Genomic DNA, 57,671 nt, shown 5'->3' on the forward strand with positions numbered 1-57,671 from the left:
AAGTATTTAGAAACAAGTGCAAAGGGCAGAACGACACTTGCCATAACAAAGTTACTGGACCTGCAAGTAAAACAGGCACGAGTTATTCGGGATAATGAAGAAGTAATGATTCCGATTGCAGATGTAATCGTGGGTGATAGACTCGTTGTTAAACCGGGTGAAAAGATCCCAGTTGACGGTATCGTTGTGAAAGGAAGCACATCTGTTGACGAGTCGATGATTACCGGTGAATCGATCCCAATTGAAAAGCATTTACAGGCCAATCTTGTTGGTTCAACGATGAATAAAAACGGCACGATTGAAATGGAAGCAACGAAGATTGGGAAGGATACGGCCCTTGCTTCCATTGTGCAGGCAGTTGAAGATGCCCAAGGATCAAAAGCACCTATTCAACGTTTAGCAGATGTAATATCGGGATACTTTGTTCCAATTGTCGTTGGGATTGCGATGCTGACATTTATTGTATGGATTACGCTTGTTTCACCGGGTAACTTTGAACCGTCATTAGTCGCCGCAATTGCTGTACTTGTGATCGCTTGTCCGTGTGCATTGGGACTTGCTACACCAACCTCGATCATGGTGGGCACAGGTAAAGCTGCTGAAAATGGTATTTTATTTAAAGGTGGCGAACACTTAGAACGTACACATCAACTCAATGCGATCATTTTGGATAAAACCGGTACCATTACAAAAGGAAAGCCGGAAGTCACGGACTTTACAGGGGATGATCAAACACTACAATTACTGGCTAGTGCGGAAAAGGGTTCGGAGCATCCGCTAGCCGATGCAATTGTTGCCTATGCGACAGAGAAAGATATTGCTTTAGTTGACGCGGATGATTTTAAAGCGATACCGGGTCACGGTATCAGTGCACAAATTTCCGGCAAACAAGTGCTAGTCGGTACGAGAAAACTAATGGATAATCATCACGTTGATGTTAGTCACGCAGAAGGAAAGTTAGTGGACTATGAAACAAATGGAAAAACGGCAATGCTCATTTCGGTAGATGGCAAACACCGTGGCATTGTTGCAGTTGCAGATACAGTGAAAGAAACGGCTGCTGAAGCGATTAAACAATTAAAAGAGGAAGATTTGGAAGTTATAATGCTGACAGGCGATAATGAACGAACCGCTGAGGCAATTGCCAAGCAAGTTGGTATTGATCATGTTATCGCACAGGTCTTACCGGAGGAAAAAGCGGACAAGGTAAAAGAAATTCAGCTAGAGGGTAAAAAGGTTGCCATGGTTGGCGACGGTGTAAATGATGCACCTGCACTTGCGATTGCAGACATTGGAATTGCCATTGGTACAGGAACAGAGGTTGCAATTGAGGCTGCAGATGTAACGATCCTTGGTGGAGAATTATTGCTGATACCAAAAGCAATTAAATTAAGTCACGCAACGATTAAAAATATCCGGCAAAATTTATTTTGGGCTTTTGGTTATAATAGTGCGGGAATTCCGATTGCGGCGCTTGGCTTGTTAGCTCCATGGGTCGCAGGAGCGGCAATGGCGCTTAGCTCAGTAAGTGTTGTTTCGAACTCCCTTCGCCTGAAGCGAGTAAAAGTATAATTTAGCAGAAAAAATCATCCGAAAAATTACGGATGCTTAACCGTGGAAAATTTTGAAAGGAGAAATTTAAAATGCAAACTACTTTAGATGTAAGAGGAATGACTTGTGGACACTGTGAATCATCAGTAAAAGGTGCTTTAGAAGCATTAAATGGGATAACAGCTGTGGAAGTTCACTTAGATACCGGAAAAGTTGATGTGGCGTATGATGAAGCACAAGTAACAATTGCGGATATGCGTCAAGCAGTGGAAGATCAAGGATACGATGTTGTAGCATAAAGTAGAATAGGAGCTATTCCTTCATTGGGATAGCTCCTTTTATATACAAAAATAGATATTTTACAAGATAGAAAACATTCTGATGAATATTTTCCAGAAAATTGACTCTAACCGCTTGCATTTTAGGCCATAAAAGGTTACATTAATATTAGCAAATGGGAATTGAAGTTCGAATAATACTTTACGATCTCTTATCAAAGTGGTGTAAAAGTATTTATGATTCAATTACTTTGCACGATATTTGTATAGGGAGGTCATTTTAATGACTGGTAAAGTAAAATGGTTTAACGCAGAAAAAGGTTTCGGTTTCATCGAACGTGAAGATGGCGACGATGTATTTGTACACTTCTCAGCTATCGAAGCTGAAGGTTTCAAAACGCTTGAAGAAGGTCAAGACGTTGAATTTGAAATCGTTGAAGGTAACCGTGGACCACAAGCAGCTAATGTTACTCGTCTATAATTAATTAATGAAAAGGTTTATCCCATCTTGGGGTAAACCTTTTTTTGCATTCGGGAGGGATGAAAAATGGCGACATTCAATTGGCAAAAAGAGGCGGAAACACAGTGGGATAACCGTGCCGCTTTTTGGAATGAACGAAGTAAAGATATGTGGGATAAAGGGAGCAGAAAGGATATTGTTCCATTTATTGAAAAGCATCTTGCTAAAGGAAGTAACATCCTGGATATAGGCTGTGGTGATGGCTATGGCTCTTTTAAGCTGCAACAGTCCGAATACGATGTAACAGGGATGGATATATCCAGCGAGATGATCGGTATGGCTGAAAAACGTTTGGCTACAGAACCAATCACTTTTTTGCAGGGAGACGTGAATGACCTGCCGTTTAAAGATGAGAGTTTTGATGGAATGATGGCTATAAATGTATTAGAATGGACAGAGAGCCCAGCAGAAGGGCTAGAGGAACTAATACGTGTCGTTAAAAAAGATGGACTTATTTGCATCGGTTTATTAGGCCCAACAGCCGGACCACGTGCAAATAGCTATCCCCGTCTCCATGGAGAGAAGGCAATTTGTAATACGATGATGCCCTGGGAATTGCAACAGCTTGCAAGCGAAAAAGGGCTTGCATATGTGGATGGAATTGGTGTATATAAAGATGCTGTCAAAGAAACAAATCAACAAAATTTACCATTGAATTTAAAGCAAGCATTATCCTTCATGTGGGTTTTTATGCTACAAAAGGTTGGTGATAAAGATGAACAATAAAGAAATGGAAGAGAAAGTGATCGAAAGCTATCAGAACGATGAGCGAATGATGATTTTAATTTATGCACAGTGGTGTATCAATAATGGATTGGACCCAAAGAAACTGTATGAGAAGGCGTACCCCAATCAACTGAAAAATACGACGTTAACCGATGTGCTTGAGTTAACAGTCTCAAAAAAAGAGTCAGAGGACATACCGGATGTAACCGTGTTGAATGTTTTACAGTTATTTGGCAATGATGATTTGGCATTTATTGTGCAAGAAGAGATTGAAAAACGGGAGCGCAAATAACTGCACTCCTGTTTTTTTATCTGCATAGGTGAAACAAGCTTGGCGAGTGATAAGTTTTCTAAGCTGTTACTGTTCAAAGTATTTGATCAATGCTTGTGTACCACTATCGTTTTCACCCTTTTCAGCGAGTTCTTTGTAAAGTTCTAGGGAGAGGGAAAGTCCTGGTGTTTTCATTCCCATTTCCTTTGCTGATTCAAGTGCGATCGTCATATCTTTAATCAGGTGTTTTACATAAAAACCGGGAGCAAAGTCACCTTTAATCATACGAGGGCCTAAGTTGGATAACGACCAACTTCCCGCTGCGCCGGTTGTAATACTATCGAGAACGCGTACCGGATCCAAACCAGATTTTTTTGCATATACGATCGCTTCACACACACCAATCATATTGGAGGCAATCGTAATTTGATTCGCTAATTTCGTATGCTGTCCCGCGCCAGCTGGACCTTGTAAAATAATATTTTCTCCCAGATGTTGAAAAACGGGAGAAAGTTCATCAAATGCTTGCTGGTCTCCACCAATCATAATCGCCAGGGTACCATTTTTCGCACCGACATCCCCACCGGAAACGGGAGCATCCAGCGCAATGATATTTTTTTGGGCAGCTTGTTCATAAATTTGAACTGCGAGGGCAGGCTTAGATGTAGTCATATCTATAACATATGTACCTTCTCGAGCGTTTTCCAGAATGCCATCTTTACCAAAATAAACTTCCTCAACATCTGTTGGATAGCCCACCATCGTAATAATGATATCTGTTTTTTGAGCGAGATCGGCAACTGTCTCGAGCCATTTCGCGCCGTGATCCAATAATTCCTGTGCCTTTGCTTTTGTTCGCGTATAGACATTTACTTGATAACCAGCGTTTTGTAAGTTTCTTGCTATACTTTTCCCCATGACACCAGTTCCGATAAATCCAATTGTTTTGTTTGTTGTTGTCATTTTATCAAATCTCCTTTTACCTTATATACTAAACTTCGACAGCGTTACCTTTAAATCCTTTTTTATAATCGGAATTTAACTAAATTGCAAAGCGCTAGAGCGAGCGGGCAGGCGCCACTTCCCAGGTTGAGCGCCGTCCCGGAAAGTTAATGGCAGGGTCTTCATCAAGCAAGATATTTTTTCCAAATTGACATGATTTTGGGAGTGGAAATAAAGAATCATCAGCGCAGTTTTACACATAGTATAACTAATCATTCATTATGGAGGCAGATCAGCATGATTACAAGCGAGCAAGTTTCTGCGTGTAAAGCCGCTTTATTGGAAAGACAATCTAAATTAATTCATTTGGTTCAGGATAATATGGGGACAAATATATCTTTAAATAATACAGTTGGTGAGTTATCCAATTACGATAATCATCCGGGAGACATGGGAACTGAATTATATGAAAAAGAAAAGGATTTCGCTTTGGATGGGCATGCGGAAAATGAATTAGAAGAAATTAATGAAGCGCTCCATGCGATCAATGAAGGCACATACGGAATTTGCAGTAAGTGTGGAATGGATATACCATATGAACGTTTGGAAGCTGTACCGACTACTGATCGATGTATTAATCACGCTAAAGATAATATCTTTGTACGAAATCGGCCTGTCGAAGAAGAGGTGATTAGTCCAAATATAAATCCAAATAAAGAAATAGGTGAGGAACAGGTAGGTTACGATGCAGAAGATACCTGGCAGGCAGTAAGCAGATATGGTACATCTGAAACGCCTTCAGATTTCTATGGTGATCGGGACAATTACGATGAAATGTATCCGAACAGTGATGAAAATATTGGCGAAGTAGAGGACTTAGAAGGTTTTTTATCCGCGGATATCGATGGGAAATACAATGGAGTCACGCCTAATCATAATAAATACGAAGACGAACTTGATGACGAATCTTTTTAGCCTGAAAATGTATACCTTTCATAAGGATGTTGGGATATGAATGATAGTGAATATTATTGACTTATTTTTGGTGGGCAAAATAAATGCTCCTTCTAATCTGAATCTTGTTAGAAGGAGTATTTATGTTTTAAGCTACAATACTAAAAGCCAAAACCGCCCATAATGCTATCTGTTATTCCACCAAGGAACGTACTCAAGATACTTTGAACAAGAAAGCCGGATATGAGAAGAGAAACAATATATATACCAAGTAGTACATAAATGCGGTCAAATCCATTTGCAGGTTGTTCAAGTAACACTAAGGTAGGGACAATGATGATTGGGCCAAGTAAACCCAAAATCACTAAGACGCTCGCAACACTTAATCCAATCAGCGTCAGTAAAGATCCTACGATTGTTAATACTAAAAATGGAACAGTATATGCACCAACTTTTGCAATTACATCTGTGAAAGACAGGGATTGCGCGGCCATTTTCGCTCCACCAAAAACCAATGCAATGACAACAGCAAATAAAATAATAAATTGGATGAAAGGTATAAGGAAACTATCTACAAACGAAACCCCGCTCCAAATAGAGGCTATCTGATTTGCGATTAGATAGGAGCCCAAGGCAATTAGTACTGAAAAAATAACCATCGTAATAATTGCTGGAGTCATACTTTTGTGATTGATTTTCTTTGCTTCGTCCGGCCCTTTTAGCATATCCCAGAAAAAATGTCCAAAATGGCTTGATTCTCTTTTTAATGTTTCGACAAATTCATTTGGTTTTGCCGGCTCCTGGTACTGACCTTGTGTGTTCTCCTGTGTTGACGCCAGTTCTGACGTATGGTCCTGAACGTCTTCCCGATGCACTTCGCCTGTGTTTTGTGCTGCATTAACGGGTTGTTCACTTTCGGCATTTCCAGCGGTAACTGACGCCTGCATTTGTACATCTGCAGTATTCTGATCAACTACTCGTGATTCTTCTTCCGGTAATGATGCCCCGCAACTTGTGCAAAGCTTTCCCGGATCTGTTTCCTGTCCACAATTAGGACAAATCATGTCATCACTTCCTTTTCTCTTTTTTTAAAAGGCTGTTTTCGTATACGCTGTTGCTATTGATATAAACCGCGCCGGAATTTGGATATTGATTTCCGTTACTGGTAGTCGCTTTCCGCTGTTGCCCCGGCAAGGGGGTATGTCGACGTTGTGGCCTCGACAAGAGGTCTGCAAGCGTTGGCCACAAAGGCCGTACTTAGCTTGCCTGCCTAAACTAGGCGTTTTTAGTCGACCTTCATCAATGCTTCCTCGGAAGCAACCTCGCTTCCTGCGGGCTCTTGAGCTGGGACTGCGCTAACTCGTCCCACCATAAAGACTTGTTGCTTTTCCCGCAGGAGTCGACTACCATCCGCTCCAATCAACGATTACAAATAGGGTACGGCATTCATTGTTAAAGTAATAGCGTAGGAAATGCACGAAGACTCCTGCGGGAAAAGCGAAGACGATGAGACCCCGCAGCGTTCTTTGCGAGGAGGCTCAGCGCGAGCCCGCGGAAAGCGAAGTGTATTTCCGAAGCGGTAAGACGAGAAACCTAATTCATTACTTAGAAAAAAACAACAATTTTTAAGAAAACAGCCTTTTTTAATGACTTTCTTAGGATGATCCTTAACCCTACATTCGACATACTTTTCAGAAATCCTTTAAGTGCATCAACTTAAGTATATATGTATAAGGCAAAAAAAAGAAGAGGAAAAATTCCTCCCCCTTCTAATTCTTTGTTACTGTTCCTGTAGTTCCAGGCTTGTTTTTTGGGCTTTGCCATCGCGATAGTATTCAACTTCTATTTTATCACCGATATTGGTTTCAGAGTATAAATATTTACGTAGTTCCAATGTCGATGTTATTTTTTCATCGTTTAATTTCGTGATCACATCAAATTTTTGTAATCCCGCTTTTTCTGCTGCTGAACCAGCTTGAACATCTGCTATTACCATGCCACCATCAATATCATCAGGTAATTGAATTTCATTTTGGTATTGTGATGGAACTTGGTTTAATGAAGCGGTACTAATACCAATAAATGGTCTTGTTATTTCACCGTCTTTTTCCAATTGTTCCATGATCGGCAGTGCGGTGTCTACCGGAATAGCAAATCCAATCCCTTCGACTTCCTGACGTGCGATTTTCATGGAATTGATGCCAATAACTTCGCCTTTCGTATTGACTAATGCACCACCACTATTTCCGGGGTTGATGGCGGCATCGGTTTGGATGACCTCTGTAACCCAGTCAGGTTGTTGGTCTCCATTCGTATCAATACTAATGGAACGATTAAGTCCGCTGATGATTCCTTTTGTTACCGTATTAGCAAAATCCATACCAAGTGGATTACCAATTGCGAGCGCTGTTTCGCCAACTTTCATATTTTCAGATGCACCTATTTTGGCAACAGTATCCACTTTATCGCCATCAATTTCTAATACAGCTAAATCGGTTAACGAATCAGAGCCTAGTACTTTTGCTTTGATGTGATCGTTATCCTCATCGTCTTCATTGAGTACAACTTCAACCCCTTTCGCGCCTTCAACGACGTGGGCATTCGTTACGACATATGCTTTTCCGTTTTCCTTTTTGTAAATAATACCGGAACCGGAACCAGCTTCTTCGCTATCTTCCCAAGCACTTTGTTGTTGCATATTGATTACACCAACAACAGCCTTTGAGACTTCTTCAATATCAGATGATTCTTTTGCATCGTCCGTGGCCAGCGTCTTCACAATGTCAGAAGCGTTACTATCTTGTGACGGTGATGACGACGTTGGTACATCACTGGCAGTTTCATTGCTTATCGGAATTATATTAGTTGATATTAGTAATATAGCGATGGCTACTGCAACAATTCCACCAAAGAATCCGCCGAGAAAACCACGGCCACTTTTTTTTGCTGGCTTTGGATTTTCATGCTGTTTTTCCGCTTGTGTCGGATTTGTTTGCACCTCTTCTGGTGTAGCTTGTTGATCTGTCTGATCGAGTGATTGATTATCTTTGTTATCTTCGTTATGATCCATTGCTTATCACCCTTTACTTAAAATATGATTTAGTTTCATGATACAAGTAAGGAATGGGATATATTTGGTATAATTGTGGAAGAATTGTGTAATTAAGTGTTTTGGTGTTCACATCGCAAAAAGTATGTAAAAATGTAGACAATGAATAAATCGGAAAAGGTGACATTGCTATGAACTATCATATTAGTCTTGTTGAAGATGATCAGAATATCCAAAATATCGTTTCCGCTTACTTAAAGAAAGAAGGATTCGAGGTGACTTGGTCAGGCTCTGCAGAAGAAGCTTGGCATATATGGGAAACAAACCCACCGGATATGTGGATTTTAGATATTATGCTTCCAGGAATGGATGGGTATGAGTTTTGTAAAAAGATTCGCAATGAGAGTGATGTACCAATCATTATCATCTCCGCAAAAGATGAAGAAATAGATAAGATTCTTGGGCTTGAATTAGGTGGCGATGACTATTTAACAAAGCCCTTCAGTCCAAGGGAATTGGTTGCTCGTGTAAAGCGTTTATTTAAACGATCACAGCCCAAAACGACAACAGATACAAAAGAAGACACCATAAAAATAGATCACCTGTTCATTTATAAAAAGGATCGGCGAATTTATTGGAATGGACAGGAACAAGAGATAACAACGAAAGAATTTGATATGCTGCAGTTATTTGCGGAAAATACCAATCGTGCCTTTTCACGGGAAGAGTTGCTGGTAAAAGTGTGGGGAAATGATTATTTTGGCAGTGACCGTGCTGTAGACGATTTAGTGAAACGTATTCGTAAAAAACTCAAGGATATCCCACTGGAAACGGTTTGGGGATTTGGCTATCGCCTGCGAAAAAGTGAGGATTAGCTGATGAAACTTCGCTACCAGCTTACAGCTGCATTTACCGCGCTACTGCTCGTGATCATGGCTGTCACTGGCTATGTCATTTATTCTCTTATCTTAAACCTACTTGTACAGGATGAACAAAGACAATTGGAACAAAAAGGTGAAATTCTTGTAAGTGTCTTGAATACACAGTATGGTTCAAATCAGGATATACAGCAGATCAATGGCTTCCTGCAGGATCAGGACATTCAATTGTTTATGTACGATCGACGTCAAGATAGCGTCTTATATTCCACGATGTCAAACAAGGTTGTCAAAGGCTTTGTAAAGAGTAATGACTTTTCGGGAAATGATCAGTTGTGGGAATATGGTAAGGACAAATTTGTCACATCGAGAATTTTGCTTTATCCGGAAACAACAAGCTTGGAATTAATCTTGTTAACACCGATGAAGGATATTCAGGTGATCCAACAGAATTTCTTCTTCCGTTTATTCATCGTTTTTCTCATCGGAGCGGGTGTAGCTGTGCTGCTTAGTTATTTGCTAACGAGCAGATTAGTGACGCCGCTATCACTTTTGAAAAGACAATTAAAGAAGATAGAAAAACGCCAATTTGATGATATTGAACGCATAAAAGCAAGCGGCGAAATCAAAGAAGTGGAGCAAAGCGTGTTTGAAATGGCAGGTGAGTTGCAGCGTTATATGAATTCACAGCAAACCTTTTTTCAAAATGCGAGTCATGAATTGAAGACCCCATTGATGACGATTCAAGGTTATGCAGAAGGAATCCGTGATCATGTATTTGAAGCGGAGGAAGAAGAAAAAGGTTTGGAAGTGATGGTATCAGAAGTAAAACGACTAAAAACGATCATTAATGAAATGATTCTATTAGCAAAATTAGACAGTGAACCCACAGTATATCAATCGGAGAAAGTAAATGTTCGCGAGTTGATAGACCATGTCGTTGAACGTGTACTGCCGCTTGTAAACGAAAAGGGAATTACACTAGAGCACGACGTGGCGGACAACCTTACATTGTTGGCCGACGAAGAAAAGCTATTGCGAGCGCTGCTGAATTTAGTTTTCAATGGGGTTCGTCATGCCAAGACACAAGTGCGAATTAGTGTGTATAAGCAGCAACGAATTCTTACGATAGAAATTGAAGATGATGGAAAAGGAGTGGCAAAAGATTTACGTCCGCATATTTTTCATCGGTTTGTAAAAGGTAAAGATGGGGAAACAGGTTTAGGACTAGCAATTGCCCGAGCAATTGTCCAACAAACCGATGGTAAGATAAGTGTAGATGATTCGGAACTTGGTGGGGCACGATTTAAGATTACCTTTCCCAATTAGGTTAGAAAATAGCACAGATGCAGGCGAAGTTTTTCAGTTCGACCAACTGCGACTTTTCTTAGAAAACTTGGCTTATCGTCAATCTTTAATGGCGTAAGCCTGAGTTGCGCTTATACTGATTTCCCAAAAAAAATTATATTTTCCTATCAGTGCAAAAAAATGGCGGAAAAGGTATTAAACCGACAATATGTATGATATAATGTTATGGTTTGATTCAATTATAGAGGAGCGTACTTTTATGCAATTAAGAGAAGATATACGTAATATCGCAATTATTGCCCACGTTGACCACGGTAAAACAACACTCGTGGATCAGCTGTTAAAATATTCAGGAACATTCCGTGAAAATGAGCATGTTGACGATCGTGCGATGGATTCCGGTGATATTGAGCGGGAACGCGGGATTACTATTTTAGCGAAAAATACTGCAATTAAATATAAAGATACAGCAATCAACATTTTAGATACGCCAGGTCACGCTGATTTTGGTGGCGAAGTAGAACGTATTATGAAAATGGTTGATGGCGTTATTTTAGTTGTTGATGCCTATGAAGGAACAATGCCACAAACACGTTTCGTGTTAAAAAAAGCATTGGAACAAAAATTAACACCAATCGTTGTTTTAAATAAAATTGATCGCCCAAATGCACGTCCGGTTGAAGTGATTGATGAAGTATTGGATTTATTTATTGAGCTTGGCGCGGATGATGATCAATTAGATTTCCCTGTTGTTTATGCATCTGCATTGAACGGAACTTCTGGTGACGAGCCGGAACAGCAAGAAGAAACCATGGACCCGGTTTTCAGAACGATCCTATCCCATATCCCTGCACCCGTCGATAACCAAGACGAACCACTACAATTCCAGGTTACATTACTTGATTATAATGATTACGTAGGAAGAATCGGTGTTGGACGTGTCTCACGTGGTAAGATAAGTGTTGGTCAGTCCGTCGTAGTGATGAAAAAGGATGGCACTCAGAAGTCATTCCGAATCAGTAAATTATTTGGTTTTATTGGTCTAAAACGTATTGACATTGAGGAAGCAAAAGCTGGTGATATTGTAGCGATTGCAGGTATGGATGACATTAATATTGGGGAAACAATTTGTCCGAAAGATCATCCGGAAGCATTGCCAATGCTTAGAATCGATGAACCAACATTGCAAATGACGTTTGTTGTTAACAACAGCCCGTTTGCTGGTAAAGAAGGAAAATATATTACATCGAGACGAATTGAAGAACGTTTATTAAAACAATTGGAAACCGATGTAAGTCTTCGGGTTGATCCAACTGAATCCCCAGATGCATGGATTGTTTCAGGACGTGGGGAACTGCATTTGTCTATTCTAATTGAAAATATGCGTCGGGAAGGCTATGAATTACAACTTTCTAAGCCAAAAGTTATTATTAAAGAAATCGATGGTCAAAAATGTGAACCGATTGAACGTGTTCAAATTGACGTTCCAGAAGAACATACTGGCGCAGTGATGGAGTCCCTTGGGGAACGTAAAGGGGAAATGCTTGATATGGTGAACCATGGTAATGGTCAGGTTCGCTTGGAATTTAAAGTACCTTCACGTGGATTGCTTGGGTATACAACAGAATTTATGACACAAACACATGGTTATGGTATTCTAAACCATACATTTGATGCATATGAGCCAGTGATTAAAGGGCAAGTTGGCGGTCGTCGTGAAGGTGTGCTTGTCGCGCTTGAAAACGGAAAGACATCCACTTACGGTATTATGCAACTTGAGGACCGTGGTACTATTTTCATCGAACCGGGTGTTGAGATCTATGCTGGTATGATTGTCGGTGAACACAATCGTGAAAACGATCTGACAGTTAACATTACGAAAGAAAAGCATTTGACAAACGTTCGTTCAGCAAATAAAGACCAAACATCGACAATTAGAAAGACGAAGTCGATGTCGTTGGAAGAATCAATCGAGTACCTTAGCGATGATGAATATTGTGAAGTTACGCCGGAATCGATTCGTTTGCGTAAAAAGCTTTTAAATAAAAACGAACGTGAAAAGGCATCAAAAAAATCAAAATAGGGTAAAGATGTAAGAGCATATGTCATGATATGCTCTTATTTTTTTTGCAGTTAAGAGTATAACTACTTTCTTAACTGAATAAGTGCAACGAAGGCATATGCCAGTTTTCTAAAAAATGATACACTAAAATGAAAGGGTGATCATATATCCGATATTTTTTAATGATCTTGACGCTGTTCGTGATGACAACTGCATGTACCCAAAAGCCGGAAGGAGATCTTCCTGAACACGGGGGAGAAAGCAATCCGGAGGACAAGGAAGGGAGCGAATCAGATACCTTGTATGAACCAAAAGTAGTAGCCGAAAACTTAGAAGCACCTTGGGAAATAGCGATACAGAATGACATCATTTATATGAGTGAGCGGGGTGGCACGATTGTAGCGATCGATGGGAAGGATAAGCAAAGGAAAAAGGTAAAGCTTGCCGCTGATTTGTCTGATCAGGCAGAAGCTGGCCTATTAGGGATTGCATTTCCAGAAGACTTTTCAAAAACAAATACTGCATTTGCCTATTATTCGTATCACGAGGGTGATCATTATTATCAACGCGTAGTAACGATAAAAGAAACCGATGAGGATTGGGAGGAAACGTCTGTCATTCTTGACCAAATACCAGGCGGAGAGTTCCATCAGGGTGGACGGATTAAGATTGGTCCGGATAACAAACTCTATGTGACAACAGGAGATGCAACCAATCCAGGTGATTCCCAGGATTTAGATTCGCTTGCAGGGAAAATACTGCGCCTTAATCTAGATGGTTCTGTACCAGATGATAATCCTTTTGAGGACTCTTATGTTTATTCCTATGGGCATCGGAATGCACAGGGACTCGCGTGGGATGATAAGGATCAGTTATATGCGACAGAGCATGGAGATAATGCGCATGATGAAATCAATCGAATTGAAGCTGGGAAAAACTATGGCTGGCCCAATATTGAAGGAGACGAAACAGCTGATGACATGGAATCACCAATTATCCAATCAGGTGAAGATACATGGGCGCCTTCAGGAATGACTTTTTTAAGGGGACAGTTTTTCTTTGCCTCACTCAAAGGGGAAGGTTTACGCAGATTTGATCCGAAGAATGAAAAGGTAGATCTAATTATTTCCGACGTGGGACGTGTTCGTGATGCACATGCTACAGAAGACGGTATTTATATAATCACCAATAATACCGATGGACGTGGGAACCCTACGGACGCGGATGATCGATTAATCTTTATCCCACATCCGAAAAATAAATTATTTTAGTTGAACTTGCTGAGCGACGCGCCCAAGTTTCAGGGGGGAGTGCTCAACTTTCGACAGGAGATAGAAAATAAGAAGCTGACTTGTTTGATCACAAGTCAGCTTTTGCGTCTGTAACAGCCTGCTGATACTTCGGGTAGCAGGCTTTCCAGAGCGCTTCACGGTCTTCGATAGATTTCCCGTCAAGCAATGCTTCAATCACATCTAAGCAAACATGCCAGCCAGCTAAATCCTTTGGTGTGTGTTCTGTTACTTCGTGCAGGTATTCTTTGAACACGAGCAGACAGCTACTTTCCCTCGCTTCCAGTTCAAAGCGGACAGTGTTTTTATCCCATGTAAATGCAAATATTTCCTTTGGTACAACTTCTGTAATTTGCATTCTTTCAAAGTTGCCATCCCCAAGATCAAATAATATCTCCCCATCGGTTTTTAGTTCTTGGATCTCTAACTCCGAAAACCATTGTTGTAGCTTATTATTTTCCGCCAGATACGCCCATACGTCATCGACTGAATGATTGATTGAGCGTTCGTATAGTGCTGTAAGTACATTATTTTTGTTTTTTATTTTGGCGATCATGTGCATACTCCTTTAAAAAACAGTGATAATGAAATGATAACATAAGGCATGACCAAAAATAATTGTAAGCACTTGCAATACTTGTATATACAAGTTATACTATTTCTATAAACATGTATATACAAGTATTTCATATAGCAAACATAAAAAGGAGGTTGTCACATGGTTAGTAAACAGGAAGTGATATATGCACCACTTACTGGAAAGGTTAGTCAACTTGATCAGGTACCAGATCCAACATTTTCAGAGAAAATGATGGGAGATGGACTGGCAATTGAGCCGGCAGATGGAAATGTAGTCGCACCGATTGCAGGTGAAGTTGTACAAATATTTCCTACCAAACATGCGGTTGGGTTAAAAAGTAAATCGGGAATTGAAGTGTTAATTCATATCGGTTTGGAAACAGTGAGCTTGGATGGGGAAGGCTTTGAAGCACATGTGAAACAAGGTGATCAGGTTAAGGTTGGCGACCCATTAGTTACTTTTGATCTGGATTTTATTAAGGAAAAGGCGGCGAGCTCGATCACGCCTATCGTGATCACGAATGGTAATACACTCAGCACTTTTGAAAAAACAGATGGGCTGGAAGTGGTTGCTGGAGAGAGTATGCTTTTCAAAACCACAATCGAACAAACAATGGAAAAACAAGAAACAGCGTCAAAAGGCGGTGTCCCCTATGGTGACGAAGCGAAAGCGATTGTAGCCGCTGTTGGTGGACTTGATAATATTAATGCAGCTACCCATTGTGTCACACGACTTCGCTTTGCACTGGACGATGAGGACCAGGTCGATCACGATGCATTAGAAAATATGGCGATTGTAAAGGGCTCATTTTCTACGAATGGGCAATTCCAGGTTGTTATTGGGCAGGGTACCGTTGATAAAGTACATGCAGCAATGGTAAAAGAAACTGGTGTAGGTGAGGCAACTAAAGAAGAAGTGAAAGCAGCTGGTGGGAAGAAGCAAAACCCATTGCAGCGCGGTATTAAGATATTAGCAGATATCTTTATTCCGATATTACCTGCGATTGTTACTGCTGGCTTATTGATGGGATTGAATAACATTCTGGCAAATGGTGGAATCTTTGCTGCGGAATCTGTTATTGAAATGTACCCGCAATGGGCTGGTATAGCAGATATGATTGATATTATTGCCAATACTGCGTTTACGTTTTTACCCGCATTAATTGGTTGGTCTGCAGTGAAAAGATTTGGTGGTAATGAATTGCTTGGGGTCGTCCTTGGCCTGATCTTGGTTCATCCAGCCTTGTTAAACGCTTGGGATTACGGAGATGCGCTTAAAGAAGGTGGCGTTCCGGTCTGGAATTTATTTGGGCTGGGAATCGATAAAATGGGTTATCAAGGCCAGGTATTACCGGTCTTATTTGCATCGTGGCTACTGGCAAAAATTGAAATCTTTCTCAAAAAACGTATCATCGATTCGTTACAGTTATTAGTTGTTGCGCCAATCGCACTGTTGGTTACCGGCTTCCTTACATTTATGATCATTGGACCCGTTACATTTACGATTGGAAATTGGATTACAGACGGATTAGTATTTACCTTTGATCATTTTGCAGTGCTTGGTGGTCTGGTTTATGGTGCTATTTATGCTCCACTCGTGATAACGGGCATGCACCATACATTCCTAGCAGTTGATCTGCAATTGATCGGTAGTACAGGATCAACATTCTTATGGCCGATTCTTGCATTATCCAACATTGCCCAAGGTTCGGCGGCATTTGCGATGTTTTTTGCAACTAAAAATGAAAAGCTAAAAGGGCTTGCAGGAACATCCGGTATTTCCGCTTGGCTTGGTATTACGGAGCCGGCATTGTTCGGGGTTAACTTAAGGTACAGGTACCCATTTGTTGCTGCTATTATTGGGTCAGCAATTGCAGGTGCGTTTATTACGATGCAGCATGTACTGGCTTCATCGATCGGTGTTGGCGGTGTACCTGGAATATTCTCCATTGCACCAGGGGTATGGGGTTCATTTTTCATTGGCATGGCGATCGTTATTGTCATCCCGTTTGTCATTACGTATGTGATTGCACAACGTAAGCTGAAAACGGAGTAATAGTTTGAGTATAAAGGAGCGAATTTATAATGCGTGAAGCATGGTGGAAGAAAGCAGTTGTTTATCAAATTTATCCGAAGAGCTTTTATGATACAACCGGAAATGGTATGGGGGATATTCGAGGCATTACGGAAAAACTGGATTATATTAAAAAACTTGGTGTCGACGTCATTTGGCTGACACCTGTCTACGAGTCACCACAACAGGATAATGGCTATGATATCAGCGATTATTTCAACATTGAACCGAGTTACGGAACAATGGCGGACTTTGAAGAACTGCTGAAGGAAACACATCAACGCGGCATGAAATTAATTATGGATCTTGTGATTAACCATACATCAACGGAACATGATTGGTTTAAACAAGCTGCTGCATCCAAAAATAATGCTTTTCGTGACTTCTACATTTGGAAAGATGCGGTTGAGGGACAAGTACCAAATAATTGGCAGTCTAAGTTTGGTGGTTCAGCCTGGGGTTATGATGAAAAAACGGATCAGTATTATTTACACTTATTTGATAAGACGCAGGCAGACCTAAACTGGGAAAATGAGCAACTTCGGGAGAAATTGTATGATATGATGCGTTTTTGGGCAAAAAAAGGAATCGATGGTTTTCGTTTAGATGTGATCAATCTCATTTCCAAGGATCAGAAATTCCCTAATGATACAACTGGTGATGGACGTAAGTTTTATACGGATGGACCGCGCATCCATGAATTGTTGCATGAAATGAATCAGGCAGTGCTTGAGCCACACGAATTAATGACTGTTGGCGAAATGTCGTCCACAACGATTGATAATTGTGTGTTGTATACTAAACCGGAACGAAAAGAACTTGATATGACCTTTCAATTCCACCATTTGAAAGTCGATTATCCAAATGGAGAGAAGTGGACAAAATCACCTTTCGATTTTATCAAATTAAAGCAAATTTTATCTGATTGGCAGGTTGGTATGCACGGAGGTAATGGATGGAATGCCTTGTTCTGGTGTAACCATGATCAGCCTCGTGCTGTATCACGTTTCGGGGGTGATCAGCAGTACCGGGTGGAATCAGCCAAGATGCTTGCAACGACATTGCACATGATGCAGGGGACCCCCTACATTTATCAAGGTGAAGAAATCGGCATGACGAATCCGGACTTTTCATCGATCGGTGATTACCGGGATGTCGAGTCGCTGAACGCTTATCAAACGCTCAAAGAGGAAGGTAAATCAGAGCAGGAGATACTTGCCATTTTGGGACAAAAATCACGTGATAACGCACGGACGCCGATGCAATGGTCATCTGAAAACAACGCAGGCTTTACAACTGGTACACCCTGGATTCCGGTAGCAGGAAATTATGCTTCGATTAATGCGGAAAATGATTTGCAGGATCCAAATTCCATCTTTAAACATCATCAGGCGCTAATCCAAATGCGTAAAAAGTATGATATCATAACCTATGGGGATTATCAGTTATTACTTGAAAATCATCCGAAAGTATTTGCCTATAAACGTCATTGGCAAGAGCAATCGTTCATAGTTATAAGTAATTTTTATGCGGAAGAAGTGACCGTAAACCTGCCGATTGATCAAATAGAAAACGCGCAGATTTTACTGTCCAATTATCCGGATTCAGATGTTAAATCATCGAACTTGAAATTGCGTCCTTATGAGTCGATTGTATATGATATAAAATAATGAGGTATGGTCATGCAAAAAAAGTATTTAACAATTTATGATGACTTAGTCAAAAAGATTCAAACAAACGTGTGGTCGGAATCCACGTTGCTACCGTCGGAAAATGAGTTAACGATGATGTATGAAACATCACGGGAAACAATTAGAAAAGCATTGAACCTGCTATCACAAAATGGCTATATTCATAAAATCCGTGGAAAAGGCTCTGTGGTGATTGATAGGAATAAATTTGATTTTCCTGTGTCCGGTATTTCCAGCTTTAAAGAGCTTGCGGAAAGCCTGGAACTAAATAGTGAGACAGTTGTGGAAAGACTTGACTATGTGAAGAAGGACCACACCGTACGCAGCAAACTAGGGGTATCCGGACGGGATCAAGTATGGCAGGTCGATAGGATCAGGAAAATTGACGTTGAGAAAGTCATATTGGATAAGGATTACTTTAATGAGAAACATGTGCCTATGCCTGCTAAGGAAGTTTGTGAGGATTCGATCTACGACTATGTGGAGCGTGAACTTGGGTTAACGATCGGCTTTGCCAAAAAGGAAATTGTCGTCGAAGAACCTACGGACGAAGACAGGGAATTATTAGATCTGACGGGGTTTACGAATGTTGTTGTCATTAAGAGCCTTGTCTACTTGGCCGATACGAGTTTATTCCAGTATACGGAATCAAGGCACAGACCGGATAAATTTCGCTTTGTTGATTTCGCACGAAGAGTTAAAAATGGGTGAGGAAAGCGTTCGTTGGCATTGTGCCGATGAACGCTTTATTTCTTTTTCCCCATAGATGTTCCAGTGACTATGATCTAGGTAACTACTGCCCAGCAACATCTCTTTGTACAAAAAATACCCATGCTAAAGCAATGAAGATAAGATAGTATACGATCAATACTGTAATAGAAAAACCGAGTGTCATTCCTTCAATCCAGACATTGCCATCCGCATACTGCTTGAGATTGGTGTTTGCAAACAGGATATACTTGGCAAACGGGCGTTCAGCAAAGGCAGTGACAATCGTGTTCCCTGCAAACATGAGAAAAATAGCTGTTCCAATTGCCAATGCGCTATTACGGAAAACGGCTGATATCATAAAAGCGAATGTCGTCATCATTACTAAATTTACAAGGCCATAGCCATAACCAGAAACAACTTCACTGATAACAGATACAGCTTCATACCCTCCATCTTTGCTTAAGACGATGTCTGGGTTGAATCCCTCTACACCAAAGAACAAGGCACCTGTAATCCAGTTTATGATAAGTAAAAACAGCAGTGTGATGAGTGCAAACAAGAGTACAGCAATATACTTGGAAATAAGAATTTTCGTGCGGGAAATAGGTCGAATCAACAGTAATTTAATGGATCCCCATCGGAATTCATTAGCAACAATTCCAGCAGCAATGATAATAGTTAGCAAACTGACAACGGATAATAAGCCACTGTTTTCGATGGTATATTGCCAAGCACCATACTTGATCGGCTCAATATTATTTTCCAGGTGATAATTATTTTCATGGATGGTATCCATATTGATATCTATAATAAATGAATCATCTTCGTCAGTTTCTTCATTCTCTTTTGTGAGTGCTTCATTTTCAGCTTGTAATGCTTCCCGCCAATTCTCATTATCGGAAACTTTATCTGTATCATCAAATGCAGCTACAATTGCAGCAGCACCGATGACAATAGCAGCTAAAACGATATACATGACCCATGTTGATTTTCGTATGTATGTTTTGATCAGCTCGTTTGCAATCAGGTTAAAGAAGTTATTCAATGGTATTCTCTCCAATCAAATCAAAGAATTTATCTTCGAGTGATACTTTTGACGCGGTTACTTGATATACAGCTACATCTTGATTCACCAACGATTTAATGATGGCGGGAATCGATTCTTTTTCACTTTGAAACGTGAGTAGATGATCGGTAGTTTCTGCGATGATGTCATGCTGTGATTGTAATAATTCGATCGCTTTTGCAATCGGATTGACTTCCATTTGGATCTTTATTTGTTTTGACGTTGCATCTGTTGACTCATGTACAGATTGGATCGCAACAAGTTCGCCATTTTTGATAATCCCAATCCGGTCGCACATTAATTCAATTTCAGATAATAGATGACTAGAGATGATAACCGCAACATTTTCCTCTGAAGCCAGACGACGTATGTATTGGCGTATTTCTTTAATACCAGCGGGGTCCAAACCATTCGTTGGTTCATCTAAAATAAGTACAGACGGGCTATGTAGTAATGCTTGGGCAATACCTAAGCGCTGACGCATGCCTAAAGAATATCTGCCGACTTTTTCCTTGATTGGTTTTTCGAGTCCAACAAGTTGGATGACTTCCTGTATCCGTTCCCTTGTAATACCTGGGATCATTCTGGCATAATGTTCCAGATTTTGCATCCCTGTCATAAATGGGTACATTTCTGGATTTTCAACAATGGCACCAACCTCACGAATCGCTTCTTTAAAATTGGATTTAATGCTGTTTCCTAGGATTTTCACGTCTCCTTGACTGATTTTGATTAAACCGACCATCATGCGGATAGTTGTTGTTTTACCAGCACCATTTGGTCCGATAAAACCAAATACTTCTCCTTTGTTAATCGTAAAAGACAGGCCTTTAATAATTTCTTTCCTTCCAATTGTCTTTTTGACATCGATCAATTCCATAGCTGGTTCTGACATCGTGTATGACCTCCATTATTTCGTGCTGATTGATAATACGATTGATATCAGGAAACGTTTCATAAATCTGGAAATTCTATCACAAAAAAACACACTACCTGAAAAAGTAGTGTGTTTCTGTTAGTCTTCGTGGTGTTAGCCATACGAATTCCCATTGAATGAAGTTTCGCTTTATTTGGAGCCCTCATTTTTAGCTTGCTTTACCCGGGGTTTTCGATAGCCTCCAGCGATGTCGGCTTTTTTGAATGCTTTTGTATAGTGTACTTCCTGTGCATCTGATAGTTGTTTATCCTTTGTTGGCTGATACTGTGTATTTCTCATTAGATCAACTTCCCTTTCCTTACATATTGTGGTTCTACTCATCCTCTTCCCCTATTTTATGAAACGAAACATTTCACCTCACAGATAAAAATAGGTATACTTAAAATAATAAAAATTCAAATTATATGAGGTGGCAGCATGCGAGAGGTTGTAATTGTAGAAGGGTGCCGTACAGCTGTTGGCAGGAGAAAAGGAATGTTTGCAAATTATCGATCAGATGAACTTGCTGGGGTTGTGTTAGATGATTTAATGAAAAGGGCCAAAGTGGATAAAACCGTAGTAGAAGATGTGATCCTTGGTTGTGTGACGCAAGCCGGTGAGCAGGCAGGGAACGTTGCCAGAACCGCAGCACTGATTGCTGGTTTTCCTGAACAGGTTCCAGGTGTCACGATTGATCGTCAATGTGGATCCAGTCAGCAGGCAGTCCATTTCGGTGCACAAGCCATTGCAGCTGGCGATATGGATGTTGTAATAGCTGGTGGTGTTGAACACATGACACGAGCACCAATGTTTTCTAACGTCGGAGAAACAAAGCCGAGCAATCAATTGACAGCTAAATATGATATCGTCAACCAGGGTATTTCTGCGGAAAAAATCGCAGCCAAGTGGGATTTCACACGGGAACAATTGGATGCGTTTTCACTAAGGAGTCACGAACGGGCGCTACTCGCCATGAAGCAGGGGCATTTTACAGAAGAAATTGTTCCTGTTGTAGTTACTGATGAGGACGGCAGAACTGCTGAAGTAGCGGAAGATGAAGGACCACGGGAAAATTCATCCATGGAATCGTTAGCTGGATTAAAAACAGTCTTTAAAGCAGATGGCGTGATTACAGCGGGCAATGCGAGTCAAATGAGTGACGGTGCAAGTGCTGTGTTATTAATGTCCCGGGAAAAAGCGGATGCATTAGGGTTAAAGCCAAAAGCAAAAATCATCGCCCGCACTGTTGTCGGGTCAGACCCGACACTGATGCTGACGGGACCGATTGCTGCGACACAAAAGGTCCTAGAAAAGGCTGGTTTAACGATTGAAGCAGTGGATCGATATGAAGTGAACGAAGCATTTGCCCCGGTTCCGCTTGCCTGGTTGCACGATACTGGTGCCGATCCGGATAAGTTAAATGTAAATGGTGGTGCGATTGCACTTGGACATCCGCTTGGCGCAACCGGCACGAAGTTACTTGTTTCTTTAGTAAACGAGCTGGAACGGATCAACGGGAAATATGGCTTATTGGCTATTTGTGAAGGCATGGGAATGGCGAATGCAACGATTATTGAGCGTTTGCACCACTAGGAGCGTATACGGGGAGGAAAATTATGGGAAAATATCGTTTTGAAACGGATGAACATGAATTATTCCGTACATCCTTAAGGAAATTTTTACAAAAAGAGGTAGAGCCTTTTTATGAACAATGGGAAGTTGACCGTATAATCCCGAAATCGGTATGGCTGAAACTCGGTGAAATGGGCTTCCTTTCCCCACATGTCGCGGAGGAGTATGGTGGATTAGAACTGGATTTCAGCTACTCGGTGATTATTTTAGAGGAACTGGAGCGTGTTGGCACAAGTCTTACTGGGGTCGGTCTTCATTCAGATATCGTCGTACCATATATCACCACTTACGGAACAAAGAAACAAAAGGAAAAATGGCTTCCCGGCTGTGTAACCGGAGAACATATCACAGCAGTTGCCATGACCGAACCTGGAACTGGTTCAGATCTGGCTAGTATCAAGACGACTGCCATTCGTGATGGAAATGATTTTATCGTCAATGGGCAAAAAACATTTATCACAAATGGTATTCAAGCTGATCTCGTTTTAGCAGTTGTCAAAACCGATTCGCAAGCGGAGCCGAAGCATAAAGGGATAAGCTTGTTAATGATTGAAGATGGGATGACAGGGTTTTCCCGCGGTAGAAAACTAGATAAAGTAGGCATGCACGCACAGGATACCGCTGAACTATATTTTGATGACTGTCGAGTCCCGGCCGATAACTTGATCGGGATAGAAGGCAAAGGTTTTCGCTACTTAATGGAGAAACTGCAGCAGGAACGCTTAGTTGTGGCTATTGCTGGGCAGGTGGCTTCAGAAGATATGGTAGAAATGACCTTGGACTATGTGAAATCAAGAAAGGCTTTCGGCAAGCCGATTGGAGCTTTTCAAAATACACATTTCAAACTGGCAGAAATGGCGACACAGGTTGAACTCGGCCATGCCTTTTTAGAATCAATTATCGAATCCCATATCGCAGGGGAAGATATTGTTTCAAAGGTGTCCATGGCCAAATACTGGCTGACAGACACTGCAAAGCAAATTGCCTCTGAATGCATGCAATTGCATGGTGGATATGGATATATGGAAGCCTACAAGATTGCCCGAAGGTATCGGGATGTTCCGGTAGCGGCTATCTATGCAGGTACAAACGAGGTAATGAAAACGATTATCGCAAAGAATATGGGATTGTAATGAGGTGAAACAGCACACTAGATGAGGTGTGCTGTTTTTTGGTGGGATTTAATGGTTCATGGCTAAGTGTCAGAGGTTCATCATAACACCCCGCCACGACGCTATGAGTTGCCCCGGAAAAGGTATAAATTCCTCATTTACGGGTACAGGATAGGAAGCATGCTTGAAAGGAAGATTTCATGAATCGGACGAAGTTTTGGATTGATACGAGAGATAGTTTTTGGTTTGTACCCATGATTTACAGTATTGCCTCGATCATACTTGTCTTTCTGACAAACCTAGTAGATACATGGATCATAAGCCATTTTGGAGACCAACTTCCAAAAGTACTTCTCACAGGGGAAGATGTAGCTGTTTGGCTATATGGTTCGTTGGTTACTGCAATTCTGACGATGACAACGATCAGTTTTTCTACCATTATGGTCGTATTAACGACTTATTCCACGCAATTCTCACCAAGGACACTACAGGATTTCATGCGCAGTAGCATGACACATCAAGTGTTAGGAGTGGACTGTTTCGGGTTTATTTTCGCATTGATCAATTTGTTGCTTGTTGATAAACAACCACTGGTTACCGGACCAATAGTGATGGTTATCATTGCTGTTGTTAATTTGGCATTTTTTGTATACTTCATCCATTATTCTTCCAGGTGGATTCAGGTGAATAATTTAGTTGGAAAGCTACGCAACGATGCCTCTAAAGTAATAACGCACGCTTATAAAAAGGAAAAATATGGCGAATATGAAGTGTGGAACGAAGATGAAATAAATAAATTGAAACGTTGGCCAAAAAAGGATATCTATGCGCCCAGATCCGGTTATGTGCAATACATGGAGTGGGGCCATATTGTTAAATGGGCGAAGAAGTACAATTGTGTTCTCGATTTGCATGTGCAGATGGGAGATTTTATCCCAAAAGGTTTCCCCGTAATGAGTGTCTATGATAAAAAGGAAACCATGAATATCAAAGAAGAAATTGCGGCAACGCTGGTGATTGGAAATGAGCGAACAGATATCGAGGATATAGAATTTATGATCCAGAAGCTTGTTGAGATCGCCTTAAGAGCAATTTCACCAGCCATTAATGACCCACATACAGCGATTAATTGTATCAACCGCATCGGGACCACATTAAGTGAGATTGGAAGCAATTATAAAGAAATTTATTATATTTCCGATGCTAGTGGTAATTTGCGTATCTTAAATCATCCCAAAAAGTATGAGGATTATCTGTATAAAAGCTTTTATCAGATGGTTCATTTTGCACAAGGCGATGTGTCTATTTATTATAGTTTGATAGAAGTATTATATAAATTGGCACTCGTAAGCAATACTGCTATTCGGCAAAAGATCTGGAATTTCCATTTTTATATCATAGATACCATTGCCTGGGATAAACTGTCAGACCTAGATCATAACCATTTGCTATCCATCTATGAAAAATTGGAGGATTCTTGTAAACCTAGTCAATAAGGGCTATACTTGCACAGGAATATGTGGAGGTGTATAGCCATATTTAATAGGCAAAGGATATGGATATGGATTATCTTGAGCATATGTTTTATTCTAATATCTTGTTCCGCCACGGAAGAAGGAAAATACCGTGCAAACGAAAATAGAAATGTAACGCTTAAGGCAAAAAATCCAATGATAATAAAAGAAGTGAAAGAAATAACGCTTTCTGCAGTTGGAGACATTTTAATTCATGACAGGGTCTATGACGATGCAGAAACAGCAAATGGATATGACTTTATGCCGATGTTGGAGCATGTGAAGCCCTTTTTAAATGATACAATGATTACTTTCGCAAATCAGGAAACAATGATAGGTGGAGAAAAACTTGGTTTATCAGGCTATCCGGCTTTCAACAGTCCGACCGAAATTGGTGATGCATTAAAAGAAGTGGGCGTGGATGTTGTGTCAATCGCTAACAACCACACTTTGGACCGCGGTGAAGCCGTCATTCAAGCTGCAATCAAGTACTGGGATGAAATGGACATGATGTATGTCGGTGCTTATCAGGACGAAAAGGATCGTGATACGTTACGCGTTTACGAAACAAAGGAAGGGGTTTCGGTAGCCTTTCTTGCGTATACATATGGAACAAACGGTATTAATGTACCAAAAGGGAAAGATTACTTAGTAAATTATATTGATAAAAAGTCTATCGCTAAAGCTATTGATGAAGCAAAGGAAAAAGCGGATGTAACTGTATTGAGTCTGCATTTTGGTGAAGAATACGAACGGATGCCGAACAAGAAACAAAAAGATCTCGTTCAATTTGCAGCAGATCAGGGCGTGGAAATTGTGTTAGGCCATCACCCGCATGTGTTGCAACCGATGGAATGGGTGGAAGGAAAGGCTGGCAATGAAACGTTCGTAATCTACTCTTTAGGTAATTTCCTTTCTGGACAAAAAGAACTGCATCAACGAATTGGTGGGATAGTGAAAATGACCATCAAACAAACGACTACGGAAGAGAAAGAGACAATAGAGGTTACAGATCCGCAGTTTATGCTGACCTATGTTCATGATGACGATGAACATAACTATGAGGTTATCCCCATGCACCAACTGACAGATGATATCCTCAAAAATAAGGACAAGCATTACAAAGAAATGCAGAAGCACATGTCACAGTGGATGCCCGAATTGGAATTTTTGGAGGGGGATAAAAATGACGCATCGTTATAAGATATATTCACATGAACAATTACAAGCTGAGGAAGAAATCCTGCAGAAAAAACTGCGAGAAGCCGAACAATTAGGGCGGCGTTCCCATGTCGCAGTAAATAAAAGGAAAATAGAAATTGTCCGATCCTATAGGTTGAATCCAGCTGACTTCAAGCCTGGCGATGTACGTGAATTGAAAGAAGAGCCGGGTCACTTTTTCAAAATTGATGAAGTGAATGGTGTCGTTGCATGGGGCTATCGGATGGCTATAGATACTAGACGAGAAGGCATATTGATCGCCCTCCTCGGAGATCTAGCGGATGGACATAAAGATGACTAAGGGAAGCCATGTACGCAAAACAGCTGGAAAAATAGAAATATAGTAACGTTATCATAATTCAGTGACGGCGTTTTTCTAAACAAAGGATTCCATCGACTTATGGATTCAAGATCAGGAGTACACTAGCCTACACAATAAGTAGGCTTTTTACGTTTGTTCGAAATATCCTATTTTGAAAGCTGATTTGCTTTTATCCGGAAGCAGGCAGGTAAGAAAAAATCCATTGGACGCAAAAGGGAGCCTCATTTGAGACTCCCACTTTACTAGCCCAATTACTGAAGGTTGTTATTTTGGACTTGCTGTGTTGCCTGTTGCAGCTGTTGTTGCGCCTGCTGGAACTGTGGATCCTGAGAAGCTGTAGCCCCAACTTGAGTTTGACAGTTTTGCAACTCTGTCAGTGCTTGTTGCACTTGCTGCTGAGCTTGCTGCAGCTGTTGCGGGTCTGCACTTGCTTGTGCTTGTTGAACAGCCTGTTGTGCAGCCTGCGCTTGTTGCACAGCTTGTTGGATTTGTTGTTGCGCATTTTCTTGCGCCATAATAATAACCTCCAAATATTTTTTGAGCTGAACGCTCTATGTAATAGATTGTCACGGATTTGACAAGTTATACATATATTTTGTATATTTATTGTGTTTGGGCGTTTATAGTCAGTGAGGAATTTTAAGTATTGAAGGTATCCGAAAAAAAGCATTCGGACTTATCTAGTGGTTAGTTAGGATATTCAATTATAAATCATTAGCAACACCCTAAAGCTTTCACATAATTATAAATATATGACTCGTAAATCACAGCCATAAAGTGCCATAATAGAAAAGGTAACTTTTTTATTAAGCAAGGTAGTGGTTGAGCCCCCTTTCGCCGCCTTTTTATCAGGCAGATAGGAGGTGATGCATATGGATTATAAAACGTTTCGTCTTATAATCTGTCTGGCGATTGTGTATCTTATGTCTAACTGGACTCTAGATATAACGATCCTAGTCTTTCCGATTTTCTTGCAATGGAAAAAACGGAAAGAAAAAAGCTACCTTGCTTTTGTACGAAAGCAGGCAGCTAAGAAAAGTCACCACGAATAGTTTTTGTTCAGCCACATCTTGTGGCGTAAAAATGTTATCAATTGAGACGAGGATGTTGCTGCATCCTTGTCTCTTTTATTATATGTCTTATTATGATTAAAGTATACATGAGAATGAGGCTTATTACAAACAATTCATTCATTATGTTGTCTTAGCCCTTCAATGATCACGGCTGTATTTTATACAAAATAACCTAATTGCAGTATAAAACGCTTTTTATATAAATATCAAGTTTTTTTTGGTATGATTACCTTGTGCTTTAAAAGACAAACATATATTTGTACATAAAAGGGGAACATACAAAAAATGGAATGGAAAAATATTTATCGTGGTTTAATCATGGGAGCGAGTGATGTCATCCCTGGGGTTAGTGGGGGAACAATCGCTGTTCTACTTGGGATATATGATCGCCTGATTACTGCGATTAATGGTATTTTCAGTAAGGAATGGAAAAAACACTTAGGATTTCTAATTCCATTGGGGATTGGTATGGGCACAGCAATACTGCTTTTTAGTAAAGTGATTGAATGGTTATTTGAACATCATCCAGGTGCGACGAAGTTTTTTTTCTTAGGATTAATCATTGGTGTTTTGCCTTATTTATTTCAGCAGGCAGATGCGAAGAATACATTTAAAATAAAGCATATCGTATTATTGCTGATAGGTGTTGTCCTCATTGGTATGATGACTTTTTTACATCCTAATGAAGGGGCAGTAATAACCGATAGATCAATGTCAACCTATGTTTTATTGTTCTTTTCCGGAATGGCTGGTAGTGCAGCAATGATTTTACCTGGCATTAGTGGGTCACTAGTGTTGTTAATTATAGGTGTGTATACCACAGTTATTAGTGCGATTAGTAATTTACAACTAGATATTATTGCAGTGACGGGTCTGGGAATCGTGTTTGGTATTTTAGCGATGAGTAAGATTATTCATTTCTTTTTAGTGCGTTATCGAACGGCTACCTTTGCGTTGATTGTCGGGTCAGTTATTGGATCAATCTTTGTTGTCTTTCCCGGCTGGCCGGTTAGCATATCGAATGGGTTGTTAAGTATTGTCACGTTTGCGGTGGGATTGCTCGTCGCATATATTCTTGGGAAAGTTGAATACAAGGACTAAAGCAAACTACAGGACAAACATGGGGAAAGTAGTTACAATAAGGGCATAGAAATAAAAGGAGTGCTAAAGACATGGAACAAATAAAAACAGAACAAGCATTTAATGAAATTATACAAAGTGAAGAACCTGTCATTGTTAAGTTTTTCGCTGATTGGTGCCCGGACTGTAAACGAATGGATATGTTTATTGGTGAGGTTCTGGAGGAATTCAATAACTATAAATGGTATGAGGTAAATAGTGATGAAATAAAAGGGATTGCTGAAAAGTATGAAGTCATGGGCATTCCAAGTATTTTAATCTTCCAAAATGGGGAAAAGCAAGCACACCAGCATAGTGCTTACACAAAATCACCCGAATCCGTAACAGAATTCTTACACCAGCAACTGGGATAACGTCAAAAAGATCATTCGATAAGGAATGATCTTTTTTATTTTTGAGTAAGAACTTCGGCGTTGAATGATCAACTCCGAAAGTGATCGCCAAGCATGGGGAGTTGGCGTCATCCGCAGAAAGTTGATCCTTCACCCTCCATTCATCAAACGTGACTATTCCAATTCAAATCTTATATGTTCTCCGTCTTCCAAAATCAACATGGCATTATCAAGTTGAACGGCATGATCGGCAATATGCAGCTGATAAACCTGTGCAATTATATCTGCTGCAAGTCCACAAGTAACAGATTTCACCTGCTTTTTGTTTAGAAAATGCTCACTAGGCGGGCTATTTCTCACCTTGCCCCATTCAATCATAAAAGGGCCTATGGTAGCATTCAAATTCGGAAAAAGCATACGCCATTCTAATGTAGCACCATCCGGCTTTTGCCTACTGCCTTGGATTGGCCCGGTATAAGCAACATCAGCAGTTGCAAAATGGTGTAAATACTGATCCATGTTCTCCGTTCGTAAAGCAAACTGAATTGTCCCTTCAAAATCAGCCTCCAATGCGCGAACGGTTTGCTGAACCAATGGGTTGTCAGACTGAACCGCCAGTGACCTATCGAAAATGCCGAGCCACTCGATATAACAATCATTACTAAAATAAGCTAGATAATTATAGGTCCCCCACTTGGTATGTCGTCCACCTTCAAGTGTCATTACACCATATTTTTGTTCAAAGTCAGCGGCTGCTTGTGCTGGATCTTTAGCAACAATAACGATATGATCAATAGCAAGCATAAGATTTTCCTCCCAACATGTTCGTTTGCTGCAATTTTACATAAAAACCTGAATGATAGAAAGAAATTTACATCAAAGGTGAAATATAGTGATGTAGCATCCAATACTCAAAGATTTTCCACATGAATTTATACTGAACGTCTCTTGATTCGATTGCCGCCAGTTAATGATTAAATGACATTACCAACTTATAGTAATTTTTAACGTGATAATAGCATAGAATACATCGTTAAATCTATTTTGAAATCTCTTAAGTATACCTGCGTGTAAAAGTTTGGGACACGATAACTTTTTAAAGTTGTGTAAAACGGGAAGTAAATAGAATGAGTGGAAGTGACATCAAAATGAGAACAAATGTTCCTTATACGCTATAAACAACCAATTTAAAGGGCTTTACAGTTTAAAAAGGGATAATAATTTAACGGGTGAAATAGATGTCCTAATAGATTACTAGATGAGGTAGGAGTGCTGCATATGTCCAACGAATACAATTCAAGAAAAGAACGACGGCATCGACAGAAAAAAGCGAAATCACATGGAAGAAAAAGACATATGTGGAAGAAGATACTACTCAGTCTGTGTGCGGCTTTTATACTTGTGGTAATCACATGCGGTATCATAGTCGCTGTCATGATCCATGATGCGCCAACATTGAAAGCAAGTGACCTCCAAACACCACAGTCCACAAGGATATATGACCAGGATGATAAACTTGTCAGCACATTGTTTCACGAAGAAAATCGGATAAAAGTCCATATCGACGAAGTTCCGAAATCGGTTAAAGACGCTGTCATTTCTATAGAAGATAAAAGGTTCCGTCATCATCATGGTATTGATATCCGTCGTTTGTTCGGGGCGGCACTTAGCAATATCAAAAACGGTTGGGGTACAGAAGGTGGTTCGACCATTACACAGCAAGTTATCAAGCGAAGCGTGTTAACCCCAGAAAAGACATTGACACGAAAAGTACAAGAAGCGTGGCTTTCTTTGCAATTGGAAAGGAAATACTCAAAAGATCAAATTCTCGAGATGTATTTAAATAATGTCTATTTTGGACATGGAGCGTATGGTATACAGACAGCTTTAGAGACATATTTCGACGATGAAAGTCTTTCTGAATTAAATGTGTCACAGGCGGCCTTACTTGCTGGCCTGCCCAATGCACCAAGCGCTAATGATCCTTTTAAGCATCCTAAACGGGCAAAAGAACGCCGCGACCTGGTACTATCGGCAATGGTGAGTAATAATGTCATTTCCAAACAGCAGGCTGATCAAGCCAAGGACCAACCGATCTCGGAAATCCTTAGGGAAGAGGAAAAAAAGCAGGAGAACAACGACCCCTATAACGCTTTTGTTGATACGGTATATGAACAACTGGTCAACCAAGAAAAAGTCGTTTCTGAAAAAGATTTTTTCCAAGGTGGGTTGAAGATCTATACGACCCTCGATTCGAAAGCCCAACAAACTGTATACGACTTGCTTCAATCGAAGGATATTCCCTATCCAGATGAAAACTTTGAAACAGGGATCTCGCTTGTTGATACGAAAACGGGCGCTGTCAAAGCTGTTGGAGGTGGGCGCAATTTTAAATCAATCCAGGATTATAATTATGGATCCGATATCCAACATCACCCTGGTTCAACCATCAAGCCAATACTGGACTACGGCCCGGCGATCGAATATTTGAATTGGTCCACTTCCCATACAATAAGTGATGAGCATTACCAGTACAGTGACGGAACGCCGATCAATGAATGGGACGGGAAGTACTGGGGTGATATTTCCATCAGACGGGCTTTGGAATGGTCGCGAAATATTCCTGCCCTGAAGGCCTTCCAGGCTGTCGGAAAAGATAAAGCGCAAAAGTTTGCTTCTGGGCTGGGTATCGATATCGATCCGATCTATGAGTCGGCGGCGATTGGTGGCTTTGATGGTGTTTCACCTTTGCAAATGGCGGAGGCCTATGCTGCATTCGGTAATGGTGGCACTTATAACGAACCATTCACGGTTAAAAAAATAACTTTCCCGGATGGGAGTAAATGGGAACCGAAATTAAAGTCACATGAAGCCATGCATGACTATACTGCCTATATGATCACAGATATGCTCAAGACGGTCATTGCAAGTGGAACCGGGACACAAGCAAACATCGACGGAATACCTGTGGCAGGAAAAACCGGATCAACCAATATTCCGCAAGAGGATCAGGACCAATATGGTATCGGGGATGGTTTGCGTGATGCGTGGTTTGCCGGCTATACGCCGCAATATTCCCTTGCTGTTTGGACCGGATACCCATCCTTAAAAAATAAAGACGGCGATATACAATACATCCGATATGATGGCACCCAGGACATCGCAATACAGCTTTTCCAACAACTCATGTCCGAGATTTCAGATCCGGATATGGACGATTTCGAGAAGCCGGATAGTGTAATCACTGCCGGTTCAGAACTGTATGTAAAGGGTGCACAGCAAGATAAACCGAACGAGGAAAAGTCTGATCAAGGGAAAGACAAGGAAAACGAAGAAAAGCAGGACGTAGAACAACCCGAACATGAGGAAAATAAGGAAGATGAAAAACAAGACGAGGAACAAACTGATCAAGAAGAAGACAAAAAACAAGAAGATAAACAAGACGAAGAACAATCTGATCAAGAGGAAGATGAAAAACAAGAAGATAAACAAGACGAGGAACAAACTGATCAAGAAGAAGACAAAAAACAAGAAGATAAACAAGACGAAGAACAATCTGATCAAGAGGAGAATGAAAAACAAGAAGATAAACAAGAAGATAAACAAGACGAAGAACAATCTGATCAAGAGGAAGAAGAAAAGCAAGAAGATAAACAAGACGAGGAGCAATCTGATAGAGGAAAAGACACGGAAAACGAAAAACAAAAAGATGAACAGGATAAAGAAAAATCTAATCAAGATTCAGATGAACAAAAGGATAAAAAGGACGATCACAGTAACGACAACGAACATAACAGTAAAGATAAGAAAAACGATAATGACAGCGGTAGGGATAGTGCAACAATAATTCCCAGGAAAAAGACAATAATTGATCACTACCTTTATGGTTGATATACAACTCTTTATTGTTTGATTGAATAACAAGAATATGCGCAGTCCCTTTCAAAATGTAAAGCATTTGGTTGGGGACTGCGCTTTTGCGATCTTAACCTTGATTTTGCATAGTGACTTCGAAGTTGATCGTCCATCACCAAAATACTCCGGTTATTCCAATTCAAATCCTACATGTCCGCCTATCGCAATTTTACGTAGAAAATCGTATAATAGAAAGAAATTTACATCGAAGGAGACATGTCTGATGCAACATCCCATATTACAGGATTTTCCTCATGAATTTTATACAGAACGCCTGTTGATTCGGTTGCCATTGCCTGGTGATGGCCGGGCGCTTTATCAGGCAATTCAAGCGAGCAGATTGGATTTGAAAAAATGGCTGCCATTCGCGCAAGGTGAACAGACATTCGAAGAGACAGAAATAAACGTCAGAAAAGCCCATAGCGAGTTTTTAAAAAGAACAGATTTACGTTTACATATTTTCCATCGTGAAACCGGGCAATTTATCGGATCCACTGGCCTGCATCGCATCGACTGGCAAGTGCCGAAGTTTGAAATTGGCTATTGGATTGATAGTAGGGAGAGCGGGAAAGGATATATGACAGAAGCAGTTAAGGGAGTAACAAATTTTGCCTTTCAGAAATTAAAAGCAAATCGCGTGGAAATTCGTTGTGATGCAAAGAACCACAAAAGCAGAGTCATCCCTGAAAGATTAGGATTCACTTTAGAGGGTATTCATTATCATGATTCCATTGCAATAGACAGCAATGAATTAAGAGATACATGTATTTATGCTATAGTAAAAGCAGTGATATGATAAAGCAGGTGGAGAAAATGGAGCAGCCAGCAATCTTAATTGTTGAAGATGAACATAAATTAAGCAGGGTTTTACAATTAGAGTTAAAATATGAAAATTACACAACGGAAATTGCGGATAATGGAAAAGATGCACTACGATTAATGGAAGAAAAAGATTGGGATCTGGTGCTGTTAGATATTATGATTCCTGAATTAAGCGGGATGGAAGTGCTGCGCCGGATCAGAAGAACAGATGAAAGTACACCAATTATCTTGTTAACGGCACGTGATGAGATTCATGATAAAGTAAGCGGACTTGATTTAGGTGCAAATGACTATATAACAAAACCGTTTCAAATTGAAGAACTGCTCGCACGTATTAGGGTTCATTTACGAAAACCGTCCATACAGCAGGCAAATGGGGAACGACTGAGTGTCGGGGATTTACAGGTTGACTTGAGTGGACATGAAGTAAAACGTGCGGAGCAAAGCATTGAGCTCACCCCTCGTGAGTTTGATCTGCTCGTATGTTTGTTGAAAAATAAAAACATTGTTCTTACGAGAGAGCAACTAATTGAACAGGTGTGGGGTTTTGATTATTTTGGAGATACGAATGTCGTCGATGTTTATATTCGTTATTTAAGACAGAAGATTGATAAAGGACATGACCGCGCCTATATCCAAACCGTTAGAGGAGTAGGTTATACAGTAAAGGATCAGGTTCAATGAAACTTCGAACAAAAATACAACTGTTCTCCAGTTTATTTATGCTTATTTTAATTTTACTTGTTACTATATCGATTTACTTTTGGTTCAGCAAAATATCATCCGATCGGGATCTTGAACAATTATCAGAGCAGACGGATATGATTGTAAGAACGTTGAACGCAAATCCAGATATCGTCGCGAGAGAACTTTTAGATGCCTTTTTGCCAGTGCATGGGATGATCCGTGTGATACATGAGGATGGTAAGGTTTCTGTCACACAATATAAACAAAAAGAATACACCGACCTGCCAATAACATTTACCGTAAACGAATCACAGCAGATCATTACAGATGGTGATGGTATAAAGGTTGCTGTCATTGCAAGGCCGATGATTTGGAAAGATGGTGAGATTGTCACGCTGCAAGTGTCTAACCATTTGTTAGGATTGCAGGAAGACATGAGAACATTATTTTATGTATTGGTTGCAGTCTCTGTGATTATGCTATTACCAACGATTATTGCAGGAGGCCTATTAAGTCGATTTTTACTCAGTCCCATCCAGAAATTGATCCAAACAATGAAAGAAAATATCAGAAATAAAGATTGGAAAAAAATTGATGTGCAAAACCGTTCCCGTGATGAACTATATGAAATGGAAAGCACATTTAATGAAATGATTGACTATTTAAAAGCAAACTTTGAAAAACAGGAGATTTTTGTTTCTAATGCATCCCATGAATTAAAAACACCCATTTCAATTATCAAAAGTTATGCACAGTTGCTTGATCGCCGGGCAAGGGAAAACCCAGAAGTATTGAATGAATCTGTTCAAGCAATTGAATCAGAAGCAGATCGTATGCAAAAGCTAGTTGAGCAGATGCTATTGCTAGCAAAGAATAAAAATGAATCATTGATGGAGAAAGTCGATCTTGCAGCACTTTGTGAGGAAACGATTGCGACTTTTGCTGGTGCTTATAAACGGGACATTCAATTTCATCAAATGGTGAATGGAATACATGTGAAAGGCAACCAGGATCAACTGCAGCAAATTATTTATATACTGATTGATAATGCATTGAAATATAGCCAAGATGCAGTAAAATTAATGGTCTTTGAACATGATCAACAGGCAATTATAAAAGTGACGGATTATGGAAAAGGAATCCCTGAGGATGACTTGGCTCATATATTTGATCGCTTTTATAGAATTGATAAGGCAAGAACGAGGGAGACAGGTGGAACTGGACTGGGTCTCTCGATTGCAAAATCGATTGCGGAACTCCATCAGGGAGATTTATCCGTCACAAGCAAATTGGAAGAAGGAACAACGTTTACCCTGAAGTTGCCACTAGCAATGGGAAACTAATCTCTTTCTCAGCAATTTCTAATCTTACTCACAGGGTACTTTCATTCATGAACGATAGAATAAATGTATCAGTAAGCGAGGAGGAGTCAAAATGAAGAAAAAAATAGTCATGGCAGTTGGTACAATCGCGGCGGCAGCTATTCTAGGGGTGGGGATATATCATTCCAATGCATCACAAGTGGACTCCGGCTTATCAGAAGAAGAGATCGAGGAAATGGTAACCGGTCAATATCCTGGAGAAATTAAAAACATTAATTTGGAAAAGCAAGCAAACAAATCAGTATATAAAGTAGACATTGAAAACGATGTAAGAAAATATGCCTTAACGTTGAAAAGTGATACGGGAGAAGTAATTGAACTGAAGGAAACATCAGATCCAGAACAAGTAAAAATGGCTGAAAAAAAAGAGAAAGAAAAAGAGCAACAAGCAAATAAAAAGAAACAAGACAATCAAAAGCAATCAGAGCCAGATAAGAAAAAGGAAAAAAAACAGTCCGAAAAGCAAGACAGTAATGGCAAATCGAAATCAGCAGAAAAAAAGAATGCCGTCATTAGCGTGGATAAAGCAATCGAAATTGCATTGGAGCAATTCTCAGGGGAAGTCGATGAAGTGGAACTAGAGGAAGAAGATGGGCGTCTTATTTATGAGGTTGAAATAGAAAAAGGCGAGGACGAGGCTGAAGTGGAAATTGACGCATATACTGGTGAAGTGTTAGTCGTATCGATTGAGAGAGATGATTGATAGGATGAAATGATAAGGGTCTACATTCGTTTATGAATGTGGACCTTTTTTCTTTTCCATAAATATGCAGAAGGGCTTAATGATTCGACTGAATAGTGTTAATATCAAATTAGGATCTGTTATATCAAAAATAGTTAACAAAGGGGGATGCGCCATGTCTGTTTCTTTTATAGAAGTCGTATTATTAGTAGGGATCATATATTTACTGCTTACAGTTTCTAAAATGCAAGATCGTATGAATGGAATGAAAAACAGTTTAGAACAAATGCGTAAACAGATGGATCTGCCGGAAGATCCAATAAACGATGATTTGCGTCAACTCATCAAAGAAGGTAAAGATATCAAAGCAGTTAAGAAAGCGAGAGAAGCACTGGGTCTTTCGCTTTTAGAAGGAAAACAATATGTGGATGCGTTAAAGGATGAAAATAGCTAATCACCGGTCGCGCAACCGAGGTTCCAACTCGCTCGCGCGTCCGGGCGCTCCACTCGCGCATCCATGCGCTCCACTCGCGCATCCATGCGCTCCTCCCCTTATTCTGCCTTCACCACAAAATTCTCTCCAACATCCGCTTTCACCGTTGGATGCTGTTCAAAATAGGCCGCGATTAATTCCACTGTATCCTGCTGGATGTCTTTCATAATCGGTTTGCCTTTAAACATATCGTAATTCCCACCACCTGATGCCCGATAATTATTCATTACAACATGATAGGTGCCATCATTCTCCAATGGCTTTCCGTGATGGGACACATACTCAATTCGAGAACCAGGTGGATTGGCTATATTGATCGTATAATCAATTCCTTCCCATATGTCGTAATTGTAATGCTGTGGTTTTGGCGTGAGGTAAGTTGGATTAACAATGATTTTCCCGTCCTCATCGAGTGTGAAATATTTGGCGCTTTTTTCCAGTGCTGCTTTAATATCTGCCCCAGTCAATTCCAACACGACAAGCGTGTTGGGATACATGTAATTGGAAACAACTTCTCTCATGGTAACGGTGTTGCTAAAACCAGTTGTATTGTTGTTTAATAGCGCTGTTACCGAAATGTCTGCGCCACTGGCGTCCATTTGCACCTGCTGGATAAACTGGATAAATGGGTGCTTGGTAATTCTCGCCCGCAGTGGATCGTCAATGGACATGTCACCGTCAATATAACCGATTGGCTGATCCAACCATTTTTGTGTGGAGGCCTCTAGTTCCTCCATGTAGTGGATAATGCCTGTATCTGATGCGACATTTTCCAACGTGTGCAGTGCTGCTTGTTTATTGATGATCGTCCAGCCATCTTTTTGATTTTCCAGATCGATCTGAATTTCGCCATACATTTGACCGTTATTACTAGGCTGAATAACGAGTACATCATTGATCATGCCGGTTAATTTCCGGTGTTGGTGTCCAGTTAGCAGAATATCGATACCAGGTATTTCCTCGCACATTTGATAGCCCTGATTTTCTCCTGTTAACGACTCCGTTGGTTCACCTGTTTCTAGATCACATTCAAAGCCGCCATGATAGGAAGCAATCAATATATCGGGCTGTTCGGTTTCACGGATATATGGCACCCATTCCTGTAACGTCGTAAATGCGTCCGCAAATTGAATCCCTTGTATGTGGTTTGGCGATTCCCAATTTGGAATATAGTGTGTAGTCACACCAACAATCGCAACCCTAACACCATTAGATAATTCCTTTATTATGTATGGTGGACCAAACTCAGGTTTCCCGGTTGCTTCGTCTAAAATATTTGCCGAGATCCATGGGTAATTGGAGGATGCAATGGCGTCAGCTAAAACCTGTGAACCAAAGTTAAATTCATGATTGCCAATCACACCTGCATCGATGCCAATTTGGTTCATAATCCCTACCATAGGATTTATTTGATCCGTATATTCCTTCACATAATGCGTCATCAAAGGTGTCCCTTGAATGAGATCACCATTATCCAGTACAAGTAAATGATCTTTTTGCTGACGTGCCTGCGCTACAACCGTCGCATATTTAGCAAGCCCGATATCTGCTGCTTCGTTTGTACCATATAAAATAGGCATGGCGTTTCCATGTATATCGCTCGTATATAAAAGTGTTAGTTTTGTTTTGTTTGTTTGCAATCCGTACATCCTTTCTTAGAAAACCTGGCACACACCAAGCTTTTAGGTGAATGCCATGGTTTTAGATCATACAATTTTTCTGCGAATTCTAGAAGAAACATTATCGATGATTGTTACGACGATAATAATGGCCAATAAAATCAATCCCATTTCATTCCAATTCCTGTTGATCGATGCAAAGATAATCATTGTACCAATTCCGCCGGCACCAACAATACCGAGCACGGATGATGCCCGGATATCGATTTCGAAGCGGTAAATGGCATACGATAGGAATTCTGGAATGACCTGTGGGATCACACCATAAAAGAGCACTTGTATTTTATTGGCTCCATTTGCTTCCATCGCTTCTACCACTTGCATATCAATAGACTCGACGACCTCAGAATACAGCTTACCAAGCATGCCTGTTGAATGAATGGCAATCGCAAGTACCCCAGCAAATGCGTTTGGTCCAACTGCAACGACAAATAGGATCGCCAAAATCAGTTCCGGAAATGAACGGTTGGCAGATAAGATCCACTTCATTACTTGAGCTATCCCTCGATTGGTCATGTTTTTAGCAGCTAAAAATCCTAATGGAATAGCGAGAATGGATGCCATCAAGGTTCCAGCAAAAGCAATAAATATCGTCTCCAATATTTTCATGGCAACTTCTCCTGTTACAGACCAATCTGGACTGAACAGCTTAGGAATGACGATGCCGAAGTTTTGCACAACTCGTTCTACTGCACGTCCCCAGTTAATATCTATCCCTAGAAAAGTCCAAACATAGATCGCAATTACAATAAGTGTAATTAAAATAAACTTTGCTCGTTTCCATAACGATACATCTTTTTTGGGAGGTAAATTATAGGAAGTCATCAGATAAGCGCCTCCCTTATTTTATTACTAATAAATTCGACAACAATAACAACAAGGAAGATCATAATAATGATCGCCATTGCGTTTGGATAATTATAGAATTGCAATTCACGATCCAAAATCAAACCGATACCACCCGCACCTACCAGACCAAGTACGACGGATGCCCTGATATTGATTTCAAATACATAAAGCACGAACGATGTAAACTGTGGCAAAATCTGCGGAACCAATCCAAAAAAGATAACTTGTAACGTATTACCGCCGGATGCTCGCATTGCCTCTAATGGATCCATATCAACAGCTTCGATCGTTTCACTAATAAGTTTGGCTAGAATTCCCAATGAAAATATGATTAATGCGAGAATACCTGAGAAGATTCCGACACCAAACAGACCAACAAAAAGCACAGCAAGTACTAAGTCGGGAATGGTCCGCAAAATATTTAAAAATGTTCTCGTAATATGATAAACCCATTTGGATGACGTTATGTTTTGGGATGATAGCAACGCCAAGGGGATTGTCAGTATTGTAGCAATGGTTGTAGCAACAATTGCCATGTGAATCGTTTGTGACATTGGTCCCCAAATATTAGGTAGTACCTTCATGTTTGGCGGAAAGAACTTCTCAATGACGACTTTCATGTTACCAAGCGCATTGCCAAACCCGCCTACCATTTGATTCTGCGTCCAGAACATACTGAAAAGATAAAACCCTAAAACAGCACACAAAATGATTGTGACCTGTATTTTTGTTTTCCTAGGGTAGAGGGAAGTGATGTTCTCAGCACGTGTCATATCTGGTTGCTTGGTCACGATTGGTCTCCCTCCTTCAGCTTGTCATCCTCGCGTATGCTTCGACCGTATATTTCTTCAAATGTCTCCTCTGTAACTTCGGATGCAGGTCCATCAAATACAATTTCACCTGCACGCATCCCGATAATACGATCCGCATATTCCATTGCCATATCGATAAAGTGCAAATTGACAATCGTTGTTATATGGTCCTCTTGGTTAATCTTCCTTAGGTAAGTCATCACCTGGTGCGAGGTAGGTGGATCAAGCGATGCTACTGGTTCATCTGCAAGAATATAAGCAGGCTTTTGTGTTAACACGCGTGCGATACTAACACGTTGCTGTTGCCCTCCACTTAGTTCATCGGCCCGGTTGTAGGTCTTCTCTGCAATATTGACACGCTGTAGGCTTTCATAAGCAAGTCCAAGATCCTCTTTGGAATACAAATTTAAAATGGAGCGTAGTGTCCCTGTATGCCCAAGTCTGCCGGCAAGTACATTTTTCAACACATTGGATCGATGAACAAGATTGTAATTTTGAAAGATCATACCGATTTTAGTTCGTAATTTACGTAAATGGGAACCATTGTACGTTAGAATATCTTCTCCATCTACAAGGAGTGAGCCGGAAGTTGGTTTAACGAGTCTGTTGATGCTGCGAATAAATGTTGATTTTCCTGCACCAGACAAACCGACAATGACGACAAATTCACCGTCACCTATCGTAACGTTTACATTTTTTAAACCTTCTGTTCCATTTGGATATTTTAGACCGACATTTTTAAATTCAATCATATGTAATCCCCCATTACTTGCTTTTTGTCTTGCATTCAAACGCTCTTTTATCGTAGTTTGGCGGACGGTAAAATCCTCACTGAATGAAGTTTCACTTTATCCGTATAAAAGAGGAGATAAACTATCCCCTCTTTTGGTATAAGATTTAATCTAGAAGAATGATTGGCCTATTCTTCATCAATAATGTCACGGAATTGATGGTAAGTATCTTTTACAATTTCATATTCACTATCATCCGCTTCTTCTATTGCATCCCAAGTATAGACTTCATGCATGATGTCTATCATTTCCTGATCATCATTAAAGGAGAGGAACGCTTCTTTAATCTTTTTAACCATGTCGTCATCTAACTCTTTCGTGACGGAAATCGTGTCATTTGGTATCGCATCCGTATAGTCAATGACTTTTAAATCATCTTTAATATCCGGATATTCTTCTTCCAAATTTTCACGCACGTCATCAAATGTTGTCGCTACATCCGCATCACCATTCAGAACGGAAAGTGCAGCCGTATCATGGCCACCAGATTCAATCAGATTACTGAAAAAGTCAGTCTCTAAATCGGAAGCAGAATCGTAATCAAATTCATCCATCAATTGTTTTGCCGGGAACAGGTAACCAGAAGTCGATCCCTTATCAGCAAACGTCCATACTTTACCTTTCAGATCTTCCAGGCTGTCAATACCGGAATCTTCACGTACGACATATTGCGCTTTATAAGAGCCTTCCCCATTACGAACAGATTTTAAAATAACTTCTACATCATATTGCTCATTTGCAAGCACATAACCAAATGCTGGAATAAAGCCAATTTGCACCTGATTCGATCCCATTGCTTCAACTAAAGAGTTGAAATTGGTCATTACTTTTCCTTCAACTTCTATCCCAAGTTCTTCTGACAATCGATCTGCCAATGGTTCAACGGAAGAAGCAATATTTTCCGAATCCTGCGATGGGACAAAGCCCATTACTAATTTGTCATCTGCAGAACTGTTACCGCATGCAGTCAACATGAATGTTAACCCGAGAAAAGCGATCAAAGAAACGATTTTTTTCATTTTGGTTCCCCCTATGAATTTTGAATGATTTCCTACTCTCTATTAAATAGCATTTATCGCCAAATTACTAGGCTATTTTACCAAAAAGTGCAAATAATTATTTGGTTAATAAAAAGGTCCAAAAGTATATGCTTTATATTGAAACAATTGTCGAAATGAATCGTATATCTAAATAATAAAGAAGAGAATGTTTTTCTGCTAAAAGTATCGGGTATAGTACCCAATGGACAATAATTAGGAAGGATGATATAAAATGCGTGTTTTAGTAATTGGTGCGAATGGCGCAATTGGAAAACAGGTCGTTCAAAAATTAAAAGACACAGAACATGAACCGGTTGCGATGGTTCGTGATTCAGATCAAGTCGCTTATTTCGAAGACTTCGGTGCAAAAACTGTTGTCGCTGATTTAGAACAAAACTTCGAAAAGGCATTTGACGAAATCGATGCTGTCATCTTCGCTGCAGGATCCGGTGGTCATACTGGCGCAGATAAAACAATTATTATTGATCAGGAAGGTGCCATTGAATCCACTGATTTAGCGAAAAAATTCGGCGTACAGCGTTTTATGATCGTCAGCTCGATGGGGGCAGGAAACCCCAAAGAAGCAAAACAAATCAAACATTATCAGTATGCGAAACATCGTGCCGATGAGCATTTGAAACAGTCAGGATTAAATTATACGATTCTTCGTCCAGGTGGATTAACGAATGAAACTGGTACAGGAAAAGTAAATTTACAGGAACATATTTCTGAAAGAGGTACAATTCCAAGGGAAGATGTTGCAGCTACACTTGTTCATTTGCTAAACAATTCACGGGCAGAAAATCAGGTGTTTGATCTATTGGAAGGTGAAACACCGATAGAAAATGTACTTGATTAGTATTTCATTAAATTAAGTTAAATAAATTCCGTTATACTTATTTTCTTCGACATAAGTATAACGGAATATTTTTTCGAGTAGAGGAGACAGATTCAGTTGTATTCCGCCATCATTTTGTAATATTAATGTAACAATGTAGAATTATTGTGTTTAAGCGATGTAAAAACGGGTAAATAAGAATATAACGAATCAGCATCAAGGAGGAACACCGATGGATAATAAAGAAGTAGTTATTTATGTGAGCGATAATAGTTTGCCGTGTAAAAAGTTAGTAACTCACTTAGATAAATGGAATGTCTCCTATAAAGAAAAAAATGTAACAAACAATAGGGCATATATGAAGGATTTACAGGAGCAAGGCATATTTGGCACGCCAGCGACCTTTATTGAGGGCCAGGAACATGCCATATTGGGATTTCAAGAGAAAAACATTAATCATGCATTAGGCATAGGTGATGATTTTATTAACTAACCGTTCTAAGATGGATAAAGCGCGCTACTCGAGCATACACACATTGGATTACACTTGAATAGTTTATAGTATAATGTACCAAGAAAGGTGTGTGTATACATGCAGTATCGACCTTATTACAATGATGGATCAATGTACCGGCCTGATGTATATCAGCAACACCCGTACACACAACATCCCAATTACCCCTATACCAAGCAGAATGGCCCACCACCGCCACAATTAAAACAAACCCCTTATGAACAATTTGCCAAGCCGCAGCAGCCATTGTACTGGGACCCAATCCAAACGACAAACCAAGGGCCAAATTCAAATCCGCAACAAGGTTCGAATCCGGGTAGTGGTTTTAAAGGTTATTTTCAAGATCAGGATGGGCAGGTTGATTTTGATAAAATGTTGTCTACAGTAGGTCAATTAGCTAGCACGTACCATCAGGTTTCTCCAATTGTAAAGCAATTCGGTGCAATGATTAAAAGCTTCAAATGATCGTAAGTTGAAGGCTGATGTTCGTAAATCAGCCCTATTTTTCACTGGAAAGTTAAATTTATCTGATATAATTTTGTCGAACAAGGAACAATAGTAAAGAAGCAGCTGTGTTATGAAGGAGAATTATTATGATTGGATGTTTAATTATCCATGGGTATACTGGTGGTCCATATGAGGTAGATCCCTTGGCGACGTTTTTAAAAGAAGAAACGAGCTGGCATATAGAGGTACCAACGTTACCTGGCCATGGAAGAAGACTCAATTTAGAAGATGCATCACATGAAGAATGGATTACGGCAGCAGAAAACACGTTAATCCAAATGAAGGAAAAATACAATGAAATATACCTCATCGGCTTTTCTATGGGTGGTATGATAGCAGCTTACTTGGCTGCTGTATATAAAGTCGATAAACTCGTTTTATTAGCAACAGCCGGGAAATTTTTATCATTTAAACAAATCGGGATCGAGCTGGGCGATATGATTGCAGACGGCGTAAGAGGAAATTTAAATGAAAACAAAATATATATTCATTATAAGCACAAGCTGAAAACTGTACCATTTAAAGCGAACATTGAATTCCTCAAATTGGTTCGCTTCACCCGAAAGCATTTAAAAGATGTAGAGTCACCTGTACTGATTGCACAGGGACAACAGGACGGGATGGTACCTTATAAAACAGCCTATTATTTAGATAAAGAAATTACTTCTGCAAGCAAAGAAGTGGTTTTTTTTGAACGATCGAAACATCTTATCTGTCTTGGAACCGACAAAGATACATTGAATACGATGGTTTATGAATTCCTTACCAAAAAGAAAGTAGCTCATTAAAAAAGTGTCTGCCTAATTTTTAAAGCAGACACTTTTTTATTTAGGGTGTTTCCGTATACTTTAGTTGCCATTGATATAAACTGCGACGTAATTGGGTTCCTTGTCTTACCGCTTCAGAAATACACTTCGCTTTCCGCGGGCTCGCGCTGAGCCTCCTCGCAAAGAACGCTACGGGGTCTCATCGTCTTCGCTGTTCCCGCAGGAGTCTTCGTGTATTTCCTACGCTATTATGTGAATGTTATAAAAGGAGATTCTTTAGCTTCGTTCTTAGCGGCACTTGTCGTTGGGTTGCATTGGTAACGCGGTGAAGATAAACAGCCGTACCCTATTTATAATCGTTGATTGGAGCGGATGGTAGTCGACTCCTGCGGGAAAAGCAACAGCTGAAGATCCCGCAGGAAGCGGGGGTTGCTTCCGAGGAAGCTGAAGCGTTGCCCGCGGAAAGCGACTGCCAGTAGCGGAAATCAACATTCCAATTATTATGTCAAAGTTTATACCTGCTTTTAAAATTCATCGGTTAGAAAAACAACAAATTTTCTCGCTGTGGACAGGCTTTACCTATCCTTAAAAAACGAAATAACAAGCGCGCCTTCTCCGCCATATGTGGAAATTAATGGGCCTGTTTCGGTTAATAACGCATCTTTAAAGGCATATTTCTTACGTATTTCAGAAAGCACATGTTTAGCGCGTTCTTCTGCATTACAGTGCGTTATTGAAATAACTTTATCCTCAAAATGCTTTGTATATTCCCCGATTTGCTCGATGAACCGTCGGATTGATTTTTTGTCGCCACGAACCTTCTCGGTAACTTCAATTTCCCCTTCGTCATTCCCCTTCATCAGCAATTTAATATTTAATGTTTTAGCAATCGTACCTTTTACTTTGTCCAAACGTCCACCTAAGATTAAATTTTCAAGTGTTTTTAATATAAACAGTGTTGTCATATGTTCCACACGCTCGTGAAGGTGATCGACAAGCGAATGAAATGTATAGTCTGCATCTAATTTATCAGTTGCTTCTTGTATTAGGAGTGCAATCCCGCACGAAGCCGTTTTTGTATTGATAACTTCTATTGTACGATCAGGCGATTCTTCAAGAAGCATATTTTTTCCGGTAACAGCATTTTCGTACGTGCTGCTCAGCCCTTTACTCAAACTTAACATGAGAATCGGCTTATTTGCATCTACACGTTTAAACGCATTATAAAAGTCATTTGGGCTGGGCGCAGCGGATCGAGGCAGTTCTTTTTTATCTTTAATTTTCTGATAAAATGTTGTCATGTCCACGGATAAGTCACTTTTTTGTTGTTCATCACTAAAATGTAAATACAATGGGACAATGGTAATATGCGATCGTTCCCTTAAGTGATCTGGGATATCTGCGCCACCATCTGTCATCAGTTGAATGTCCAAGCCTTCACCCACCTTTCTATGATTTAAATACATTATATCAGCAATGCGAATGGGATTATAGGATTATTGTTATCCTTTAGGCTGTTCCTTTTTGGAAATGGTCACTTTTACTTTCCGCGTTGTGCTTAAAATGAATAAAAACAGTCCGAACACCACGATGGTTCCACCCAGTAATTGGTACCATGTAACTGTCTCGCCAAGAATCAAGTAGGCAAGTATGGTTGCACCAACAGGCTCAAACACATTTCCCATCGAAATTTTTGAAGTACTGAGCCATCTTAAAGCCCAATTAAATAATGTGTGTCCAAAAAATGTCGGAAAAATGGCTAACGCAAGAAAGATCCACCAATGACTGGCAGAATATCCAAAAAAGGGATTTTGCAATCCAATATTGTAGAGAATCAATGTCAGGGTGCTTATGCTATATACAATAAAGGTGTATGTCATTAAGGATAAATTCTTTCTGACACGTTGTCCAAATAAAAAATATGCCGTCACAGCAACTGCTCCTAACAATGCAAGTATATCGCCGAACAGAGCCATGCCGCTGATTTGAAAGTCTCCCCAGCTGATAATTATACTGCCGAATAGTGCAATAATCATGCTAATTAGGGCACCATAAGAAAAACGTTCTTTGAAAAATAAATAGGTCCCCAGAAAGGCAAAAATAGGCTGCAATGTGACAAGCACAACAGAACTAGCTACGGACGTATAATTTAACGATTCAAACCAGAGAATAAAGTGGAAAGCTAAGAATATCCCAGCAAGGATAGAGAAGATCCAATCTTTTTTATGGATAAATCGAAATTCATGACGATACTTCATTAAAACAACGGGTAACATGATCAATACAGCGAATAGTAGCCGGTAATTAGCGATAATCGCAGCTGGAGCGCTATCAGCCAATTTAACCAGGACCGCTGAACTGGAAACAGATATGACCCCAATTACAACCGCTATATTAGGGTTAAACGGAGGAATACGCACGGAAAAACCTCCTTCTTTATTAGTTGATCAATTTAAGATAACATAATTTTATCATGGCAGTGATAAAAAATCATTTAAGCCGGCGTTCAAAAAGGATAACATCAAAAATTCGACATGTTATTTTTACCAGATTTTGAACAACCTTTTTAAGCCAGCTGGTAGCTATCGTCATGCTATTTATGTTATGATGTTACAAGCATAAGTTTTGAGGCCACTTACCACATTGGGTGAATCCTTTTTTTGCACTGATAAGGAAGGAAACTTTTTTTAGATATCAGTATAAGGTCAACGAAGGCTTTTGCCATTAAGCTTGGCGATAAGCTCAGTTTTCTAATACTTTACAATGAAAATGAATATAATGAGACGGTTCTTACATTCCCCGTAAATAAGGGTGTTTATCCCTATCCAAGGGCGGATAAACGATTTAAAAATAAAGTATGAGAAAAATGCAGGCCTCTTTTGCGAATATTTTTTTACGATAAAAGGAGTAGACGTACAGGTGACAAAATTTAATGAATTAGGCATCTCTAATTCCATCATGAAGGCAATTGAAAAGATGGGGTTTGAAGAAGCGACACCAATCCAAGCAGAAACGATTCCACTTGCAATGCAAGGGAACGATGTTATTGGACAAGCACAGACAGGAACAGGGAAAACAGCAGCGTTCGGTATCCCGATGATTGAGAAAATCGATCCGAAGCTACGAAGAATTCAAGGGTTAGTAGTTGCGCCAACGCGTGAACTGGCGATCCAGGTTGCAGAAGAAATCAACCGTTTGGCGAAATTTACAGGGGTGCGTGCGCTATCCGTTTATGGCGGACAACAGATGACCCGACAAATTCGTGCATTAAAGGACGGTCCGCAAATTGTTGTGGCAACACCAGGAAGATTACTGGATCATATGCGCCGCAAAACAGTAAAGATCGATATGGTGCAAATAGCGGTTCTTGATGAAGCAGATGAAATGTTAAACATGGGCTTTATCGATGATATCCGTGACATTCTAAAAGGTATTCCGGAAGAGCGTCAGACATTGCTTTTCTCCGCGACAATGCCTAAGGAAATTCGCGATATTGCTTCAAAACTGATGAAAAGTCCGAAAGAAGTTAAGGTAAAAGCGAAAGAAATGACAGTGGAAAACATTGAACAATTCTTCGTTGAAATTCCGGAGAAGTTTAAATTTGATACGTTAACGAATCATTTAGACATTAATGCACCGGAACTTTCGATTATCTTCAGCAGAACAAAAAAACGTGTTGATGAGATTACAGAAGGCTTACAGGCAAGAGGATTTCGTGCGGAAGGCATCCATGGTGATTTGACGCAAGGGAAACGTATGTCTGTATTAAACAAATTCAAAGGTGGCCGTGTCGATGTATTAGTTGCAACAGACGTAGCTGCACGTGGACTTGATATTTCTGGTGTAACGCATGTATATAACTTTGATATTCCACAGGATCCGGAAAGTTATGTACACAGAATCGGCCGTACAGGTAGAGCAGGTCGTACTGGAGAAGCGATTTCCTTTATCACACCTAGAGAATTGGCACATTTGAAAACAATTGAAAGAACAACAAAAAGTAAAATGAAACGTTTAATGCCACCAACAAATCAAGATGCACAACGTGGCCAGCAACAAGTTGCAGTTGATAAGCTTTTAAAAACAGTTGAAACAGAAGATATAAAAGCGTACCATCAATCTGCAAATGAATTACTGCAAGAAAATGATCCAATTACTGTGATTGCAGCTGCATTAAAAATGCTGACAAAAGAACGCCGAGATACGCCGGTACAAATTTCATCTGTAGCACCAATTAGTGTAAAAGGTGGCCGAGGAAAAGACAACCGCAGATCAAACAACAAAAGATCTTACGGGCAAAGAAGCCAAGGCGGTCGTCATCAAGGCGGAAGAAATCGTAAAGGTAATTTCCAAAAACGCAGCAGAAGCCAAGACTAATTTAGTATATAAACAGAAAAAAGCTCCTAACAGGGGGCTTTTTTTAATGGCAATAATGCGGTATGATGGACAGGATAAAAAAAGCGGAGGTATTAAAATGAGACAACCACCTGCAAATACGATTGCCCGTGATGCGATAAAGGCTTGGAAAATAACATCTGCCATTTTTATAGGGGTATTATGGTTACTTACCATTGCGTGGTTTATTGTCACCATGGTTTTCTCCTTCCTGTACTGGTACGTTACAATTGCTGTAATAGTGTGTTTATTGTTTACATATGTATTTGTATTCCTGTTGCCAAAACTACGGTGGCGAAGATGGCGTTATGAGGTATTCGATCAGGAAATCTATATTCAGCATGGCATTCTGATTGTCTCCAGGACCCTGGTGCCAATGATTCGAGTACAGCATGTTGATACAAAACAAGGACCGATTTTAAGGAAATTCCAGTTGGCAAGTGTCACGATTTCAACGGCCGCGACGACGCACGAAATTCCTGCATTACTTGAAACGGACGCATCTGACCTTCGTGATCGGATTTCGACACTGGCAAGGGTGGATGAAGATGATGTCTAAACCACAGCGTCTGCATCCAGCAGCAATTATATTTAACTTTATACGAATTTTAAGAGAAGGAATTTATGCAATTATCCTGGGGTTTATTACTTTCAGGGGTGTATCATTCATGTATTTTATCTTGGCGTTGGCAGTAATTCTTATTTTGCTGATCACGATCAGTATACTGACCTGGTATCGTTTTACGTATCGGATAGTTGAAGATGAATTGCGGATTGAATATGGGATTTTTGTAAAGAAGAAGCGATTTATATCTAAAAATAGAATTCAGTCGATCGATTTAACGGCGGGGGTTATCCATCGGATCTTTAAGCTGGTAAAGGTCGAAATTGAAACAGCTGGCAGCGGATCAGGGGCGGAAGGCTCATTGAAGGCCGTTACGCTGGCTGAAGGGGAACGGGTAAGGAGCAAACTTAAAAAAACGGGTTTGGAACAGGAAGAAATGGATATGGAAGTGGAAATACCACCACAGCCATCCTTTACTGTATCGTTTAAACGATTATTTCTGGCAGGCTCGACATCCGGCAGTGTGGGGATTATTTTGGCGTTCTTCTTTTTTGGCTTTTCCCAGCTGGAGCAATTTATCCCGGAAAGCTATTATAAAAATACACTGGCATGGATTATCGGTTCAAGTATCACGCTTATTATTGGGCTGGGCATCATTGTGCTCGTGCTACTTTGGCTTTTCGGTATTGCAGGTACGATGATCAAATATGGAAATTTTACGATTACGAAAAATGATAATGAGCTGTTTATTACAAGGGGCCTCTTAGAGAAAAAACAGTCTACCATTCCTTTAAGTAGGATTCAAGCTGTCGGTATCCAAGAAAGTATGATCAGACAGCCTTTAGGATATGTGACTGTTTTTGCAGAGGTTGCCGGTGGTGTTGCAAATAAAGGGGATGACTTTTCCACGGTCCTATTTCCAATGATGAAAAAAGCGGAAGTAAATGCGTTTCTTGGAGAGATTCTCCCCGAATATGCTGTTCAGCAGGATGAAATGACAGCACTTCCGGGCCGTGCGCAAAAATATTATGTTATCCGTGCTTTGTTGCCGCTTCTGTTGCCACTAGCCGCTGTATTATATTTTATTCCGCGATTTTTCTGGATTCCCGTTATCTTAATGATTCTGAGCTGGGTTATAGGGAACTTGCGGTTCCGGGCAGGTGGTTATCATATAGCAGATGATTGTTTAATTGTTCGCTATCGGACATTCAATAAGATCACGATGATCATGTATCATAAGCGCATACAGGCGTTTGAAAGGATGCAGCACTTGATGCATCGGAAAGAGGATCTAGCTACCGTGAAACTGTCGATTATCGGTGTATCTGGTTCTGGCAAACATTACACACTGAAGGAATTGGCTGTAGCAGATGCGGATCAACTGGCGGATTGGTGCTCATATAGGGACTGAGCACCCCGGCCAAAAGTTGATCGCGACCAGTCACCTAGCCACCAAAACATGTACAACTTAAAAAGAAGCAGGTACTTCCGGATTCATCCAGAGGTACCTGCTTCTTTCGTTTTTAACACAGACATGATGGCTTCTTTAATCTCTTCGTAACCTGTACAGCGACATATGTTGGACTGCAGCCAATTTTCTATTTCATACGCATTTGCATCTGGATGAATATTAGCCAGGGCATGGCAATTCATAATAAAACCGGATGTACAATAACCACATTGGAAACCCCAATGTTCCAGGAATGCTTTCTGAATTGGTGTGTCATGCAGTCCTTCGATGGTTGTGATACTTCGATTGGCAGTTTCAGCAGTTAACATCAAACAGGACTTCATCGGCTGATCATCAACTAGAACTGTACAAGCGCCACAATCCCCGTTCTCACAACCTGGTTTGGCACCGGTGAGTCCTAACTGTTCCCTGAGCGTTATTAACAGGGTATCTGCTGATCTGATTTGTACACTTTTTTGTTCATTATTGACAGTGAAATCAATCGTCTTCTTCATGATTAGCTCTCTCCTTCCAGTTCCGCAATGGTTTCTTCCAATGTATTTCGAAGAACAAAAGTGCGATATGCAGCCGATCCATGCAAATCGTTTAATATAGGGGAAGGGAGAAGCGCAATGGCCTCGGTAATTCTTTCTTCCACCGATAACTGGCACTGGTTCAGTGCTTTTTCCATCTCTTGTGAACGAAAGGGGAAATTGCACAGGCCACTAAATGCAAAGCGAATTTGCTGTTCTGTCTTGATCGCTGAAACGGTTAATAGGGAGTAGCTGATTCGATCAATTTTTGTCTGCTTCTTGCTGGTAAAAGGGACATCAAGAAATAGTTTCGGAATCCTTATTTGTACGATGAATTCTCCTTGTTCCAGGTTCATATGTTGATCAAAAACCTGATGGATAGGGACATGCCTTTGGCCGGATGGCCCCGCGATAGTAAGTTCGCTGTCTGTGAGTAGTAAAGGTAATACTGCTTCCCTGTACTTGATCTTCCCACAAATATTGCCGCCGAGGGTGATCTTCATTCGTGATGTATGATCCGCGATCCGGCTGCAATTTTTGCCTAACAGGGGGAACGTTCCCATTGTTTCGATTTGTGCCAAAGGGATGGATGCGCCGATAATGTAATGGTCATCTTCAAACCCGGTATAGCAGCATTCAGGGATTGCCTTGATATCGATGACAGCTCGTGTATTGGTATAAAACTGATTCACCCTTAACAGCGTGATAATCTCTGTTCCGCCATTAAAATAAAGGGGTCCCTTCCCATCTAGCTGCAACTGCTGAAAGGTTTCAACAGCCTCCGTGATGGAAGTCGGTCTGTGATATTCAAAGTTAATTGGAATCACTGGCTTCCCCTCTTTTCTGTTCCCATATGTACTCAGGAACGAGTGGTAATTGATTCAAGGGGACGCCAGCTGCCGTGGATAGGCTATTAGCAAGCGCAGCAGGCATACCGATAATACCATGCTCTCCAAGACCGCGTGCACCATAAGGCGCATCAATTTGCGGCGTCTCAATAAAGTCCACGAGATAAGTTGGATTTTCACCATAACGCAGCATCTTATAGGTTCGAAATTGATTATCCAGAACGATGCCATTTTTATCAAAAGAAAAACCCTCTCTAGTTGCCCAGCTTAGTCCCATGCTCATGGCTCCCGTAACTTGTCCCCTGGCTGATTTTGGATGTAATACTTTACCAGCATCGAGAACAGAAACAGCATGAATCAATTTATAGTTATAGGATTTTGTATCAAATTCAACTTCGACAGCTTGTGCGCCTACTGTCCAATCCGAAGCGGGAGTTCCTTTGCCAGTTTCCTTATCGATGGATGTTAAATGTTTCATAATAAAGTTTCCCCTGCCGATCACTGTGCCACCAATCGAATTGCCATTGGTATATTTATAGCCATTAGCAATATCTTTTACACTCACATATTTATCTGGGTTACTGATCAAGAATGCGCGTGCTTCTGCAACGTCAACATCGCCTGGCTCACAGCGCAATACAATGGAGGCAGTTTGGCATAATTGCTGTATCGCATCCTCAGCCGCCCTTAAAACGGCGTTGCCCACCATGTAAACCGAACTACTTGCTACGGTTTTCCAGTGTTGGGGATTCGTCTGTGTATCTACATCCATCATGACATGAATTTTACTCTCATGGATTTTCAATCTTTCTGCGAGTATTTGCGCCAGTACTGTTTTCGTACCTTGACCGATTTCGACAACGCCACAGCTAAGATTGATACTTCCGTCTTTATTAAACGTTAATATGGCACCAGATGTGGCGTCGGTTGGTGTAATGGATGACTTCCAAAAACAGCTGATCCCTTTTGTTCTGATCAGCCGATCAGATAGGTTCACTGTTTGTCCCTCATCCCAGTTGATTAATGTTTTCACTCGTTCAAGACACTTCGCTACATTGCCAATATTGCTTTTGGTAAGTTTAGTTTGTGATGGTGTTGTATCGCCAGGTTTAATTGTATTTTTCAATCTGAATGCAATGGGGTCGATGCGCAGCTTTTCGGCAAGCAGATCCATTGCCCGTTCAATTGGGAAGGTAAGTTCACCGTGTCCATATCCGCGAAACGATGTGGCGTATGGGTGATTGGTATACACGCATAAAGAATTACACCATACATGATCAATTTTATAGGGGCCGGTACAATTTAATCCCGCAATTTCAGTAATATCGGATCCTTCGTCCACATAGGCACCGGCATTAAAATTATAATGAATCTCAGCGAACGTTAATTTACCACCCTTTGTGGCACCGAGCTTCACGTTTGCTTCCAGCCCAATATGACCAGGGGAACCTGTAATATCTGTTTCTCTTGTGTTCGATAATTTAACGATCTTTCCACCGGCCGCCCTTGATGCAGCAAATGCGATCAATTCCAATTGAACGGCAGCTTTTCCCCCAAATCCGCCTCCGACGAGTGGTGTATGTACAGTTACTTTATCTTCATCGATTAAAAAATATCTACTAATCAATTCTTTGACCATAAAGGGCCCTTGGCTGGAAGTATGAATATGGACTTCGCCATTCGGTAGCAGCTCCGCACGTACGGAGCGAGTTTCCATTGCAGCGTGGTCGGACGGAGGAAATGAGAAATCCGCAGTCATTGTTACTTCACTCTGGTCTCTCCCAACATCAATATCACCTTTTCTAACTTTGATCTGATTAGCGATGTTAGAGTTCGCTTCCGGTTGTATCTTTTGTACCTGGGTATAGTTCATTAGCTGTTCATGAACCAGGATAGGTTTGCTTTCCAAGGCTTGATGAACCGAATTGACCACAGGGTAGAGCTCGTAGGTAACGTTGATCTGTTGACAAGCTGATTGGGCTTCATGCTCACTGTCAGCAACAACGACAGCTATAGGCTCACCGAAATACCTGACTTTATTTAAAGCAAGTATTGGTCGATCTTCCACAGTCGTTCCTGTTAATACAGGAATATCCTGCCCGATTACAATCGCTCTGACACCAGGGCATTTTTCTGCTTCAGATAGATCGATTGATTTGATCTTAGCGTGTGCATGTGGGCTTGTAAGTAGGCTAGCGTGTAATAATCCAGGAGCTGTAAAATCAGCTGTATATTTAGCTGCACCTGTCACCTTGTTTTTGCCTTCTTTTCTTGGAACACTTTTACCTATCATCTGAACCGAAACATCCTTTCGAAAAACGATTGGCTTTTATAGTTCATTATTTGCTAAAACTTACGGCAATATACCACTTGCCCGGAAAGGGATTAAGACAAATAAAAAAACCAGTCAACGCGACCGGTTTTTTAAAAAGATTATTGTTATTCAGACCGCGGCACGATTACACTCCGCTTTCCGTGGGTGACCCGTGAGCCTCCTCGAACTCCGTTCTGTGGGGTCTCACTCTGGCCACTATTCCCACAGGAGTCCACGTGTATTCGTGCCGCTCAGAGCATCTATAAATGAATGCTCACCAGCAGGAGAAATATGCGAGACTCCGGCGTGTCGTCGGTTAAAAATGGTCACGTCCTTGGACTGCGCTAACTCGTCCCACCGAAAACATTTGTGATAACGCCTGTATTAGCATTTCCGGTGCGTCGAAAAAGGCTAGGCAAGAAAGACACCAAAAGCGAGCTTATTTCCGTCGCGGTATGATAAAGGGTGATTAACAACAAACTATACGCTAACAGCTTATAACATATAAATATTAACGGATAAATCTACCTAGTATACCGAACACAACAAGAATCCCTAAAATAACCCATATGATATTTTTCTTTAGTTTTGGTGATATGCGTCTTTTATTCCAGCGATTGGGATCAAATTGGATGGAATGATCGTCCTGTCTCCTTACGTTTCTCCATGGTGAAAAGCCTACTACGCTTTTCGTTAATACAAGTGGCGCCAAAACAAACCCACCGATAAAGCCAAACACATGTGCATAGATGTTGATACCTGGACGGAGGAAAGTCATCACCAACCCAATAATAAAAATCGTCATTACAATTTGACCATTTGCCGGGTCGATTAAATGCTTACGGAACGAGATCATAAATACATAGATGCCAAACAGACCAAAAATGGCACCGGATGCCCCGACATGAGAATAGCTAGGCGGCGCGATAAGCAGAGCAGCAATGTTGCCAATTAAGCCAGCACCGAAATAGGCAACTATAAATTTTGTTTTTCCTAGCATCTGTTCCAAAGCGGGTCCAAATAAAACAAGGGAGAATGAGTTAAATAAGGCGTGCGTTAATCCGCCATGTAAAAATATCGGGGTGATCAAGCGCCAATATTCTCCCTCACTAATCAGATAATTATTACCTACTCCCCAGTTAAACAAATCATGAGCCAATGGCAACTGGAGGAAATCGATGAACAGCCATAAAACCAAGTGGATAATGACTAACGCGCTGACAAGCGGATAGTACCGGATAAATTCTTTTACACTGCGTTCGTTTCTAATAAACATAGGAATCCCCCTGCAGGAAATTTTTTATTTTAGATCATAACGGGTATGATTAGTATAAGTAGTTAAATAGATCATATGAATGGATACAACATTTTCTGATTTTCAAAAGAAGGGTAGAAAAAAGATGATCAAAGGTATTGGAATAGATATCATTGAATTAAACCGAATTAAAAAAAGTATAGAGAAAAATAATCGTTTCGCTAATCGAATTTTAACACAAAATGAAACGACAGTGTTTAATGAGTTACCAACCGAGCGAAGGAAAATTGAATATCTCGCTGGCAGGTTTGCTGCAAAGGAAGCATTTGCTAAAGCAACTGGCACGGGTATTGGCGCATTAAGCTTTCAACATATAGAGATCATAGCAGGAGAAAACGGCGCCCCTGTATTAAAAGCAAAGGGATATGAAAAGGATAGCATCTTTATTTCTATTACACATAGTCATGACTATGCAGTTGCCCAAGTTGTTATCGAAGTGAAAGAAGGAAATGCATAAATGGTAAGGTTGTCTCATATATTTTAGTGCGGGCAGGAGGGAACGAAATGTATATTGTCACCGCAAAAGAAATGTACGATATCGATGATTATACAATTGGTGAAATAGGTGTGGACGGCAAGTTGTTAATGGAAAATGCCGGGAGAGCAATTAGTGAGAAGGTCGAAGCGATCATTGAAAAGTCCAATTCGATCCGGGTTCTGGCGGGAGCGGGAAACAATGGTGGTGATGGATTTGTTATCGCGCGGACATTACGTAACAAAGGGTATGTAGCAGATATCATCCAAGTTGTCCCAAATGAAAAGATTACCGGTGACGCACTATATCACAAACAAATCTATGAAAAAATTTATGGTAAAGTGTCGTTGCTAGGTGATGTGGATGGCCTGCAGGATCTCGTGAATCATGCGGATATTGTGGTCGATGCAATGATAGGGATCGGTATGAAAGGGAAATTACGTGAAAGAGAAGCGGCTATTGTTAGTCTGTTAAATCAATCAAAAGCGCTTGTTATTGCAGTGGATATTCCATCCGGATTACCAGCTGACGAGGGTATAACAGATTTTACAGCGGTACAGGCTGACCATACAATTGTTGTAGGAGCACCGAAAATGAGTGCATTTCTTCAACATACCGCATCCTTTTATGGCATCTGGAAAAGTGTGGAAATTGGCATTCCACCACAGTTTTTTCAAACAATCGCGAATCGGTACGTATGGACGGATGATCAGTTTAAGCGGAAAATGCCTATTCGAAGTCGCTACGCTCACAAAGGAGACCATGGTAGGGGAATGGTTATTGGCGG

General features: G+C 40.5%; 56 protein-coding genes (2 of these 56 only partly in view). 36 read left to right on the forward strand and 20 right to left on the reverse strand.

Annotated elements, in window-relative coordinates:
* From JOC34_RS10765 to JOC34_RS10785, 5 genes are all read left to right on the forward strand, one after another.
* A protein-coding gene (locus JOC34_RS10765) for a heavy metal translocating P-type ATPase (protein WP_205136749.1) crosses the window boundary here: on the forward strand, nucleotides 1-1,572 show its 3' portion. It extends 828 nt beyond the left edge of the window; only the last 1,572 of its 2,400 coding nucleotides appear in the window; its start codon lies off the left edge, out of view; its stop codon occupies nucleotides 1,570-1,572.
* Nucleotides 1,573-1,643: 71 nt separating this feature from the next.
* Nucleotides 1,644-1,850 (forward strand): copper chaperone CopZ, encoded by a 207-nt coding sequence (gene copZ, locus JOC34_RS10770; protein WP_205136750.1) that lies wholly within the window; start codon nucleotides 1,644-1,646, stop codon nucleotides 1,848-1,850.
* 262 nt (nucleotides 1,851-2,112) lie between these two features.
* Entirely contained in the window at nucleotides 2,113-2,310 is a 198-nt protein-coding gene (locus JOC34_RS10775; RefSeq protein WP_205136751.1) for a cold shock domain-containing protein, read from the forward strand.
* Nucleotides 2,311-2,376: 66 nt separating this feature from the next.
* Nucleotides 2,377-3,075: a class I SAM-dependent methyltransferase gene (locus JOC34_RS10780; RefSeq protein WP_205136752.1), complete on the forward strand. Its 699-nt coding sequence runs from the start codon at nucleotides 2,377-2,379 to the stop codon at nucleotides 3,073-3,075.
* Complete coding sequence (locus tag JOC34_RS10785; RefSeq protein ID WP_205136753.1) at nucleotides 3,065-3,367, forward strand: hypothetical protein; 303 nt, start codon at nucleotides 3,065-3,067, stop codon at nucleotides 3,365-3,367. The genes JOC34_RS10780 and JOC34_RS10785 overlap by 11 nt, the downstream gene beginning before the upstream one ends.
* Nucleotides 3,368-3,433: 66 nt before the next feature.
* Here the strand turns inward: JOC34_RS10785 and JOC34_RS10790 are convergent, their stop codons facing one another.
* Complete coding sequence (locus JOC34_RS10790) at nucleotides 3,434-4,309, reverse strand: NAD(P)-dependent oxidoreductase (protein WP_205136754.1); 876 nt, start codon at nucleotides 4,307-4,309, stop codon at nucleotides 3,434-3,436.
* A gap of 276 nt (nucleotides 4,310-4,585) precedes the next feature.
* Here JOC34_RS10790 and JOC34_RS10795 point away from each other — a divergent pair, with 276 nt between their 5' ends.
* A complete protein-coding gene (locus JOC34_RS10795) occupies nucleotides 4,586-5,263 on the forward strand; it encodes a TraR/DksA C4-type zinc finger protein (RefSeq protein ID WP_205136755.1) in 678 nt (225 codons plus the stop codon).
* A gap of 140 nt (nucleotides 5,264-5,403) precedes the next feature.
* On the opposite strand, the gene JOC34_RS10800 is transcribed toward JOC34_RS10795, so the two are convergent.
* Nucleotides 5,404-6,306 (reverse strand): zinc ribbon domain-containing protein, encoded by a 903-nt coding sequence (locus JOC34_RS10800; protein ID WP_205136756.1) that lies wholly within the window; start codon nucleotides 6,304-6,306, stop codon nucleotides 5,404-5,406.
* Between the two features lie 716 nt (nucleotides 6,307-7,022).
* Nucleotides 7,023-8,312 (reverse strand): S1C family serine protease, encoded by a 1,290-nt coding sequence (locus JOC34_RS10805; protein ID WP_205136757.1) that lies wholly within the window; start codon nucleotides 8,310-8,312, stop codon nucleotides 7,023-7,025.
* A gap of 170 nt (nucleotides 8,313-8,482) precedes the next feature.
* On the opposite strand from JOC34_RS10805, the gene JOC34_RS10810 reads away from it, so the two are divergent.
* From JOC34_RS10810 to JOC34_RS10825, 4 genes are all read left to right on the forward strand, one after another.
* Nucleotides 8,483-9,166: a response regulator transcription factor gene (locus tag JOC34_RS10810; RefSeq protein WP_205136758.1), complete on the forward strand. Its 684-nt coding sequence runs from the start codon at nucleotides 8,483-8,485 to the stop codon at nucleotides 9,164-9,166.
* A gap of 3 nt (nucleotides 9,167-9,169) precedes the next feature.
* Nucleotides 9,170-10,498 carry a sensor histidine kinase gene (locus JOC34_RS10815; protein WP_205136759.1) on the forward strand — a complete coding sequence of 443 codons (1,329 nt, stop codon included), beginning with the start codon at nucleotides 9,170-9,172 and terminating at the stop codon, nucleotides 10,496-10,498.
* A gap of 238 nt (nucleotides 10,499-10,736) precedes the next feature.
* Nucleotides 10,737-12,560 carry a translational GTPase TypA gene (typA, locus tag JOC34_RS10820; protein WP_205136760.1) on the forward strand — a complete coding sequence of 608 codons (1,824 nt, stop codon included), beginning with the start codon at nucleotides 10,737-10,739 and terminating at the stop codon, nucleotides 12,558-12,560.
* A 182-nt stretch (nucleotides 12,561-12,742) separates the two neighbouring features.
* Nucleotides 12,743-13,810 (forward strand): PQQ-dependent sugar dehydrogenase, encoded by a 1,068-nt coding sequence (locus JOC34_RS10825; RefSeq protein WP_205136849.1) that lies wholly within the window; start codon nucleotides 12,743-12,745, stop codon nucleotides 13,808-13,810.
* 88 nt (nucleotides 13,811-13,898) lie between these two features.
* Here the strand turns inward: JOC34_RS10825 and JOC34_RS10830 are convergent, their stop codons facing one another.
* Entirely contained in the window at nucleotides 13,899-14,384 is a 486-nt protein-coding gene (locus JOC34_RS10830) for an SRPBCC family protein (protein WP_205136761.1), read from the reverse strand.
* Nucleotides 14,385-14,546: 162 nt separating this feature from the next.
* On the opposite strand from JOC34_RS10830, the gene treP reads away from it, so the two are divergent.
* Genes treP through treR form a run of 3 tightly spaced genes read left to right on the forward strand, consistent with a single transcriptional unit; the run spans nucleotide 14,547 to nucleotide 18,883 of the window.
* Complete coding sequence (gene treP / locus JOC34_RS10835) at nucleotides 14,547-16,463, forward strand: PTS system trehalose-specific EIIBC component (RefSeq protein ID WP_205136762.1); 1,917 nt, start codon at nucleotides 14,547-14,549, stop codon at nucleotides 16,461-16,463.
* Nucleotides 16,464-16,492: 29 nt separating this feature from the next.
* Nucleotides 16,493-18,151 (forward strand): alpha,alpha-phosphotrehalase, encoded by a 1,659-nt coding sequence (gene treC / locus JOC34_RS10840; protein ID WP_205136763.1) that lies wholly within the window; start codon nucleotides 16,493-16,495, stop codon nucleotides 18,149-18,151.
* A 12-nt stretch (nucleotides 18,152-18,163) separates the two neighbouring features.
* On the forward strand, nucleotides 18,164-18,883 hold the full coding sequence (gene treR, locus JOC34_RS10845; protein WP_205136764.1) for a trehalose operon repressor: 720 nt from the start codon (nucleotides 18,164-18,166) through the stop codon (nucleotides 18,881-18,883).
* Nucleotides 18,884-18,965: 82 nt separating this feature from the next.
* On the opposite strand, the gene JOC34_RS10850 is transcribed toward treR, so the two are convergent.
* From JOC34_RS10850 to JOC34_RS10860, 3 genes are all read right to left on the reverse strand, one after another.
* Nucleotides 18,966-19,928: an ABC transporter permease gene (locus tag JOC34_RS10850; RefSeq protein WP_205136765.1), complete on the reverse strand. Its 963-nt coding sequence runs from the start codon at nucleotides 19,926-19,928 to the stop codon at nucleotides 18,966-18,968.
* Nucleotides 19,921-20,844: an ABC transporter ATP-binding protein gene (locus tag JOC34_RS10855; protein WP_205136766.1), complete on the reverse strand. Its 924-nt coding sequence runs from the start codon at nucleotides 20,842-20,844 to the stop codon at nucleotides 19,921-19,923. The genes JOC34_RS10850 and JOC34_RS10855 overlap by 8 nt, the downstream gene beginning before the upstream one ends.
* 171 nt (nucleotides 20,845-21,015) lie before the next feature.
* Complete coding sequence (locus JOC34_RS10860) at nucleotides 21,016-21,165, reverse strand: YfhE family protein (protein WP_205136767.1); 150 nt, start codon at nucleotides 21,163-21,165, stop codon at nucleotides 21,016-21,018.
* Nucleotides 21,166-21,303: 138 nt separating this feature from the next.
* On the opposite strand from JOC34_RS10860, the gene JOC34_RS10865 reads away from it, so the two are divergent.
* From JOC34_RS10865 to JOC34_RS10885, 5 genes are all read left to right on the forward strand, one after another.
* The gene (locus JOC34_RS10865) at nucleotides 21,304-22,458 is read left to right on the forward strand and encodes a thiolase family protein (RefSeq protein ID WP_205136768.1); all 1,155 of its coding nucleotides are present in this window, start codon (nucleotides 21,304-21,306) and stop codon (nucleotides 22,456-22,458) included.
* Nucleotides 22,459-22,481: 23 nt separating this feature from the next.
* Complete coding sequence (locus JOC34_RS10870) at nucleotides 22,482-23,630, forward strand: acyl-CoA dehydrogenase family protein (RefSeq protein WP_205136769.1); 1,149 nt, start codon at nucleotides 22,482-22,484, stop codon at nucleotides 23,628-23,630.
* Between the two features lie 179 nt (nucleotides 23,631-23,809).
* Nucleotides 23,810-25,105 (forward strand): DUF2254 domain-containing protein, encoded by a 1,296-nt coding sequence (locus JOC34_RS10875; protein WP_205136770.1) that lies wholly within the window; start codon nucleotides 23,810-23,812, stop codon nucleotides 25,103-25,105.
* A gap of 21 nt (nucleotides 25,106-25,126) precedes the next feature.
* Complete coding sequence (locus tag JOC34_RS10880; RefSeq protein WP_205136771.1) at nucleotides 25,127-26,326, forward strand: CapA family protein; 1,200 nt, start codon at nucleotides 25,127-25,129, stop codon at nucleotides 26,324-26,326.
* Nucleotides 26,310-26,645 carry a DUF1811 family protein gene (locus JOC34_RS10885; protein WP_205136772.1) on the forward strand — a complete coding sequence of 112 codons (336 nt, stop codon included), beginning with the start codon at nucleotides 26,310-26,312 and terminating at the stop codon, nucleotides 26,643-26,645. The genes JOC34_RS10880 and JOC34_RS10885 overlap by 17 nt, the downstream gene beginning before the upstream one ends.
* Nucleotides 26,646-26,917: 272 nt before the next feature.
* On the opposite strand, the gene JOC34_RS10890 is transcribed toward JOC34_RS10885, so the two are convergent.
* Nucleotides 26,918-27,181, reverse strand: coding sequence for a hypothetical protein (locus JOC34_RS10890; RefSeq protein WP_239544259.1), 264 nt, complete (start codon nucleotides 27,179-27,181; stop codon nucleotides 26,918-26,920).
* Between the two features lie 357 nt (nucleotides 27,182-27,538).
* Between JOC34_RS10890 and JOC34_RS10895 the strand changes: the two genes are divergently transcribed.
* The 3 genes from JOC34_RS10895 to JOC34_RS10905 all read left to right on the forward strand — a co-directional run bounded on the left by JOC34_RS10895 (nucleotide 27,539) and on the right by JOC34_RS10905 (nucleotide 29,232).
* Complete coding sequence (locus JOC34_RS10895; RefSeq protein ID WP_205136773.1) at nucleotides 27,539-27,718, forward strand: hypothetical protein; 180 nt, start codon at nucleotides 27,539-27,541, stop codon at nucleotides 27,716-27,718.
* 306 nt (nucleotides 27,719-28,024) lie between these two features.
* Entirely contained in the window at nucleotides 28,025-28,840 is an 816-nt protein-coding gene (locus tag JOC34_RS10900; protein ID WP_205136774.1) for a DUF368 domain-containing protein, read from the forward strand.
* 71 nt (nucleotides 28,841-28,911) lie between these two features.
* Nucleotides 28,912-29,232, forward strand: a complete 321-nt coding sequence (locus JOC34_RS10905) for a thioredoxin family protein (RefSeq protein ID WP_205136775.1) — start codon at nucleotides 28,912-28,914, stop codon at nucleotides 29,230-29,232.
* A gap of 153 nt (nucleotides 29,233-29,385) precedes the next feature.
* Here JOC34_RS10905 and JOC34_RS10910 read toward each other — a convergent pair whose 3' ends face one another.
* Complete coding sequence (locus tag JOC34_RS10910; protein WP_205136776.1) at nucleotides 29,386-30,015, reverse strand: VOC family protein; 630 nt, start codon at nucleotides 30,013-30,015, stop codon at nucleotides 29,386-29,388.
* A gap of 474 nt (nucleotides 30,016-30,489) precedes the next feature.
* Between JOC34_RS10910 and JOC34_RS10915 the strand changes: the two genes are divergently transcribed.
* The 6 genes from JOC34_RS10915 (at nucleotide 30,490) to JOC34_RS10940 (ending at nucleotide 37,153) form a co-directional block, all read left to right on the forward strand.
* Nucleotides 30,490-33,102 (forward strand): transglycosylase domain-containing protein, encoded by a 2,613-nt coding sequence (locus tag JOC34_RS10915; protein WP_205136777.1) that lies wholly within the window; start codon nucleotides 30,490-30,492, stop codon nucleotides 33,100-33,102.
* A gap of 247 nt (nucleotides 33,103-33,349) precedes the next feature.
* Nucleotides 33,350-33,922: a GNAT family N-acetyltransferase gene (locus JOC34_RS10920; protein ID WP_205136778.1), complete on the forward strand. Its 573-nt coding sequence runs from the start codon at nucleotides 33,350-33,352 to the stop codon at nucleotides 33,920-33,922.
* A 17-nt stretch (nucleotides 33,923-33,939) separates the two neighbouring features.
* On the forward strand, nucleotides 33,940-34,632 hold the full coding sequence (locus JOC34_RS10925; RefSeq protein ID WP_205136779.1) for a response regulator transcription factor: 693 nt from the start codon (nucleotides 33,940-33,942) through the stop codon (nucleotides 34,630-34,632).
* Nucleotides 34,629-35,978, forward strand: a complete 1,350-nt coding sequence (locus JOC34_RS10930; protein ID WP_205136780.1) for a sensor histidine kinase — start codon at nucleotides 34,629-34,631, stop codon at nucleotides 35,976-35,978. The genes JOC34_RS10925 and JOC34_RS10930 overlap by 4 nt, the downstream gene beginning before the upstream one ends.
* A gap of 91 nt (nucleotides 35,979-36,069) precedes the next feature.
* Nucleotides 36,070-36,720, forward strand: a complete 651-nt coding sequence (locus tag JOC34_RS10935) for a PepSY domain-containing protein (RefSeq protein WP_205136781.1) — start codon at nucleotides 36,070-36,072, stop codon at nucleotides 36,718-36,720.
* A 154-nt stretch (nucleotides 36,721-36,874) separates the two neighbouring features.
* A complete protein-coding gene (locus tag JOC34_RS10940; RefSeq protein WP_205136782.1) occupies nucleotides 36,875-37,153 on the forward strand; it encodes a hypothetical protein in 279 nt (92 codons plus the stop codon).
* Between the two features lie 98 nt (nucleotides 37,154-37,251).
* Here JOC34_RS10940 and JOC34_RS10945 read toward each other — a convergent pair whose 3' ends face one another.
* From JOC34_RS10945 to phnD, 5 genes are all read right to left on the reverse strand, one after another.
* On the reverse strand, nucleotides 37,252-38,832 hold the full coding sequence (locus tag JOC34_RS10945; RefSeq protein WP_275577693.1) for a bifunctional metallophosphatase/5'-nucleotidase: 1,581 nt from the start codon (nucleotides 38,830-38,832) through the stop codon (nucleotides 37,252-37,254).
* A gap of 66 nt (nucleotides 38,833-38,898) precedes the next feature.
* The gene (gene phnE, locus JOC34_RS10950; protein WP_205136784.1) at nucleotides 38,899-39,696 is read right to left on the reverse strand and encodes a phosphonate ABC transporter, permease protein PhnE; all 798 of its coding nucleotides are present in this window, start codon (nucleotides 39,694-39,696) and stop codon (nucleotides 38,899-38,901) included.
* Nucleotides 39,696-40,493: a phosphonate ABC transporter, permease protein PhnE gene (phnE, locus tag JOC34_RS10955; protein ID WP_205136851.1), complete on the reverse strand. Its 798-nt coding sequence runs from the start codon at nucleotides 40,491-40,493 to the stop codon at nucleotides 39,696-39,698. The genes phnE (JOC34_RS10950) and phnE (JOC34_RS10955) overlap by 1 nt, the downstream gene beginning before the upstream one ends.
* A gap of 14 nt (nucleotides 40,494-40,507) precedes the next feature.
* Complete coding sequence (phnC, locus tag JOC34_RS10960; protein ID WP_205136785.1) at nucleotides 40,508-41,284, reverse strand: phosphonate ABC transporter ATP-binding protein; 777 nt, start codon at nucleotides 41,282-41,284, stop codon at nucleotides 40,508-40,510.
* Between the two features lie 167 nt (nucleotides 41,285-41,451).
* Entirely contained in the window at nucleotides 41,452-42,342 is an 891-nt protein-coding gene (gene phnD, locus JOC34_RS10965) for a phosphate/phosphite/phosphonate ABC transporter substrate-binding protein (protein ID WP_205136786.1), read from the reverse strand.
* 253 nt (nucleotides 42,343-42,595) lie between these two features.
* Here phnD and JOC34_RS10970 point away from each other — a divergent pair, with 253 nt between their 5' ends.
* From JOC34_RS10970 to JOC34_RS10985, 4 genes are all read left to right on the forward strand, one after another.
* Nucleotides 42,596-43,222, forward strand: coding sequence for an SDR family oxidoreductase (locus JOC34_RS10970; protein ID WP_205136787.1), 627 nt, complete (start codon nucleotides 42,596-42,598; stop codon nucleotides 43,220-43,222).
* A 211-nt stretch (nucleotides 43,223-43,433) separates the two neighbouring features.
* Nucleotides 43,434-43,694: a glutaredoxin family protein gene (locus tag JOC34_RS10975; RefSeq protein ID WP_205136788.1), complete on the forward strand. Its 261-nt coding sequence runs from the start codon at nucleotides 43,434-43,436 to the stop codon at nucleotides 43,692-43,694.
* 99 nt (nucleotides 43,695-43,793) lie between these two features.
* Nucleotides 43,794-44,180 (forward strand): YppG family protein, encoded by a 387-nt coding sequence (locus JOC34_RS10980; protein WP_205136789.1) that lies wholly within the window; start codon nucleotides 43,794-43,796, stop codon nucleotides 44,178-44,180.
* 128 nt (nucleotides 44,181-44,308) lie between these two features.
* Nucleotides 44,309-45,010: an alpha/beta hydrolase gene (locus JOC34_RS10985; RefSeq protein WP_205136790.1), complete on the forward strand. Its 702-nt coding sequence runs from the start codon at nucleotides 44,309-44,311 to the stop codon at nucleotides 45,008-45,010.
* 554 nt (nucleotides 45,011-45,564) lie between these two features.
* Here JOC34_RS10985 and JOC34_RS10990 read toward each other — a convergent pair.
* Complete coding sequence (locus tag JOC34_RS10990; RefSeq protein ID WP_205136791.1) at nucleotides 45,565-46,422, reverse strand: DegV family protein; 858 nt, start codon at nucleotides 46,420-46,422, stop codon at nucleotides 45,565-45,567.
* Between the two features lie 69 nt (nucleotides 46,423-46,491).
* Entirely contained in the window at nucleotides 46,492-47,409 is a 918-nt protein-coding gene (locus JOC34_RS10995) for an EamA family transporter (RefSeq protein WP_205136792.1), read from the reverse strand.
* 499 nt (nucleotides 47,410-47,908) lie between these two features.
* Here JOC34_RS10995 and cshA point away from each other — a divergent pair, with 499 nt between their 5' ends.
* Genes cshA through JOC34_RS11010 form a run of 3 tightly spaced genes read left to right on the forward strand, consistent with a single transcriptional unit; the run spans nucleotide 47,909 to nucleotide 51,360 of the window.
* Entirely contained in the window at nucleotides 47,909-49,366 is a 1,458-nt protein-coding gene (gene cshA / locus JOC34_RS11000) for a degradosome RNA helicase CshA (protein ID WP_338062663.1), read from the forward strand.
* A gap of 46 nt (nucleotides 49,367-49,412) precedes the next feature.
* Nucleotides 49,413-49,943: a PH domain-containing protein gene (locus JOC34_RS11005; RefSeq protein ID WP_420856132.1), complete on the forward strand. Its 531-nt coding sequence runs from the start codon at nucleotides 49,413-49,415 to the stop codon at nucleotides 49,941-49,943.
* On the forward strand, nucleotides 49,936-51,360 hold the full coding sequence (locus tag JOC34_RS11010; protein WP_205136793.1) for a PH domain-containing protein: 1,425 nt from the start codon (nucleotides 49,936-49,938) through the stop codon (nucleotides 51,358-51,360). Before JOC34_RS11005 ends, JOC34_RS11010 begins: the two co-directional genes overlap by 8 nt.
* 83 nt (nucleotides 51,361-51,443) lie before the next feature.
* Here JOC34_RS11010 and JOC34_RS11015 read toward each other — a convergent pair whose 3' ends face one another.
* From JOC34_RS11015 to JOC34_RS11030, 4 genes are all read right to left on the reverse strand, one after another.
* Nucleotides 51,444-51,914 carry a (2Fe-2S)-binding protein gene (locus JOC34_RS11015; RefSeq protein ID WP_205136794.1) on the reverse strand — a complete coding sequence of 157 codons (471 nt, stop codon included), beginning with the start codon at nucleotides 51,912-51,914 and terminating at the stop codon, nucleotides 51,444-51,446.
* Nucleotides 51,915-51,916: 2 nt separating this feature from the next.
* Complete coding sequence (locus JOC34_RS11020; protein WP_205136795.1) at nucleotides 51,917-52,759, reverse strand: FAD binding domain-containing protein; 843 nt, start codon at nucleotides 52,757-52,759, stop codon at nucleotides 51,917-51,919.
* Nucleotides 52,746-55,073 (reverse strand): xanthine dehydrogenase family protein molybdopterin-binding subunit, encoded by a 2,328-nt coding sequence (locus JOC34_RS11025; protein WP_205136796.1) that lies wholly within the window; start codon nucleotides 55,071-55,073, stop codon nucleotides 52,746-52,748. Before JOC34_RS11025 ends, JOC34_RS11020 begins: the two co-directional genes overlap by 14 nt.
* A 532-nt stretch (nucleotides 55,074-55,605) precedes the next feature.
* Entirely contained in the window at nucleotides 55,606-56,370 is a 765-nt protein-coding gene (locus tag JOC34_RS11030) for a rhomboid family intramembrane serine protease (protein ID WP_205136797.1), read from the reverse strand.
* 124 nt (nucleotides 56,371-56,494) lie between these two features.
* Between JOC34_RS11030 and acpS the strand changes: the two genes are divergently transcribed.
* Both acpS and JOC34_RS11040 read left to right on the forward strand, forming a co-directional pair.
* Nucleotides 56,495-56,866, forward strand: a complete 372-nt coding sequence (acpS, locus tag JOC34_RS11035; RefSeq protein ID WP_205136798.1) for a holo-ACP synthase — start codon at nucleotides 56,495-56,497, stop codon at nucleotides 56,864-56,866.
* Between the two features lie 47 nt (nucleotides 56,867-56,913).
* Nucleotides 56,914-57,671: the 5' end (the start) of an NAD(P)H-hydrate dehydratase gene (locus JOC34_RS11040; protein ID WP_205136799.1), read on the forward strand. 760 nt of this gene lie beyond the right edge of the window; only the first 758 of its 1,518 coding nucleotides appear in the window; the start codon lies at nucleotides 56,914-56,916; its stop codon lies off the right edge, out of view.

Origin of the sequence: Virgibacillus halotolerans (assembly GCF_016908515.1) — a bacterium.
In the GTDB taxonomy this organism is placed as follows: domain Bacteria; phylum Bacillota; class Bacilli; order Bacillales; family Amphibacillaceae; genus Virgibacillus_M; species Virgibacillus_M halotolerans.

Bases quoted from the DNA above. Each gene is read 5' to 3' on its own strand.
- JOC34_RS10785 (WP_205136753.1), top strand. From the start codon at position 3,065: ATGAACAATAAAGAAATGGAAGAGAAAGTGATCGAAAGCTATCAGAAC.
- JOC34_RS11010 (WP_205136793.1), top strand. From the start codon at position 49,936: ATGTCTAAACCACAGCGTCTGCATCCAGCAGCAATTATATTTAACTTT.
- JOC34_RS10935 (WP_205136781.1), top strand. From the start codon at position 36,070: ATGAAGAAAAAAATAGTCATGGCAGTTGGTACAATCGCGGCGGCAGCT.
- JOC34_RS10795 (WP_205136755.1), top strand. From the start codon at position 4,586: ATGATTACAAGCGAGCAAGTTTCTGCGTGTAAAGCCGCTTTATTGGAA.
- phnC (WP_205136785.1), bottom strand. From the start codon at position 41,284: ATGATTGAATTTAAAAATGTCGGTCTAAAATATCCAAATGGAACAGAA.
- JOC34_RS11005 (WP_420856132.1), top strand. From the start codon at position 49,413: ATGGCAATAATGCGGTATGATGGACAGGATAAAAAAAGCGGAGGTATT.
- JOC34_RS10865 (WP_205136768.1), top strand. From the start codon at position 21,304: ATGCGAGAGGTTGTAATTGTAGAAGGGTGCCGTACAGCTGTTGGCAGG.
- JOC34_RS10970 (WP_205136787.1), top strand. From the start codon at position 42,596: ATGCGTGTTTTAGTAATTGGTGCGAATGGCGCAATTGGAAAACAGGTC.
- JOC34_RS10810 (WP_205136758.1), top strand. From the start codon at position 8,483: ATGAACTATCATATTAGTCTTGTTGAAGATGATCAGAATATCCAAAAT.
- treC (WP_205136763.1), top strand. From the start codon at position 16,493: ATGCGTGAAGCATGGTGGAAGAAAGCAGTTGTTTATCAAATTTATCCG.
- JOC34_RS10895 (WP_205136773.1), top strand. From the start codon at position 27,539: ATGGATTATAAAACGTTTCGTCTTATAATCTGTCTGGCGATTGTGTAT.
- copZ (WP_205136750.1), top strand. From the start codon at position 1,644: ATGCAAACTACTTTAGATGTAAGAGGAATGACTTGTGGACACTGTGAA.
- JOC34_RS10985 (WP_205136790.1), top strand. From the start codon at position 44,309: ATGATTGGATGTTTAATTATCCATGGGTATACTGGTGGTCCATATGAG.
- JOC34_RS10890 (WP_239544259.1), bottom strand. From the start codon at position 27,181: ATGGCGCAAGAAAATGCGCAACAACAAATCCAACAAGCTGTGCAACAA.
- phnE (WP_205136784.1), bottom strand. From the start codon at position 39,696: ATGACTTCCTATAATTTACCTCCCAAAAAAGATGTATCGTTATGGAAA.
- JOC34_RS10790 (WP_205136754.1), bottom strand. From the start codon at position 4,309: ATGACAACAACAAACAAAACAATTGGATTTATCGGAACTGGTGTCATG.
- JOC34_RS10780 (WP_205136752.1), top strand. From the start codon at position 2,377: ATGGCGACATTCAATTGGCAAAAAGAGGCGGAAACACAGTGGGATAAC.
- JOC34_RS10930 (WP_205136780.1), top strand. From the start codon at position 34,629: ATGAAACTTCGAACAAAAATACAACTGTTCTCCAGTTTATTTATGCTT.
- treP (WP_205136762.1), top strand. From the start codon at position 14,547: ATGGTTAGTAAACAGGAAGTGATATATGCACCACTTACTGGAAAGGTT.
- JOC34_RS10940 (WP_205136782.1), top strand. From the start codon at position 36,875: ATGTCTGTTTCTTTTATAGAAGTCGTATTATTAGTAGGGATCATATAT.
- JOC34_RS10910 (WP_205136776.1), bottom strand. From the start codon at position 30,015: ATGCTTGCTATTGATCATATCGTTATTGTTGCTAAAGATCCAGCACAA.
- typA (WP_205136760.1), top strand. From the start codon at position 10,737: ATGCAATTAAGAGAAGATATACGTAATATCGCAATTATTGCCCACGTT.
- phnE (WP_205136851.1), bottom strand. From the start codon at position 40,493: ATGACACGTGCTGAGAACATCACTTCCCTCTACCCTAGGAAAACAAAA.
- JOC34_RS10920 (WP_205136778.1), top strand. From the start codon at position 33,350: ATGCAACATCCCATATTACAGGATTTTCCTCATGAATTTTATACAGAA.
- JOC34_RS10880 (WP_205136771.1), top strand. From the start codon at position 25,127: ATGTGGAGGTGTATAGCCATATTTAATAGGCAAAGGATATGGATATGG.
- acpS (WP_205136798.1), top strand. From the start codon at position 56,495: ATGATCAAAGGTATTGGAATAGATATCATTGAATTAAACCGAATTAAA.
- JOC34_RS10805 (WP_205136757.1), bottom strand. From the start codon at position 8,312: ATGGATCATAACGAAGATAACAAAGATAATCAATCACTCGATCAGACA.
- treR (WP_205136764.1), top strand. From the start codon at position 18,164: ATGCAAAAAAAGTATTTAACAATTTATGATGACTTAGTCAAAAAGATT.
- JOC34_RS10925 (WP_205136779.1), top strand. From the start codon at position 33,940: ATGGAGCAGCCAGCAATCTTAATTGTTGAAGATGAACATAAATTAAGC.
- JOC34_RS10815 (WP_205136759.1), top strand. From the start codon at position 9,170: ATGAAACTTCGCTACCAGCTTACAGCTGCATTTACCGCGCTACTGCTC.
- JOC34_RS10975 (WP_205136788.1), top strand. From the start codon at position 43,434: ATGGATAATAAAGAAGTAGTTATTTATGTGAGCGATAATAGTTTGCCG.
- JOC34_RS10860 (WP_205136767.1), bottom strand. From the start codon at position 21,165: ATGAGAAATACACAGTATCAGCCAACAAAGGATAAACAACTATCAGAT.
- JOC34_RS10825 (WP_205136849.1), top strand. From the start codon at position 12,743: ATGACAACTGCATGTACCCAAAAGCCGGAAGGAGATCTTCCTGAACAC.
- JOC34_RS10905 (WP_205136775.1), top strand. From the start codon at position 28,912: ATGGAACAAATAAAAACAGAACAAGCATTTAATGAAATTATACAAAGT.
- JOC34_RS10830 (WP_205136761.1), bottom strand. From the start codon at position 14,384: ATGATCGCCAAAATAAAAAACAAAAATAATGTACTTACAGCACTATAC.
- JOC34_RS10855 (WP_205136766.1), bottom strand. From the start codon at position 20,844: ATGTCAGAACCAGCTATGGAATTGATCGATGTCAAAAAGACAATTGGA.
- JOC34_RS10800 (WP_205136756.1), bottom strand. From the start codon at position 6,306: ATGATTTGTCCTAATTGTGGACAGGAAACAGATCCGGGAAAGCTTTGC.
- JOC34_RS10900 (WP_205136774.1), top strand. From the start codon at position 28,025: ATGGAATGGAAAAATATTTATCGTGGTTTAATCATGGGAGCGAGTGAT.
- JOC34_RS11030 (WP_205136797.1), bottom strand. From the start codon at position 56,370: ATGTTTATTAGAAACGAACGCAGTGTAAAAGAATTTATCCGGTACTAT.
- JOC34_RS11015 (WP_205136794.1), bottom strand. From the start codon at position 51,914: ATGAAGAAGACGATTGATTTCACTGTCAATAATGAACAAAAAAGTGTA.
- phnD (WP_205136786.1), bottom strand. From the start codon at position 42,342: ATGAAAAAAATCGTTTCTTTGATCGCTTTTCTCGGGTTAACATTCATG.
- JOC34_RS11025 (WP_205136796.1), bottom strand. From the start codon at position 55,073: ATGATAGGTAAAAGTGTTCCAAGAAAAGAAGGCAAAAACAAGGTGACA.
- JOC34_RS10980 (WP_205136789.1), top strand. From the start codon at position 43,794: ATGCAGTATCGACCTTATTACAATGATGGATCAATGTACCGGCCTGAT.
- JOC34_RS10875 (WP_205136770.1), top strand. From the start codon at position 23,810: ATGAATCGGACGAAGTTTTGGATTGATACGAGAGATAGTTTTTGGTTT.
- JOC34_RS10915 (WP_205136777.1), top strand. From the start codon at position 30,490: ATGTCCAACGAATACAATTCAAGAAAAGAACGACGGCATCGACAGAAA.
- JOC34_RS10870 (WP_205136769.1), top strand. From the start codon at position 22,482: ATGGGAAAATATCGTTTTGAAACGGATGAACATGAATTATTCCGTACA.
- JOC34_RS10775 (WP_205136751.1), top strand. From the start codon at position 2,113: ATGACTGGTAAAGTAAAATGGTTTAACGCAGAAAAAGGTTTCGGTTTC.
- JOC34_RS10885 (WP_205136772.1), top strand. From the start codon at position 26,310: ATGACGCATCGTTATAAGATATATTCACATGAACAATTACAAGCTGAG.